Raw genomic sequence first — 55,609 nt, forward strand, 5'->3', positions numbered from 1 at the left:
TTGTGGTCGTGGTATTTATAGCGTTACCACTGTCTGTGGCATATTTTCTTCTTAGGTATGTGATTAAGAGTAAACCCATTCGTTACAGCATAGGCATTTGGTGGGCGGCCTATATTTTTATTCTAATCGGCACTTCAGTGACTGGGATGAATGCGGACCCTTCTGAATTTGTGAGAAGCCTACCAGGAGGATATTTTTTAACTATCCTGTTTAAAATACCACATAATATAGCTTTACCCGGATTTGCGCTCATTATGTTCATTTATACATTTCCGATTGGATTGCTCGCATTTCAGTATTACAACAATAGATAATAATCTCGTAAGAAAATTTGAAGAGAATAAAGGCTTGCTTTAATCTAGGCCAATAAATGAACCCAATGCAACCAACCGACCAAAACCCTGACCCCAACGCGCTGAATATTGAGCTGTCCGAAACGATGGCCGAGGGCGAATACGCCAACCTGGCCATGATTGCGCACAGCAACAGCGAGTTCGTGATTGACTTCATCCGCATGATGCCCGGCCTGCCCAAGGCCAAGGTCAAGGCGCGCATCGTCGTCACGCCCGAGCACGCCAAGCGCCTGCTCACAGCCTTGGCCGAGAACATCGAGCGGTTCGAGCAGTCGTTCGGCCGCATCAAGGAGCAGAGCGAGGCGCCGAGCTACCCAATGAACTTCGGCGGGGCGGTTGGGGAGGCGTAGGGGGGTAGGGAATTTCCAGCCGCCCCTTTATCTTTAGCTCCTATGAAAATTGTCTTCGACGTACCCGCTGAGCGGGTGGACTTCATGCTGGAGATGCTGCGCAGCATTAACTACGTGCGTAACCGCCGTGTCCGCAAGACCGTCGCAACCGAGGAAGAGATGGATACGACGGAGTATTTGCTCTCGTCCGAAGCTAACGCTGAGCATTTGCGGCGCTCATTCGAGCAGCTAGACCGTGGGGAGTTTGTGCGGGTAGAGATACCTGACGAGTGAAGAATATAGTTTTCTCACCGGATGCTTTTGAGCAATATCAGTGTTGGTAGGAACACGATAAGGTTGTTTTTGAGGAAGCTGAATCAGCTACTTCGGGAGTGTCAGAGTGACCTGTTCAAAGGCACTGGTAAGCCGGAAGTCTTGAAGGGTAACTTAGCGGGGTGTTGGTCACGGCGCATCACGCAGGAGCACCGGCTGGTGTACCGCGTCGATTCGGACAATGTATATGTGGGTTCCTGCCGCTTCCACTATGATGAAGCGTAGGCAGTTCCCGATGGGAGAGGGGGTAGGGAATTCATTTGTGTGGTCAAGCTGATTACTTTTCCTGATGAGATGCTTCACTGCGTTCAGCATGACGTTTTAGCTGATTCCCTACCCCCTTTTCTGATTTTAACTCCCTCGCTTGTTTGCTATTGTAAATCAGAAACAGTACCTTTGCAAGCCAAAATTTTGGGAGCAAACGGCTCCCGGTTAACCATTCGCTAAATGCCAACCATCAACCAATTAGTACGGAAAGGCCGCGAGGCGTTGACTACCAAGTCAAAGTCGCCCGCGCTGGACTCGTGCCCGCAGCGTCGGGGCGTGTGCACCCGTGTGTACACCACCACGCCTAAGAAGCCGAACTCGGCTATGCGCAAAGTGGCCCGTGTGCGCCTTACCAACGGTAAGGAAGTTAACGCATACATCCCCGGTGAAGGCCACAACCTCCAGGAGCACAGTATCGTGCTCATTCGCGGAGGCCGGGTAAAAGACCTGCCAGGCGTGCGCTACCACATCATCCGGGGTGCCCTCGACACGGCCGGCGTGAGTGGCCGCACGCAGCGCCGCTCGAAGTACGGCGCCAAGCGTCCGAAGCCGGGTCAGCCCGCTGCAGCCGCTGGCAAGGGCGGCAAAGGCGCTCCCGCTAAGAAGAAATAATTTATTAGTGCCTGGTGCTTGGTGCTTAGTGCTTGGTAGAGAACGTTAATTCTCTGCCGGCCTAAGCACCAAGCACCAAGCACCATGCACTAACCAATCCAATGAGAAAGTCTAAACCGAAAAAGCGCCTGTTGCTGCCGGACCCTAAGTACAAGGAGACGCTGGTAACCCGCTTCGTGAACTACATGATGTACGACGGTAAGAAGAACCTTGCCTACGGCATTTTCTACGACGCCTGCGACATCGTGGAGGCCCGCACCAAGGAGAGCGGCCTCGAAATGTGGCGCAAAGCCCTGAACAACGTGATGCCGACCGTGGAGGTGAAGAGCCGCCGCGTGGGTGGCGCTACGTTCCAAGTGCCGATTGAAGTGCGCGCTGACCGCCGTATCTCGGTGGGGGCTAAGTGGATGATTCAGTACGCGCGTCGTCGCGGCGAGAAAACCATGAAAGACAAGCTGGCTGGCGAAATCATCGCGGCCGCCAAAGGTGAAGGTGCTTCCGTGAAAAAGAAGGACGACACGCACCGCATGGCTGAAGCCAACAAGGCCTTCTCGCACTTCCGTTTCTAACAAGTGCGAATGAGTGAATGAGTGGATGGGTGAGTGGTTCTGAAAACGAACTATTCGGCTCATTCACTCATTCGCTCATTTACTAACTCACTCATTGAAATAATGGCTGTCAATAAAGAACTTCAGTACCTCCGCAACATCGGGATTATGGCGCACATTGACGCTGGTAAGACCACGACGTCGGAGCGTATTCTGTATTACACGGGCAAAACCCACAAAATCGGGGAAGTGCACGACGGTGCCGCCACGATGGACTGGATGGAGCAGGAGCAGGAGCGCGGCATCACGATTACCTCGGCTGCCACAACTACCTTCTGGAACTACCCGACCGATATTAAGGGCGAGCCGATTGCTGATACTCATCAGTATAAAATCAACCTGATTGATACCCCCGGCCACGTGGACTTCACCGTGGAAGTGGAACGCTCGCTGCGTGTGCTCGATGGCGCCGTGGCCTTGTTTTGCGCCGTGTCGGGCGTTGAGCCGCAGTCGGAGACGGTGTGGCGTCAGGCGGATAAGTACAAAGTGCCCCGCATCTGCTTCGTCAACAAGATGGACCGCGCTGGCGCTGACTTCTTCAAGGCTGTAACCGAAATCAGGGAGAAATTGGGTGCGAACCCGGTGCCGTTGCAGATTCCGATTGGCGCCGAGGACACGTTCCGTGGTGCCGTGGACTTGCTGACTGGCAAAGCCATTGTGTGGGACGACGCAACCGAAGGCAAGTCGTACAGCGAAATTCCGGTGCCCGAAGACCTCGTGGAAACTGTAGCCGAGTGGCGTCAGAAGCTCGTGGAAAGCGTAGCAGAGTATGATGATGCGCTGTTGGAGAAATTCTTCGACAATCCAGATTCCATCACCCGCGAGGAGATGATGGTCGTTATCCGCCAGGCGGTTATCGACATGAAGTTCTCGCCGGTGCTTTGCGGTTCGGCTTTCAAGAACAAAGGCGTGCAGACCATGCTCGATGCTGTGATGGCTTACCTGCCCTCGCCGCTCGACATGCCTGCCATCATCGGTACCAACCCCGAGAACGGCGAGGAACTGGAGCGTCACCCCGACAACGACGAGCCTTTCACCGCGCTGGCCTTCAAAATTGCTACTGACCCGTTTGTGGGCCGTTTGTGCTTCTTCCGCTGCTACAGCGGCGTGTTGGACTCTGGCTCCTACGTGCTCAACAACCGCACCGGCAAGAAGGAGCGCATCTCGCGCCTGATGCAGATGCACTCCAACAAGCAGAACCCGATTGACCGCATTCAGGCCGGCGACATCGCGGCGGGCGTGGGCTTCAAGGACATCAAGACCGGCGACACGCTGACGGACGAGAAGTCGCCTATCGTGTTGGAGTCAATGTCATTCCCGGAGCCGGTAATCGGCTACGCGATTGAGCCCAAGACGCAGGCCGACGTTGATAAAATGGGCATGGCCATTGCCAAGCTCATCGAGGAGGACCCGACCCTGAAAGTAAACACCGACCCCGAAACGGGTCAGACGGTGCTCCGTGGTATGGGTGAGTTGCACCTTGAAATCATTATCGACCGGATGCGCCGGGAGTTCAAAGTGGAAATCAACCAGGGTGCGCCGATGGTGGCCTACAAGGAGATTCTCACCAAGAAAGTCGACCACCGCGAAACTTACAAGAAGCAGACGGGTGGCCGCGGTAAGTTCGGCGACATCCTGTTTGAGCTGGGTCCGAAAGAAACCGAGCCCGAGAAGCCTGGCTTCGAGTTTGACAACGCCATCGTGGGCGGGGTTATCCCCCGCGAATTCATTCAGCCGATTCAGAAAGGCTTCGAAGAGGCGATGAAGCAAGGTCCGCTGGCGGGCTTCCCGATTGAGGGCATGAAAGTGCGCCTCTACCACGGCTCGTTCCACGACGTGGACTCGGATGCGTTGTCGTTTGAACTCGCTGCCCGTGGGGGTTTCCGCGAGGCTGCCCGCAAGGCCGGCCCGAAATTGCTGGAGCCCATCATGGCGGTGGAAGTAGTTTGCCCCGACGAGTACACCGGTCCCGTTACCGGTGACCTGAACCGTCGTCGTGGACTGATGAAGGGCATGGACACCAAGGGCGGTGCTCAGGTCATCAAGGCCGACGTGCCGCTGTCGGAGCTATTCGGCTACGTGACGGCGCTACGCACGATTTCGTCGGGCCGGGCTTCGGCTTCGCTCACCTTCTCGCACTACGAGCAGGTGCCGAGCAACCTTGCCGACGCCATCGTGGCCAAGACCAAGGGCGGTAAATAGTTTTTCTCAGCTTGTCATTAATGAGGCAATCGGCCTCACCAAACCATGAATCAAAAAATCAGAATCAAGCTGAAAAGCTACGACCACAACCTGGTCGATAAGTCGTCCGAGAAAATCGTGAAGGCCGTGAAAGCTACTGGTGCCATCGTGAGCGGCCCGATTCCGTTGCCCACGGAAAAGGAGAAGTTCACCGTGCTGCGCTCGCCCCACGTGAACAAGAAGAGCCGGGAGCAATTCCAGCTCTGTACCTACAAGCGCCTCGTGGACATCTTCTCCACGAGCAGCAAAACAGTCGATGCGCTCATGAAGCTGGAACTGCCCAGCGGCGTGGACGTGGAAATCAAAGTCTGAGGAATGAGCTTCGGCTCTCTTAGCAGAAATGCCCCACTGGCCTTGATGGTCGGTGGGGCGTTTTGGTTAGATATTGCGGCTGATAGTAAGATGTTAATTTGGTAATTTGTGAACCCGATATGAAACCGCGCATAATGTACATAGAGAATAAGGAAACCGGCGAAGCAAGAATCGGCCGGGTTACGTTCTCGCGGACCTTGCAAACGGGTTACTACCGAGACAAAATGCTGCAACGTTCTGGCGGTGCTGGGATAAAGGGCAACTTCTTTGACGCAGAGACAAGCGAGGAATATTGGGTGTCAGGCTGCAAAAAGCGAGGCGGTGATTCTCACTGGGCAAACAAGGTATCAGTGAATATTGACGAAGATGTGAGAGAGGAATATTGGACCATAATCCGTGGATTGTCGATTCCTGCTTGATATTCTAACGCGCAGAGTTCACATATAATCATGTCTTCTTTCTCAATCAAAGGTTCCAGTGGGTTTATCAAAATATCCATTGAGAAAGTACACGGCTTCCCAGAAGAAACAAGCTATTTTGGTGGTTACGACACTACAAGTAAGCTAAAGCTAAAGAGCACTAGCTTCTCAGTGAATAGCGTTCTATGGCTATCTACTGGAAATATTTACACCTTTTACAAAGAATTAGAATCTGCCCAATGTGCGCTTAGTGGGATTGCGAAGTTTAGCTCTTCCGAAGGTAATTTAGATTTTGCGGTTAGCTATAATGAATTAGGTCATGTGTCGATTACGGGCGAGTTTAGAGACAACTGTCAAGAAAGAAACATTTTACAGTTTGAGATACTGAGTGACCAGAGCTATTTAGAAAGGAGTCTAGTTAAGCTCAAGCGGATTGTGGAACAGTATGGTGACAACACCGGGAAACGCTTGATATAATAGAGCGTTGATGAATTCTAGTTTGCGCTCGTTACTGTTGCCTCGCCTGCCTCAAGTCGCCGCCGGCTGCTTCGCCCTGATGCTGGCCGGCCTGTTCGTCCTGAACACGCACCCGGCCGTTTTCCAGCTTGGCTTGGCCGGGTTTACGCTGGCAGGGGGGGTAGGGAATCCAATCAGCAAGCCCGCAAACTGGCAGATGACGCCGGTAGCGGTAGGCTTTGGCGCCTTATTCCTGCTGCATTTGGTAGCGGGCGTAGTTGTGGCGCCTGGCAATTGGCCGAGCTACTGGCGCAACTTGCAATTGCACCTGCCGCTGATTTTCCTACCCCTCGCTTTTTGGGCAATGCCGCCGTGGCCGGCGGCGTGGGTGCGGCGGCTGTGGCTGCTGTTCGTGGGACTGGTGGTGCTGTCCTCGCTCGGCAGCACGGGGTACTATCTGCTGCATCAGGATGCTATCAACCTGGCCTACACCCGCTCCCAAATCATGCCGACGCGGCCGGACTACGTGCGCTTCAGCCTGATGGTGAGCTTGGCAACGGCCTACTGCGCGGTGTCGGCGTGGCAGCTGCCGGCTGGGTCGCCGGGACGGCTGGGGCTGTTGGTAGCCGGCGGCTGGCTGCTGTTCTTTCAATACCTGTTAGCGGTGCGCAGCGGGCTTTTAGCCACAACGGTATTGGGGCTGCTGGCCGTGGCCTGGCTCATCTGGAAACCCAAAGCCTACCGCCCCGCCGCCGGCTTGCTGGCGGTGCTGCTGCTGTTGCCGCTGCTGAGCTACTGGCTCGTGCCCACGTTCCGCTACCGGTTTCATAACACAACCTATGACGTGAGCCGCACTGCCGATGTGCGATCGGCCAACAACTACTCGATGGTCGGCCGGGTGTATTCCTGGAAAGTGGCCCGCTCGGTCCTGGCTTCGCATCCGTGGGTGGGGGTAGGGCCCGCCAACCTGGACACGGAGCTGGCCGCCGCCTACCGCCAGGAGTATCCGGCCATCGAAGCAGCGGCCTACCTTAAGCCCCACAATCAACTGCTTTACTGGCTGGTGAGCTTCGGCCTGCTCGGCACGCTGGTGGCCGTCGCGGCATTTTACTACCCCCTGCTGCGGCAGGGACGCCGGCCGCCGCCGTTGCTGCTGGCGCAGTATGTAATTCTGAGCCTCTCGTTTCTGGTCGAGCCGACGCTGGAGACGCCGGTGGGGCTGCCGTTTGCGGTGCTGTTTGTGCTGCTGGCGGGGCAGCGGTTAGAGTAGAATACGTGTTAGGTTACTTTCTACAATTGAGAGCATACAATGAAAAAGAACTATGCGCTCATTTCTGTCGAAGATTATAAGATTCGTAGGCGTTGCTTTATCAATCGTCTCTTTAACACTTATTGTGCTTGCACTCGGATTTCTGTTTCTGCTGCATGAGCCTAAATGGAGGCATGACGTCAAGGTGTACGTGCGTAATAAGAGTATCGCGCCACTTACAATATCATTTGTCTTACCGAAGCAAGAACTGCTCTTGGATACGGTTTGGTGGGGTGGCGGTGGGAAATTTCAAGGTGCAAGCTTCGGAACCTATGTATCGAAAGGTGTCTTTCTTCAACAGAGACGTGAATATTATAATGAAGTTTTCGCTTCTTATCAACCCCTATTAGTTCAGGGTTCGATTGATACTGTTTTTCGCAACCGGATTGCAAAATGGACCTCAGACCCACATAATCAATGGGATGAAACTCCTGCCGGCTTTGACCCACAGTTTGAGCAACGGAAAAAAGTATATGAGCGTCGGATGAGTAATCGCAGCCGCAGCCAAAACTTTCCCTTTCGGGCACCGACGCCGAGAAATACTGTTCAGTTGGATTCTATTACGAGTGATTCAATTAGAGTTAGAGTGACATTGGCACCGGACAGCAGCTTGCTCGTAGGGCGGTATTATTATTCTAGCAGGAGTAAGGATAGAAATATAGAGGTGGTTTTGATAGCGGTTGGTAGCGGGGATGTTCTTAGTTCGGCGCAAGTGAAATGGCAAACTACACCTGAAGTCTTGCAGAGCCAGCCACTAAACGCCCGTTCTCGACTAGACAAAGCCTTAAAAAAATTGCCTAAGTACCAAGACAAGGAGTCTTATCACGCGGTAGAGTACATAGACTACAAGTAAGGGGCGTAGCCACTTCCCAAAATTATTTCCTGCGCAACTAGCATATTCTCAACCAAAAGCCGTAGCTTTGCACTCCCATTGTGAAAACGCCATTCGGGCGTTTTCTTTTGTGTACAGCTAAACCCCACACGAATGCCTGGCATCATCGGTAAAAAAATCGGTATGACAAGCCTCTTCACTCCGGACGGGAAGAACATTCCCTGCACGCTCATCGAAGCGGGCCCGTGCGTTGTGACGCAGGTTAAGTCGGTCGAGAACGACGGCTACGCCGCCGTACAACTCGGCTACGGCGAGAAAAAAGCCAAAAACACGACCAAAGCTTTGGCGGGCCACTTCGCCAAGGCCAACACCACTCCCAAGAAAAAGCTGGTGGAATTCCGCCTTGACGACACCTCGGCCTACACCGCCGGCGGCACCGTCGATGCTTCCTCATTTGAGGAAGGCGAGTTTGTGGATGTGGTCGGCACCTCGAAAGGCAAAGGCTTTCAGGGTGTTGTGAAGCGCTATAACTTTCAGGGGGTAGGCGGGCAGACCCACGGTCAGCACAACCGCTTGCGTCACCCTGGCTCGATTGGTGCCTGCTCGTGGCCTTCGCGCGTGTTCAAAGGAATGCGCATGGGTGGCCGCATGGGCAACGACCGCGTGAAGATTCAGAACCTGAAGGTGATGCGCGTGGTGGCCGACAAAAATCTCATTCTGGTCAGTGGCTCGGTGCCCGGCGCCAAGAATGGCTACGTGGTCCTGGAGAAATAACCCCCGCCTACGACAATGGAACTGACCGTATATAGCATCAAGGGCGAAGACACCGGCCGCAAGGTTACGCTGTCCGACGCCGTGTTTGGCCACGAGCCGAACGAGCACGTCATGTATCTGGACGTGAAGCAGTACCTGGCCAATCAGCGCCAGGGCACGCACAAGAGCAAGCAGCGCAACGAGGTGCACGGCACCACAAAGAAGCTGAAGAAGCAGAAAGGCACCGGTGGTGCCCGCGCCGGCTCGATGAAGTCGGGCGTGTTCGTGGGCGGTGGCCGCATGTTCGGCCCGCAGCCCCGTGACTACGGCTTCAAGCTCAACAAAAAGACCAAGCGCCTTGCCCGCCTCTCGGCCCTGTCGAGCCTGGCGAAGGACGGCAAAGTGTCGCTGGTAGAAAACATCAGCATGGACGCGCCCCGCACGAAGGACTTCCTAGCCATCCTCGAAGGCTTGAAGCTGAACAACGGTCGCAAGACCCTGCTCGTGACGGGTGCCGTGGACAAGAACGTGGTGCTGAGCGCCCGCAATATTCAGAAGGTGAAAGTGGCAACTCCCGTGGCCCTCAACACCCACGACCTGCTCAACACCGACACGCTGCTGCTCTCCGAGGCTGGCTTGGAATCTTTGGTTCAACTCTATAGCACCGCCGAATAATGAGCACGCTGAAACGACCCATCGTGACCGAGAAGGCAACCGGCATGAATGAGAAAGGCCGCTACACCTTCGAGGTGGAGCGCACCGCCAACAAAGTCCAGATTAAAAAGGACATCGAAGCGCTGTACGGCGTGACCGTGACCGACATCAACACGATGCGCACCATCGGCAAGATGAAGTCGAAAGCTACCCGTGGTGGCGCTCCTTCATCCGGCCGCCGCGCCCACGGCAAGAAAGCCGTGGTCACGGTGAAGGACGGCGACGTGATTGACTTCTACAGCAACATTTAATTCCCTACCCCCCTCTGCCATTCCAACCTTGTGAAGGAAGGTAGATAGCCGCAAAAGCACACACAGCTAGTAATGGCCCTAAAAAAACTCCGTCCCACTTCGCCCGGCCAACGCTTTCGCGTGGCCCCGGCTTTTGACGAGATTACCTCGTCGGAGCCAGAGAAGTCGTTGCTGGCCCCCATGAAGCGTCATGGTGGCCGTAACGCGACCGGCAAAATGTCGAACCGCTACATCGGCGGTGGTCACAAGCAGAAGTACCGCCTCGTGGACTTCAAGCGCGACAAAGCCGGCGTACCCGCCACGGTGAAAACCATCGAGTACGACCCCAACCGCACGGCCCGCATCGCCCTGCTCAACTACGCCGATGGCGAGAAGCGCTACATCATCGCACCCGCTGGCTTGAGCGTGGGTAGCTCGATTTTGTCAGGCACTGGCGTTGCGCCGGACCTAGGCAACACCTTGCCGCTGCGTGAAATTCCGCTCGGTACCATCCTGCACAACATCGAGTTGCAGCCCGGCGCTGGCGCGGTGCTGGCCCGCTCGGCTGGCACGTATGCGCAGCTCGTTGCTCGGGAGGAGAAGTACGCCACGCTGAAATTGCCTTCCGGCGAGATGCGCATGGTGCTCGTGACCTGCATGGCTACAGTCGGCACCGTCTCGAACGGTGACCACATGAACACTGTGATGGGCAAAGCTGGCCGCAACCGCTGGGCTGGTCGTCGTCCGCGCGTACGTGGTGTGGCGATGAACCCTGTGGATCACCCGATGGGTGGTGGTGAAGGCAAGTCGTCGGGTGGACACCCGCGCAGCCGCAACGGCATTCTGGCCAAAGGTCAGAAGACCCGCAACAAGAATAAGTACTCGGAGAACCTTATTGTCAGCCGCAAAGGCAAGAAGTAATATATGGCACGTTCACTAAAAAAAGGGCCGTACATTGACTTCCGGCTCGAAAAGAAGGTTACAGCGCTGGAAACGGCCGGCAAGAAGACCGTGGTGAAAACTTGGTCGCGCCGCTCGATGATTTCCCCGGATTTCGTCGGCCACACCTTCGCTGTTCACAACGGCAACAAGTTTATCCCGGTCTACGTGACCGAAAACATGGTCGGCCACAAGCTTGGTGAGTTTGCGCCCACGCGCAACTTCCGCGGGCACGTCGCCAAGAAAGATAAAGGCAAACGCTAACATGGAAGCAGTAGCTAAACTCCGCAACGTCCCCACGTCGCCGCGCAAAATGCGGCTGGTGGCCGACCTCGTGCGCGGCAAGAAAGTCGCCCAAGCCCTCGGTGAACTCCGTTTCGAAGCCAACCAAGGCGCCGAGCTTGTCGAGAAACTTTTGCTTTCGGCCTTGGCCAACTGGCAGCAGCACAATGAAGATGGTCGCATCGAAGATGCCAACCTCTACATCTCGGAAATCTTCGTTGATGAAGGCCGGCAGCTCAAGCGCCTGCGTCCCGCCCCGCAAGGTCGTGGTCACCGCATCCGCAAGCGCAGCAACCACATCACGCTGAAAATCGACACGAAAGTGGAGAAGCTCGGCAGCAAAGCCGCCCGTGCCCAGGCTGAAGGCCAGCAGGACGCCAAGCAAGGTGCTACCCCCCAAGACAAAGCTGACGCAAAATCCTAATCTGATATGGGACAGAAAGTAAATCCGGTTGGCTTCCGTCTGGGAGTAATCAAGGGCTGGGACTCGAACTGGTACGGCGGCAAAGACTTTGCCGACAAATTGGTAGAGGACGAGAAGATTCGTAAGTACATCAACGCTCGTATCCAGAAGGGTGGCATCAGCCGCATCGTGATTGAGCGCACCCTGAAGCGCATCACCATCACCATCAACACGGCTCGTCCGGGCGTGGTGATTGGCAAGGGTGGTCAGGAAGTTGATAAGATTAAGGACGAGTTGAAGCAGATTACCAGCAAGGACGTTCAAATCAACATCTTCGAGATTAAGCGCCCCGAGCTGGACGCCAAGCTGGTCGGCGAGAGCATCGCTCAGCAGTTGGCTGCCCGTATCTCGTTCCGTCGCGCGATGAAGATGAGCATCCAGGCCGCTATGCGGGTTGGTGCTGAAGGCATCAAGATTCAGTGCGGCGGCCGTCTCGGTGGCGCCGAAATTGCCCGCTCGGAGCAGTACAAAGAAGGTCGGACTCCGCTGCACACTCTGCGCGCGGACATCGACTATGCTCTGTCGGAAGCTCAGACGGTGTATGGCAAAATTGGCATCAAGGTGTGGGTGATGCGCGGTGAAGTGTTCGGCAAGCCCGACCTCTCGCCTAATCAGCAGCCCACGAGCCCCGCCGGTGGTGAAGGTGGTCGTCGGGATGACCGCGGCCCGCGTGGTGAGCGCGGCGACCGTGGTGGTGACCGTGGCCCGCGTCGCGATGGTGACCGGGGGGGTAGGGGCGGTGATAACCGCGGTGGCGGTGGCGCTCCCGGTGCCGGTGGCGGTAACCGCGGCGGCCAAGGCGGTGGTGGCAATCGTGGCGGCCAGGGCGGCGGTCCGCGTCGCTAGACGCAATCACCTGCCAGCATTGTTATGCTGAGTGAAGCGCAGTTAAAGCACCTTGGCTGAATGAGAGGGGGTAGGGAACTACCCATTCTATTTGGTTGATTAATCAAGGCCAAAATGCTTTAACTGCGCTTCGCTCAGCATAATGTTCTAATAAAATTCTGTTTTAATTCTCAATAAAATGTTACAACCGAAAAGGACCAAGTATCGCAAGATGCAAAAGGGTCGCATCACAGGCTTGGCCTACCGCGGCAGCTCCATAGACTTCGGTTCGTTCGCTATCAAGTCGCTGGAAACGGCGTGGATTACGGCGCGCCAGATTGAGGCCGCTCGTATCGCCATGACCCGCGCCATGAAACGCGAAGGGCAAGTATGGATTCGCATTTTCCCCGACAAGCCCATTACCAAGAAGCCCGCTGAGGTGCGCATGGGTAAGGGCAAGGGCTCGCCTGAGTATTGGGTAGCCGTCGTAAAGCCGGGGCAAATCATGTTTGAATCGGATGGTGTGACGCTGGACGTAGCGAAAGAGTCGCTGCGCCTCGCCGCTCAGAAGCTGCCGGTGAGGACTTCGTTTGTGGTGCGTCGTGACTTCATAGAAGCCGCTTAATTTCTAAACCGCATTACATATGAAATCCAACGAACTCCGCGACCTGAGCCTGGAGCAGATTCAGGAGCAGCTCAAGCAAGAGCGCGCTACCGGCCAGCAGTTGCGCTTCGCGCACGCCATCTCGCCGCTCGAAAACCCGGCCCGCCTCAAGGTCAATCGTAAAAATGTTGCCCGCTTGCTGACCGAGATGACCCGGCGTCAGAATGAGCAGGCCTTAACTCCCGCTCAGTAAACAATGGAAAGCAACGAGCAACTGCTGCTGCCCCCCGGTGAAGAAACGCGCAACATGCGCAAGGAAATCACCGGCCGCGTGAAAAGCAGCAAGATGGATAAGTCCATCACGGTAGAAGTGGTGCAAAAGCACAAGCACCCGATTTACGGGAAGTTTGTGACCAAGACCACGAAATTCATGGCCCACGACGAAAACAACGAGTGTGGCGAAGGCGACACGGTGCGCATCATGAGCACCCGGCCGCTGAGCAAAGGCAAGCGCTGGCGTCTGGTCGAAATTGTCGAACGCGCTAAATAACCTTAGAACATGATACAGCAAGAATCCCGCCTGACGGTGGCCGATAACAGCGGCGCCAAGGAAGTGCTCTGCATCCGCGTTCTGGGTGGCACGGGCAAGAAATACGCCTCGGTTGGCGACAAGATTGTAGTGGCTATCAAATCGGCCATTCCTTCCGGCAACGCCAAAAAAGGCACCGTGAGCAAGGCTGTAGTAGTCCGCACGAAGAAGGAAATCCGCCGTAAGGACGGCTCCTACATTCGCTTCGACGACAACGCCGCCGTTCTGCTCAACAACAACGACGAGCCGCGTGGCACGCGCATCTTCGGGCCAGTGGCCCGCGAGCTGCGCGAGAAGCAGTTTATGAAAATCGTATCGCTCGCACCTGAAGTTCTCTAAGACATGGCAACCAAAGTAAAAGCCCTGCCCGTGAAGCTGCACGTGAAAACCGGCGACACCGTGAAGGTGATTGCCGGCGATGAGCGCGGCAAGACGGGCGTTATCAAGTCGGTGAACCGTTCGACTCAGCGCGTAGTAGTCGACGGTCTGAACTTGGTGACCAAGCACAACAAGCCCAGCGCGAAATCGCCCCAGGGTGGCATTACCAAAATCGAGGCGCCCATCCACGTGAGCAACGTGCAGGCAATTGACCCGACAACTGGCGAGCGGGTGCGCAAAACCAGCTCCCCTAACGCGGCTTAACCCGTCCCCGCATCATGGCCCGACTCAAAGATATTTATAAGAAAGACGTCGTACCCGCGCTCCAGGAGAAATTCCAGTTCAAGAGCATCATGCAGGTACCGCGCATCACTAAAATCTGCATCAACCGCGGCATTGGCGCGGCTGTAGCTGACAAGAAGCTAGTGGATAACGGTGTGGAAGAGCTGACGACCATCACCGGTCAGAAAGCCGTCCCGACCATTGCTAAGCGTTCGGTGTCGAACTTCAAGCTACGCGAAGGAATGCCGATTGGCGCCAAAGTGACGCTGCGCGGCGAGCGCATGTACGAGTTCATGGACCGCCTGCTGACCATCGCCCTACCCCGCGTTCGTGACTTCAAAGGCATTAACGACAAGGGTTTCGATGGACGCGGCAATTATACGCTCGGCGTGAAGGAGCAAATCATTTTCCCCGAAATTTCGATTGACAAAATTAAAGGCATCTCGGGCATGGACATTACCTTCGTCACGACGGCCGAAAATGATGAGCAAAGCTATGAGCTGCTCAAAGCCTTCGGAATGCCGTTCGCCAACGCTAAAAAAGAAGCTTAATCATGGCTAAAGAATCTATCAAAGCCCGGGAGCGCAAGCGCATTGCAACCGTGGCCCGCTATGCCGAGAAGCGCAAGGCCCTGAAAGCCGCCGGCGACTACGAAGGCCTCGACAAGCTGCCCAAGAATGCCTCGCCCGTGCGCCTGCACAACCGCGACATGATTGACGGCCGTCCCCGCGGCTACATGCGCAAGTTTGGTATCAGCCGCGTTCGCTTCCGCGAAATGGCGCTGGCGGGTAAGATTCCAGGCGTGACAAAGTCGAGCTGGTAAGATTTATCACATGAAAAAGGCAGAATTAATACCTCTGCCTTTTTCATGTGATATGAAATCGAGAGTTGAGGCTAGCGTGAAGTATTAAGGCAGTTGCTGGCGCATTTCCGCAGTTACTCAGAGCTGTGATACAAAAACTAAGTCTTGATTTTAAGGTTCCGCGATAATACTATAGTGCATACGGGCAATCTTGTTATATTTGACAAGAAGTTGAAGCGTCAAACACAATAAACCGCTTAAGTTCGCATGAATGTCAGTTTCAAGCAAGTAGTAGTTGTTGCCAGTATAGCCTTGATTTCTGTCGTTGGCTCTTGTGGTCCCTCAACGTGTGATAACTCTAACGAGGGCTACAAAATGGGATATGAGGTTGGCAAGAACTCAATATGGGCTACTCCAGAAGACCATATTCGCAATTGTAATAATGGATATGGGATGGTTGGAGATGTGCCACCCTGTTGGAAGGAGGGATATGTTGAGGGTTATAAAACCACAAAGCATCCATTGTATTAAACTTTCTTATATATTATAAAATAAATCTATTTTCGGTCATGCTTCGACTGCAGCCAATACTTCCGCTCAGCATTACCGAAACAACTCCACAAACAGCCCAAATTAGAGTCTTCTCTAAGCAAAACAATAATGGCAAAAAGCATGGATGTGTCTCTTGAAGTTGGAGCTTGCTATATAATTAGAAAGCGCACTGGTGAAGAAGTCAAAGCTTGTTTTGTTGGAGGTAGTCCCCCGCAAGTAATAGTAGATGGCCATAAAATATATATTATGGATTCCGATTTTGATTTGACTACTGCAAGAAAAATTCCTTGTTAATAATTGTTTTTGATTAGCTAAATAGTAAAGGCTAGTTTTTTGCCTGCCCCCTTGCATAAGTGCACAGCTCTCCGCTACCTTTGCACTCCCAAAACCGAGGGCCTACCCCTCATCCATTTGGCAGGTTGCCGAAAGAAACCATTGGCTGCGCCGGCAACGGGCAAGCCAAGTAGTCTTAACCGAGATTTCGTCAGCCCCGTTTGGGAGGCTGGCGAAATTTTCTTATCTTTGCGCTCCGAAAAAAGCGGACGCACCTCATTCTCAATGAATACTGACCCCATTGCCGACTACCTAACCCGAGTGCGCAACGCCATCAAGGCGAACCATCGGGTAGTGGAGATTCCGGCCTCCAACATCAAGAAGGAAATCACGAAGGTGCTCTACCAGAAAGGGTACATTCAGAGCTACCGCTTCGATGATACGTCGGTGCAGGGCACGATTAAAATCGCCCTCAAGTACAACCCTACGACCAAAGCGCCGGCCATCACCAAGCTGGACCGCATCAGCACGCCGGGTCTGCGCAAGTACTCGCCGGTGGCTGATTTGCCCCGTGTGTTGAGCGGCTTGGGTATTGCCATCATCTCGACTTCGAAAGGCGTGATGACGGAAAAAGAAGCAAAGACGGAAAACGTGGGCGGCGAGGTGCTGTGCTACGTGTACTAAGACCTCTACAAGCACAACTCAACTATGTCACGTATTGGTAAACTGCCGATTAGCTTACCCGCCGGAGTGCAGGTGAGCGTTGGCGCCGACAACGAGGTGACGGTGAAAGGCCCCAAGGGCACGCTCACCATGCCGGTAGACCGCGACATCGCGGTTGATACTGCTGATAGCACCATCACCGTCACGCGCCCTACGGAGCAGAAGCGCCACAAGGCCATGCACGGCCTGTACCGCTCGCTCATCAACAACATGATTACGGGCGTCAGCACTGGTTTCGAGCACAAGCTGGAACTAGTAGGGGTAGGCTACAAGGCCGCAATGGCCGGTACCACGCTGGAGCTGTCGTTGGGCTACTCGCACAACGTATTCCTGGCCTTGCCAAAAGAAGTGACTGCCACGGCCGTTACTGAAAAAGGCAAAAACCCGATTGTTACCCTTAACAGCATCGACAAGCAGTTGATTGGACAGGTAGCCGCCAAAATTCGCTCCCTGCGTAAAGTCGAGCCTTACAAAGGCAAGGGTGTGCGCTTCGTGGGTGAGCAAGTACGTCGCAAAGCCGGTAAGACGGCCTCGAAATAAGCAAGCATCATGGCTTTCGATAAAGCAACTCGCAGAAAGCGCATTCAGCGCATCATTCGCACCAAGGTGGCCGGCACGTCCGAGCGGCCCCGTCTGTCGGTGTTCCGTAGCAATACGGGCATCTACGCGCAAATCATCGATGACACCATCGGCCAGACGCTGGCGGCGGCTTCGTCGAAGAAAGTAACCGCAGACGGCGGCAATGGCGTGGCCCTGGCTGCTGCCGTAGGCCGGCAGCTGGCGGCGGTAGCGCTGGAGAAGGGGGTCACGAAAGTGGTGTTCGACCGCTCGGGCTATCTCTACCACGGCCGCGTAAAATCATTGGCAGAAGGAGCCCGCGAAGGCGGCCTCAATTTCTAGAACAGCATCATGGCAGAAATGAACACCGGCAGCCAGGGCGGCGGCACCCAAGGAGGTAACGACCGCGGCGGCAACAACCGCGGGGGCGGCGACCGTGGCGGTAATAACCGCGGCGGTGGTCCCCGCAACGACCGCAACCGCGAAGAGCAGTCGCGTACCGGTGACCCGGATTTGAAAGAAAAGGTAGTGGCTATCAACCGCGTGGCGAAAGTCGTAAAGGGTGGTCGTCGGTTCAGCTTCTCAGCCATTGTAGTAGTGGGTGATGGCAAAGGCACAGTAGGCTTCGGCCTTGGCAAAGCCAATGAAGTAACCGACGCCATTGCTAAAGGCATTGACGACGCGAAGAAGAACCTACAGAGGGTGCCGATGTACAAGCACACCGTACCTCACGTGATGGAAGGCCGCTTCGGCGGTGGTCACGTGCTGGTGCTGCCGGCTGCGGCCGGTACGGGCGTGATTGCCGGCGGTGCTATGCGTGCCGTGTTCGAAAGTGCCGGTATCAAGGATGTGCTGGCGAAGTCGAAAGGCTCGTCGAACCCTCACAACGTGGTGAAAGCCACTTTTGAGGCTCTGAACAAGATGCGCGACCCGTTGCAGATTGCGCAGGCTCGCGGTATCAGCCTCTCCCGCGTATTCAACGGATAAAAAATCATGCCGCAGATTCAAGTTAAACTCGTCCGCAGTGCTATCGACCGGCCGGCCCGTCAGAAGCGCACTGTGCAGTCCCTGGGGCTGAACAAACTTAACAGCACTGCTACCCACGAAGCTACGCCGACCCTGTTAGGTCAGATTGCAGCCGTGCAGCACCTGCTGGAAGTAACCGAACTGTAAGAGCAAGTACCCCGAAGCTGTGCTTCGGTAGCAGGATGCTCGAACTACTTGCTTATGATTTCATCCAAGTCAAAGCAGAGCTTCGGAGTACAAGTTCAACCACCTTTTCTTATTATGAATCTCTCTAATCTAAAACCCGCTGCTGGCTCGACCAAGAGCGAAAAGCGCATTGGTCGGGGCGAAGGCTCGGGCCGGGGCGGTACTTCGACGCGCGGCCACAAGGGTGCCAAGTCGCGCTCGGGCTACAAGCGCAAGTCGGGCTTTGAAGGTGGCCAGATGCCGCTGCAACGCCGGGTGCCGAAGTTCGGCTTCAAGAACATCAACCGCGTGGAGTATAAGGGTATCAACCTGGACATAATTCAGGGACTGCTCGAAACCAACGCGACTTCGACCATTGACGCCGGCTATTTCGTGGCTGCCGGTCTGGTGTCGAAAAATGCCAAAATCAAAATCCTGGGCCGTGGTGAAGTTACTATGGCATTGGAGGTTCATGCGCACGCTTTTTCGAAGTCGGCTGTCGAGGCCATTGAGAAGGCAGGTGGCAAGGCGGTAACGCTCTAAGCATCAGCTGGCAATGAATAATTTTATCCAGACGATAAAGAACATCTTTGCGATTGAGGATTTGCGCACGCGAATCCTCAATACGCTTTTTTTCATTGCCATCTATCGCCTCGGTTCCTACGTGGTGTTGCCCGGCGTTGACCCTACCCGCTTGAAAACTGGCGCTGAGGGCTTGTTCGGCATTCTGGATACGCTGCTGGGCGGCGCTTTCAGCCACGCCAGCATCTTCGCGCTAGGCATCATGCCTTATATCTCGGCGTCCATCGTGTTGCAGCTGCTCACGATTGCCGTGCCCTATTTCCAGAAGCTGCAGAAGGAAGGGTCTTCGGGGCAGAAGAAAATCAACCAATACACGCGGGTGCTCACCATCCCGATTGTGATGGCGCAGTCAGTTGGCTTCATCGCTACGATTAATGCGGAAGCTATCATCAATCCGGGTACGTTTTTCACTATCTCAACCATGCTCATCATCACGGCGGGCACGTTGTTTTGCATGTGGTTGGGGGAGAAGATTACCGATAAAGGCATTGGCAACGGTATCAGTATGATTATCATGATTGGTATTGTCTCTCGTCTGCCCGGCGCTATCATCGGCGAAGCAGCAGCGAAAGGCGTGAATAAGTCGCTGATATTCCTGTTGGAACTGGTGGTGCTCTTCTTAGTCGTAATGGCGGTTATTGTTCTCACGCAGGCGGTGCGCCGCATCACGGTGCAGTATGCCAAGCAGGTAGGCAGCACCACGCAGCTTGATGCTCAGCGGCAGTTCATTCCGCTGAAAGTGAACGCCGCGGGTGTAATGCCCATCATCTTCGCGCAGTCGCTGATGTTCGTGCCGGCCATTGCTGCTTCGGTATGGCAGAATTCGAGTGATTTGGCCAATACCATTGGCGTGAAGTTCTCGGACTATACCTCATGGCAATACAACCTCGTGTTTGCGCTGCTCATTATTGTCTTCACCTATTTCTACACCGCTATCAGCGTTAATCCGAACCAGATTGCGGATGATCTGAAGCGGAGTGGAGGGTTTGTGCCGGGCGTGAAGCCGGGTGCTGACACGTCGGAGCACATTGATGAGATATTGACTCGCATCACCTTGCCAGGCGCTGTGGCGTTGGCACTGATTGCCATATTTCCAGCTATTGCGTTGATTCTGGGTGTGACCCGGCCGTTCTCAGCGTTCTATGGTGGTACTTCACTTATCATCATGGTTGGGGTAGTGCTGGACACGGTAAATCAGGTGCAGAGCTATTTGCTGATGCAGCGCTACGATGGCATGATGAAGACTGGCGCCTCGCGGGGCCGGACGCAAAATGTGGCGCTGGCCTCGTAAAAAGCAGATATGGCCAAAGGACCTATTCAGTTTAAGACCGAAGAGGAGCTTGAGTTGATGCGCAGTAGCGGTAAGCTGCTCGCACAGGCCCACGGCGAAGTCGCGAGTTTGGTGAAAGAAGGAGTAACGCCGCGTCAATTGGACCAGCGTGCTGAGGAGTTTATTCGAGATAACGGGGCGTTAGCTTCCTTCAAGGGGTATAAAGTTGGTAGCTCCGTTTTTCCTTATAGCCTTTGTCTCAGCCTGAATGATGTCGTTGTGCACGGTTTCGCTACTGATGTGCCACTGAAAAGTGGAGACATCATCTCAGTGGATTGCGGGGTGTACTACAATGGATTCCACACCGACAGCGCCTATACCCACGCGGTGGGAGAAGTGGCACCGGAAGTGGCTGAGTTGCTGCGGGAAACCAAAGCATCGTTATACCTCGGCATTGAGCAGGCGGTGAGCGGCAACCGGGTTGGGGATATCAGCTACGCCATTCAAAACCACGTGAGCCGCAAAGGCTACGGGGTGGTGCGGGAGCTGGTAGGTCATGGTGTGGGACGCAGCTTACACGAGAAACCAGATGTACCAAATTTCGGCAAGCGGGGTTCGGGCCCAATGTTGCAAACCGGGATGGTCCTGGCAATTGAGCCGATGATTAACCTGGGGAAGAAGGATGTGATGCAGGACAAGGATGGCTGGACCATTCGCACCCGCGACCGCAAGCCTTCGGCGCACTTTGAGCATACGGTTGTAGTTAGAAAAGATAAGGCGGAGATTCTCACGTCTTTTGAACACATAGAAAAAGCAGTTCAGTAGCCCTTTATGGCCAAACAAGCCTCGATTGAGCAGGACGGAACCATCCTGGAAGCCCTTTCCAATGCCATGTTTCGCGTGGAGCTGGAAAATGGGCACCAGCTGATTGCCCACATCTCGGGCAAGATGCGGATGCACTACATCAAGATTCTGCCCGGCGACAAGGTGAAGCTGGAAATGTCGCCCTACGACTTGTCGAAGGGACGGATTAAGTACCGTTATAAGTAGCTCAAATTATGCTGCTATTCTCATCTGTATCTGATATTTTATGGGATTTAGTATGCGTGTTTTGGGGAATACTATTAGACTTTTTAAGATTAGTCTGGCCTTTAATGGTCAGTGCCGCATTGCTGCTCTACCTAATAGTTTTTCGTAGTAAGAAAAAGAAGGTAGGAGATTATTAGATTTAGCAAAAACAGTTTTCTTCGCCATAGTGTCATGAAAGTTAAAACCTCCGTCAAGAAGCGCAGCGTGGATTGCAAGATTATCCGCCGCAACGGCAAGCTGTACGTCATCAACAAGAAGAACCCCCGCTTCAAGCAGCGTCAGGGTTAATTTCAACTTTTTTGGAACCCCGGAGCCTTGGGTACTGGTTAGCGCATTTCGCGCCGGCCGCCTTCCAAGCTGCTGCCGGGGTTTCGGTCCGCAAACACATAACTACTCACAATGGCTCGTATCGCAGGGGTTGATATCCCGGACAACAAGCGCGGCGAAATCGCCCTGACTTACATTTTTGGCATTGGCCGCTCCAACGCCTCCAAAATCCTCACCAAAGCCGGCGTTGACCTGAACAAGAAGGTGAAGGACTGGACCGAGGCCGAGTCCACGGAAGTGCGTAATATCATCGCCGCGGAGCACAAGACTGAGGGCGTGTTGCGCTCGGAAGTGCAGCTCAACATCAAGCGCCTGATGGACATTGGCTGCTACCGCGGCCTGCGTCACCGTAAAGGTCTGCCGGTTCGTGGTCAGCGCACCAAGAACAACTCGCGCACTCGCAAGGGCAAGCGCAAGACGGTAGCCGGCAAGAAAAAGGCAACGAAATAATCATTAGCGGGAATCGATTCCCTACCCCCTTTCAAGTTTCAAAGGGGGGTAGGAAATCAACACCTCTCGCGTTTTTTGCGATAACCAAATGGCACAAAAAAGAAAAGACAAAGCCAAGAAGCGCATTGTCGTCGTGGAGCAAGTGGGGCAGATTCATATCCGCGCCTCGTTCAACAACATCATCATCTCCGTAACGAACAACAACGGGCAGGTGATTTCGTGGGCTTCAGCCGGCAAGATGGGCTTCCGCGGCTCGAAGAAAAACACGCCTTATGCCGCGCAGATGGCAATGACCGACTGTGGCAAAGTCGCCCACGATTTGGGAATGCGCAAGGCGGAAGTATTCGTGAAAGGCCCCGGCGCCGGCCGTGAGTCGGCTATCCGGGCACTGGGTAACGTGGGGATTGAAGTGACGACTATCCGCGACGTAACGCCGCTGCCGCACAATGGCTGCCGCCCGCCTAAGCGTCGTCGCGTCTGATTATTCACTCCTGATTCTACAAGAAAATGGCACGTTATACCGGCCCCACATCCAAGATTGCCCGTCGTTTCGCCGAGCCGATTTTCGGCCCCGACAAGGCGCTTAATAAGAAAAACTATCCTCCGGGCCAGCACGGCCGCGGCCGTCGCAAAAAGCAGTCGGAATACTCCGTGCAGCTGATGGAGAAGCAGAAGGTAAAATACATGTACGGGATGCTCGAAAAGCAATTCGAGAACCTGTTCCACAAGGCGGCCACGCTGCCCGGCATTACGGGTGACAACCTGCTCGCCCTGTTGGAGTCGCGCCTCGACAACGTGGTGTACCGTCTGGGCATCGCTAGCACGCGCCGCGGGGCGCGTCAGTTGGTGTCGCATCAGCACGTGACGGTGAATGGCGAAGTGGTAAACATTCCTTCGTACCGTCTGCGTCCCGGCGACCAGGTTGGGGTGCGGGAGAAGTCGAAGTCGCTGGAAGCCATTACGACCAGCCTGACGGTGCGCAATGCGCGCGCGTTCTCGTGGCTGGAATGGGATGGCAAAGAGATGGTCGGCAAGTTTACGAATGCGCCGAGCCGCGACCTAATTCCCGAGAAGATTACCGAACAGCTCATCGTCGAATTGTATTCGAAGTAAGCTGGCACTGAGAGTAGCGGCCCGGCAGCTTGCCGGGCCGCACGTGTGCTTATCAGTTTGCTTCGGCAGCTGTTTTTATCGGGCCAGCGGTTGGCCAACCGCACTATCCGCGCTGACTCTGTTTGGCGCTTTGAATTGTAACTTTTTAATGCCCCACATATGTCAATCTTAGCTTTTCAAATGCCGGAGAAAGTGGTAATGGAGAAATCCGATAACTACACCGGTTCGTTTGAATTTAAGCCGCTGGAGAAGGGCTACGGCGCTACCATCGGCAATGCACTGCGGCGGATTCTGCTGTCATCGCTGGAAGGTTTCGCCATCACGTCGGTGCGCACCAACAGCGTGCTGCACGAGTTTTCGACGATTGAAGGCGTGATTGAGGACATGTCCGAAATCATCCTCAACCTGAAGATGGTGCGCTTCAAGAAAGTGAGCGACGCCATTGAGGACAAGATTACAGTGCGTGTGAAAGGTCAGGAGACGTTCTCGGGCGCTGATATTGCCAAGTTTGCCGGCGGCTTCGAGGTGTTGAACCCCGACCATGTGATTTGTCACGTTGACCCGAGCAAGGAGCTGGAGTTCGAGCTGACCATCGCTCGCGGCCGCGGCTACGTGCCCGCCGACGAGAACAAGCCCGCTGACCAGGTTTTCGGGCAGATTGCGATTGATGCCATTTTCACGCCCATCAAAAACGTGAAGTACAGCATTGAAAACACCCGTGTGGAGCAGAAGACCGATTACGAGCGGCTACTGCTGGAAATCCAGACTGACGGCTCGATTCATCCCGAAGAAGCCTTAAAGGGTGCGGCCAACATCCTGATTCAGCACTTTGTGCTGTTCTCAGATAATACGATGACCATTGAGGGCAGCCGCGCCGCCGCGGAGGAGCCCGTGGATGAGGAGACGCTGGCAATGCGCAAGACGTTGAAAACGTCGCTCGCCGACATGGACCTGAGCGTGCGCGCTTATAACTGCCTCAAAGCGGCCGACATCAAGACGCTAGGCGAGCTGGTACAGCTCGACATGACGGATATGATGAAATTCCGCAACTTCGGTAAGAAAAGCCTCACCGAGTTGGAGAACCTGGTGGAGGAAAAGGGCCTGACCTTCGGAATGGACCTGAGCCGGTACCGCCTGAACGAAGACTAGTAAGTAGATTACCGGATGTGCTGATGCGCGGCTTGGCCCGCGAGTCAGCACATCTTTTTTTGTCAGTACTATTCAACTTATTCACCAGTGCGCCCAAGGGGCGGCGGTTCTAATGAGGCTTCGGTCCGCCGTGGTCGCCGCCCGCAAGCGCACAATTTAACCTTTCTGTCCGATGAGACACGGTAAAAAAATCAACCATCTGGGGCGCACGACTGCGCACCGCCACGCGATGCTGTCGAACATGGCTACGTCGCTTATCATCAGCAAGCGCGTCACGACGACCGTGGCCAAGGCCAAGGCTCTGCGTCAGTACATCGAGCCGCTGCTGACCAAGGCCAAAGACGACACCACGCACTCGCGGCGGACGGTGTTTGCCTCGCTGCAAAACAAGGAATCCATCAAGGAGCTGTACGGCGAAGTGGCGGGCCGCATCGCGACCCGGCCAGGTGGCTACACCCGCATTATTAAGCTGAGCGCTTCGCGCTCCGGCGACAACGCTGACATGTGCGTGATTGAGTTAGTGGACTTTAACGAGACGCTGCTGGAAGCTAAGAACGCCGTTGATACCAAAACGATGGGCACGCGCCGTTCGCGCCGTCGCGGCGGCAAAGGGGGGGTAGGGAATGAGGCCAGTACGTCGGCTACGGTCGTGACGGGTGGTGAGGCTGTGGCTCCGAATGCGGTGGTGGAAACGCCGGTTCCGGACGCTACTACGACCACGACGGTGCACGAAGGCGAAACCCGCGACGAAATTGCCGGTCAAGACGATACGCACGGCGTGGCGCCGACGGGCGGCGAGCAGGTCTAGGATTTTGCTCTATTATTCAAAAGGGATGTGCCGCTAGGTGCGTCCCTTTTTTGCGTTTACGGGTTTAACGCAAAGCTTTGCGAAGAAGGATAAGGTTCGCGAAGTCAACGGGATGGGAGGGGGTAGGAAGAATAGGATTTCTGATTTGCGCTCAGGATAATGAGCGGATTCCCGTAGGTTTGCGGCTGATTCTTTCCATCTCCAACCAGACGCCTGCCATGAGCATCATCACCAGTATCCGTGCCCGCCAGATTTATGATTCCCGCGGCAATCCGACCGTGGAAGTAGACGTGACGACCGATAGCGGCGTGATTGGCCGGGCTGCCGTGCCAAGCGGCGCGAGCACCGGCAAGCACGAGGCCGTGGAACTGCGCGACGACGACGCGAGCAAGTACATGGGCAAAGGCGTACTCAAGGCGGTGGAGAATGTGAATGGCCGCATTGCCGAGGAGCTGGTGGGCTTTTCCATCTATGAGCAAAGCCTGCTCGACAAGGTGATGATTGAGCTGGACGGCACACCGAATAAGGCCAATCTGGGCGCCAACGCCATTTTAGGGGTGAGCTTGGCCGTGGCGCGGGCCGCAGCGCAGGAGGCGGGGATGCCGCTTTACCGCTACGTGGGGGGGGTAGGGGCCAGCACCATGCCGGTGCCGATGATGAACATTCTGAACGGCGGCTCGCACGCCGACAATTCGATTGACTTCCAGGAGTTCATGATTATGCCAGTCGGCGCGCCATCATTCTCAGAGGCGCTACGCTGGGGCACCGAGATTTTTCACAACCTGAAATCAGTGCTCAAGAAGCAGGGCTTCAGCACCAACGTGGGCGATGAGGGCGGCTTCGCGCCGAACATCAAGTCCAACGAGGATGCGATTAAGATTGTATTACAGGCCATTGAGGTGGCGGGCTACCGGCCGGGCGAGGACGTGATGATTGCGATGGACGCGGCCGTGTCGGAGTTTTATGAAGATGGCGTGTACCACTTCAAAAAGAGCACCGGCGACAAGCTCACTTCGCAGCAGATGGCCGATTACTGGGCCGATTGGGTAAACAAATACCCCATCATCAGCTTGGAGGATGGCATGGCGGAAGACGATTGGGCCGGCTGGAAGCTGCACACGGAAAGCGTAGGGAGCCGGGTGCAGCTCGTCGGCGACGACCTGTTCGTGACCAACGTGGACCGTTTGCAGCGCGGCATTGATGAGCACATCGCCAACGCTATTCTAATCAAAGTGAACCAGATTGGCACGCTCACCGAGACTATCGCGGCCGTAAACCTGGGCCGCCGCAACGGCTACAAGAGCATCATGAGTCACCGCTCCGGCGAGACCGAGGACAGCACGATTGCCGACTTGGCGGTGGCCCTGAACACCGGACAGATTAAGACCGGCTCAGCTTCGCGCTCTGACCGGATGGCCAAGTATAATCAGCTCTTGCGCATTGAGGAGGAGTTGGGCGAAGTAGCTTATTTCCCAGGCAGAAAAATGTAGTATTTTTCGCTGTTTGAGCTTATAAATGGCCGGGTTCGCAAGGGCGAAGCCGGCCATTTATATTACTTTTACTCCAATGCAGCTATCTTCTTTTATTAGTTCGGTCTTGCGGGTAGTCCGCAGCTTCTACTTTCTCACGGGCTTGGGTTTTCTGGTCTGGATGCTGGTGTTTGATGCCAATGATTTAGGCAAGCAATTTGACATCTACCGCAAGTGGCAGGACCTGCGCAGTGAAAAGCAATACTACCTCGACAACATTGAGGTAGTGAAGCGCGAGCGGGCTGAGCTAATGAGTTCGCCGGATTTGCTGGAGAAGTTTGCGCGCGAGAAGTACCTGATGAAGCGTCCCGGTGAGGACGTATTCGTGCTGGTACCCGCAAGCGAGCAATAGCGGCGGGCCAATTAGTTAAGAATTCAATAGAGACGGGTCGCTTCGGGCACCACCTCTGGTAGGCGCGGGGCAGGCTACGTTATTAAAGATTCAGTAATATAATTTTAACTTTTATCAATTCTTTTTTCACTTTTTAATGAAACACAATTACCCTGCGGCCTGGCCGCTTGCCAAGTCCTTGGGCCTTTTAGCGCTGCTAAGCTCCGCCGGGCTTTCAAGTGCCTCGGCGCAAAATTTTCAACTGCCGGCTAACGGCACTACAAGCATCACAACCTGCTCGGGCACGCTCTACGACGATGGCGGGCCAAGCGGCAGCTACTCGCCCAGCGCTAATGGCACCATCACAATTATGCCGGCGACGACCGGCAACAAGGTGCGGCTCGAATTTTCTTCCTTCAGCCTGGAGCCGGGCTATGACGTCGTCTATATCTATGATGGAACGAGTGTGAATGCGCCGCTCATTGGCACGTATGACTCCAGCATCTCACCCGGCACGGTATACGGCAGTTCGGCTTCGGGGGCCCTGACCGTGCGTCTGAGTTCGGACTACACGGTCAACTACAGCGGCTTTGCGGCGACTATTGGGTGCGTGACCGACATTCCACCGCAGGCCCAGGCCGACCTGGCCTTGCAGAGTGCGTCGCTCTCGCCCCTGAGCGTGGTGGCCGGCGGCTCGCTCACGGCGAACTGCTCTATCTATAACCTGTCGGGGGCCACGGCTCCTTCCAGCGCAGTAGGCTACTACCTGTCCAGCAATGCCGTGCTTGATGCTGCCGACCAATTGTTGGGCAACTCGACGGGCTCTGCACTGCAGGTGGGGCAGTCCTCAGCGCGCTACGCCAGCTTCACGGTGCCAGCCGGTACCGCGCCGGGCAACTACTACGTGCTGTTTACAGCTGACTACCAGAACCAGGTCAACGAGTCCAACGAGGGCAACAACGTGGCGGCGGTCAGCATTACCGTGACGCCGCCTGCCATTGACCTCACCATTCAGCAGGCCGTGGTAAATCCGCTAAACACGGCCGCCGGCAACTCCATCAGCTTGAGCTGCGCCATCCTCAACCAGGGCAACGCCCCGGCCAGTAGCAGCAGCGTCGGCTTTTATTTATCAACCAATACGACCCTGGACGCCAACGACCAGCTGCTCACCTCGCAGTTCGGCACGGCTCTCTCGCCACCTTATTCCTCAGACCGCTACGGCACGGCCGCCGTGCCGCCGGGCACCGCGCCCGGCACGTACTACATCCTGTTCGTGGCCGACTATCAGAATCAGGTTGGTGAAACCAACGAGGCCAACAACGTGGCGGCCGTCAGCATCACGGTCTCGCCGGCCGGGGTTGACCTGCTTATCACTCAGGAGCAGCTGTATCAGAGCACGGTCGTGGCCGGCAACAGCGTGCAGATGAACTGCGCGATTTCCAATCAGGGCAACACGCAGGCGAGCAGCAGCGTCGCGGGCTTCTACTTATCCAGCAATCAAACCTTCGACGCCGCCGACCTGCTGCTGAGCACCGCGCAGGGCGGTTCGCTGTCCGCCAATCAGAGCAGCACCCGCTACGCCATTCCGGCCATTCCGGCCGGCACGGCGCCCGGCAGCTATTACGTGCTGTTCGTGGCCGACCCGCAGAACGCGGTGATGGAAATCAACGAAGCCAACAACGTGCGCAGCCAGTCACTGACGGTGCTGGCCCCGAGCATCGACTTGCTGCTGCAAAGTGTCTACTTGAGCCCGACGACGGTGGCGCCCGGTGGCAGCACGGCCGCTTCGTGCTACCTCTACAACCAAGGCAACGCCGCTGCCAACCCGGCGACGGTGGGCTACTTTCTCTCGGCCAACCAGGCCCTGGACGCCAGCGACGTGCTGCTGGGCACTACCAACGGCAGCGTGTTCGGCGGCAACTCGTCGTCGCGCTACCTGGGCCTGACGGTACCGGCGGGCACGGCGGCCGGCAGCTATTACGTACTGTTCGTGGCCGACCATCTTAGCCAAGTCGGTGAAACCAACGAGAACAACAACGTCGCCAGCGCCCCGCTGCAAGTCGTGCCGCCGGGCGTCGACCTGCTCATCCAGCAGCCCTACCTCTCGACCAACAGCGTGACGCCCGGCTTCTCGCTGAGTGCCGACTGCGTTATCCGCAACGCCGGCAATACAACGGCCAACAACAGCCCGGTGGGCTACTACCTGTCGGCCAACCAGGCCCTGGACGCCAGCGACGTGCTGCTTAGCACGACGAGTGGCTTCGCCCTAGGCGCCGAGCAGAGCAGCACCCGCTACGCCAGCCTGGTTATCCCGGCGGGCACGGCGGCCGGCAGCTATTACGTACTGTTCGTGGCCGACCATCTTAGCCAGGTCGGTGAAACCAACGAGAACAACAACGTGGCCAGCGTAAACCTGAACGTGACCGAGCCCTTCAGTGGCACCGTCGTGCCCCTCAGCGGCACGGCAACCATCACTACCTGCTCGACTACCATCTACGACCACGGTGGCTTCAGCAACTACAACGACTACGCCAACGGCTCGCTGACCATTCTGCCGGCCACGGCCGGCGCGATGGTGCGACTGGTGTTCACCACGCTCTCAACTGAAACCGGCCTTGATGTGGTGCGCGTCTACGATGGCACCAGCACCAATGCGCCGCTGCTGGGCAGCTATTCGGGCTACTCGAACAGCCAGCTGCCGCCCGTCCTGCAAGCAACCAACGCCGCGGGGGCCCTGACGGTGCAATTCACCACGGACGGCAGCATTACCTCGACCGGCTTTACAGCCACGGCCAGCTGCGCCACTAACTCCGGGCAGGCCGACCTGCTCTTCACCCAGATTAGTGCCGCGCCGACGGCCGTAGCGACCGGCTCCAGCCTGAGCCTGAGCGCCACTATGCTTAACCAGGGCGCGGCGCCGGCCAGCAGCTCGAACGTGAGCTATTATCTCTCCTCCAATTCCACTTTGGAGGCCAGCGACCTGCTGCTGGGCACCAGCCCCGGCGCGGCGCTGAGCGCCGGCTTCAGCAACTTCCGGCAGGCGCTCGTGACGCTACCGGGCGGCGTGGCGCCGGGTGGGTACTACCTGCTCTTCGTGGCCGACCCGGCGAACGTGGTGGCGGAAGCCAACGAGGGCAACAACGTCTCCTTCCAGTTCCTGACCGTGTTCGAGTCAAACATCGACCTGCTGATTCAGCAGCCGGCGCTATCGGCCGGCACCATCGGCGCAGGGCAGACCCTCAGCAGCAACTGCTTCATGCAGAACTCCGGCACCGCCGCCGCCGCCAGCAGCCCGGTGGGCTACTACCTGTCGGCCAATCAGGTGCTCGATGCCAGCGACCTGCTGCTAGACGTCGTGGCGGGCGGCAGCCTGCCGGCCGGTCAGAGCGCGGCGCGCTCGGCCAACCTGAACATTCCGGCCACAACGGCCGCCGGCAACTACTACGTGCTGTTCGTGGCCGACCCGCAAGGGGTGGTAGGGGAAGCCAATGAGAACAACAATTTCCTGCCCCTACCCCTCACCGTGCGGCAGGCACTGGCCAGCCGCCAGCAAACGGCCGGCTACACCGTGGCCGTTGCGCCTAACCCCGTTGCCAGCGGCAATCAGCTGCGGGTGCAGCTTCAGGGAGCGGGCGTGTCCGGCACGGCGTCGCTGGAGCTGTTCAATGCCCTGGGGCAGCGCGTCCACGTGCAGCCGCTGCAACTGGGTGCCGGGCGCACCAATCAGGCAGAAATTGCCACTCAGCACCTGGTTACCGGCGTGTATTCGCTGCGTCTGAGCGGCCTGCCGGGCCTGCGCGTCACGCGCCGGGTAGTCATCGAATAGGTATTGCTATTACTTCCTGACTTAGTACCGAAGCAGGGGTAGGAAACGCGGGGGCGGCGGCCTAGCATTGTGCCGGGCCAGCCGCCCCCGCTTATTTTTGGCGATGCACCAGCTTTTTCTGCCCAGTGGCTTTCGTCGGTTTGCTCGTTGGCTCGCAAAGCCAAAGCGGCTCGCGGGGCGCGGCCTGCGCCAGCCGAGCTGGCCGGGCGGCGCTACCCTGGCCGCCTCGCTAGTGTTAGGGTTAGGAAGCTTGCTGTCTCTGGCCGGCGTGAAGCCGCCGACTTTTGCCGCGGCTAGGCCCGCGCCCCGCCGGCCCAGCCAGGCACAGGTTGCCGGCTTTTTTTTGCGCGCTATTTTGCGCGCCGACTACACCGCGGCTTATCGGCGGCTGGCCCCGGAAGCGCGGCGGTCAATGAGCCAGAGGCAGTTTCGGGGGCTAGCCCGGCCGTTGGCGGCGCGGGGCCAGCAGCGCGGCGCCGGCATCGAGCTGTACAAGCTTGGCCTGCGGCTGGATGAGCGCGGGGCGGGCACTCAGCTGTTCGTGGCTTTCGCCTGGGTTGCAGACTCCGCTTCGGCGCGGCGCACGCCGCCAGAGTGGCTGGAGACGACGTTCCGCGACACGGCGGCGCGGCAGGTGCTGGAGTTCCGGCTGCGTCACCGCTGAGAGCGGAGCGGCATCTGTTTTGAACGGACTAGAACTAAAATACCAGTACAAAATCGCTTTTGTACTGGTATGTGCTGGTGTAGAGGGTTGCCGGGTGGGTGGGGGGTAGGGATACCTGGTTTTACAAGATTTTCCTGCCCGCCATTGCCTGCTTGATGGAGATGTCCATGACCCGCTCAGCGTAGGGGCGCGTCAGCTCATCCAGCGCGTCCATCTCTTTAAGAATGGGGTCGCGCTCCGGGCTTTGCAGCGCCTGCCGCAGCTTCTGAACCTGCCCGGCGGTGGCGTCTTGCTCTTCCTGAGTGAGATGTTCGGCGTTTTTGCGATGGAAGCTCTCTACCTGATAAAGCAGCTGCTCGGCGGCGGTGCGGGCCTCGATGAGCAAGCGGGCGGCCATGTCCTGCTTGGCATTGGTGAGCGAGTCCAGCAGCATCTGCTCGACCTGCTGGTCGGTAAGGCCGTACTGAGGCTTGATTTCGACCTGCTGGCGGGTATCAGAGCGCAGCTCGACAGCTTCAACTTGCAGGATGCCATCGGCGTTGAGCAGGAAGTTGACATCGACTTTGGGCAGGCCCGCGGGCATGGCCGGGATGCCGCTGAGGACGAACTCGCCGAGCTTGCGGTTTTCGCTCACCAAATCCCGCTCACCCTGGTAAACCCCGATTTTCAGGTTCACCTGGCCGTCCACGCTAGTCGTGTACTGGCGGCCGGCCTTGGTCGGGATTTTCGAGTTGCGCGGGATGATGGGGTCGAGCAGGCCGCCGAGCGTTTCAATGCCGAGCGTGAGCGGCGTCACGTCGAGCAGCAGCACGTCGCGGCGGTTGCCGGCCAGGATGTCGGCCTGAATAGCGGCGCCTAGTGCTACTACTTCGTCGGGATTAAGCGAATTGTTAGCGGGCTGGCCGAAGAATTTCGACACCTCTTCCACCACCAGTGGCACCCGCGTCGAGCCGCCGACGAGCAGCACGGCGTTCAGAGCGGAAGGGGGGGGTAGGGAATTGGAAGACGAGAAACCAGGAGTCAGGTTGGCGTCAGTCAGGGCCTGGCGGCAGGCGGCGATGGTGCGCGCCACGAGCGGATGGATGAGGTCGTTAAATTCCGCTTTGGTGAGCGAAACCGGGTACACCTGGCCGGCATCGTCGGTGAGCTGGGTGGTGAAATCATCGTGCTGGCTCAGGTATTTCTTGGCCATCTCGGCGGCCAGGCGCACCTGTTGTTGCAGTTCGGGGGTTGCGGCAAAGGGGGGGGGTAGGGAACTGGTTTTCTGCCAGTGCTCCACCACCACGCGGTCCATATCGTCGCCGCCGAGCCAGGTGTCGCCGTGGGTGCTGAGCACCTCGAAGATGCCCTGCTGAATGCGCAGGATGCTGATGTCGAAGGTGCCGCCGCCCAGGTCGTACACGGCCACGGTTTTGGTCTCGGCGGGGTCAAGACCAATGCCGTAGGCCAGGGCGGCGGCGGTGGGCTCATTGACGATGCGCAGCACTTCGAGGCCGGCGAGGCGGCCGGCGTCGCGGGTGGCTTGGCGCTGCGAGTCGTTGAAATACGCCGGCACGGTGATGACGGCACGGTTGACGGGCGTCTTGAGGGCGTGCTCGGCGCGGGCTTTCAGCTCTTTCAGAATCAGGGCCGACAGCTCGATGGGCGAGTAGAACCGCTCGCCCACCCGAATTTTGACCAGCCCTTCGGAGTTGTCGTCAATCACCTTGTAGCCGAGCTGGCCGGCGTGCTCGCCGAGGTCGCGGTAGCTCTTGCTCAGCAGGCGCTTCACGGAGTAAATCGTATGGGCGGGGTCAGTGAGCAAAAATTCGCGGGCCGCTTCGCCGACGAGCAAATCGCCGTCCTGGGCCGGGAAGTGAATGACCGAGGGGACGATGGTGCCGCGGCCCAGGTCGTTGATGGCGGCGGGCAGGCGGGTGTCGGGGTGCACGTAGGCCACCAGCGAGTTGGTGGTGCCCAGGTCGATGCCCACAATCAGCTCTTCCTGCTGCAGGCTGCCGGTGGCAAGGTTGATGGCAACTTTAGCCATAGTCAAAAGATAGAAAGCGAGGAGGATAAAGCCGCTCCACGAGAGGCCTGGGAGCAATAAACCGCACCTGAACGTTGCCCCGGATGCGGTTGGCAAAAGTACGCGGTACCGGGCGGGCCCCGGCCGCTGGCCGCGCGGCCGGGGGGTAGGGAACTACCGGCCGAAACCACGCCGCGTAAAAAAATAATTCTATTTTTAAAAAATATAACTTCTTATTGGGTCCATAGCCGTAAATGCGCTTTATATTGCGGTCGCAAAGTCTGACGCCAATGGCTGTTTGGATTCAAACAAGTTGTAACGTTCGCCAATGCGTTTTTATTTCCCAATTTTTTACCAATATAATACCATTTTTCGCATGAGAAAGCTGCTTACCAAACCCTTGTTTCACACGGCCCTGGCCGCCGCTGCCGTGGGTGGCGCACTGGCCTGGACCGGTCAGGTCAACCGTCTGGAGGCGTCAAGCCACCGCGAGGCGCCCCTGATTGCCGACGACCCGTTGGCTGACAACACCGACGTGTACGCCTTCCGCGACCCGACGGACCCGGAGATGATCAACATCATCGCCAACTTTATCCCGTTTCAGCTGCCGCAGGGCGGGCCGAACTACTACCACTTCGGCGAGAACATCCGCTACGAGATTCACATCAAAAACGACGCTACAACCACGGGCGACGACATCACCTATCGCTTCACTTTCACCCGGACCAATGAGGACCCGACGACCCACTTCAACATCCGGCTGGGCAAGGAGAACCTGAAGACGACCTACAAGCTGGAGATGAGCACCCGCGGCGGCGCCTTCACCACCGTAATGGATAACGCCGTGGTGCCGCCCTACAATGTTGGTCCGCGGGCCATCAGCGGTGCGGCCGGCCTGGGCGCGGCCAGCTACGACGCCCTGATGACCAGCGCCATCACGACGGCCGGCGGCGGCAAGGTATTCTGCGGCCCCGTGGACGACCCGTTCTTCGTGGACATTGGCGGCATCGAGGACCTGGGCGGCGTGCGCCCGCTGAATGCCCGCGACGGGTTGTATCATAAGAACGTCAACACTATTGCCTTGCAGCTGCCGATTTCGGTGCTGCAAAAGACCGGCAAACCCGGCTCGGAGGCGGCTAATATTCTCGACCCGAACTATGTAATCGGCGTGTGGGCCTCGGCCAGCCGCCCGGCTATCAAAACGCTGGTCGCGCCTACCGCCACCACGCCTGGCTCACAAACTGTGTCGGGCGAGTACGTGCAAGTCTCGCGCCTGGGAATGCCCCTCACCAACGAGGTGGTGAACCCCATCGGCAACAAGGACGAGTTTAACGCCCGCACGCCCTACACCGAGAACGCAGCCTTCCAGGCCAACTTCGTGAACCCGGAGCTAGGCCTCTACATGGCCGATAACACGCCCCGCAACGGCGCCGCGGCCAAGCCCGCCGGCCAGACCTATTATGGTGAGGCCGTGCCGGGCTTCGCCCCGCTGCGCATTCAGTCCAAATCCCTGGCCGGCCGCGCGGGCCTGCCCACCAATGGTTTTGACTTCCGCAACGGTGCCGACGGCCTCGCGGTGCTTTCGGCCGAGCAGCGCGCCGGCACCGTCTTCGCCGATGCCACCTTCGGCCCTATCCTGTTGCAAACGGGTAAGCCCCGCTCGGCGGACCTGCTGCCCATCTTTATGACCGGCGTGCCCAACCTGCGGCCCTATCAGCTGGCCACCGGCAAAGCCGGCAACCCGCTGGCCGCTGGCAAGCCGTTCATCAACAACTTCCTGCCCGTGGTGGGCGACATGCTGCGCCTGAACATGGCCGTGCCGCCTACCCCCCGCAACTCGACTGATTTCAGCTCCGAGGGCCTGATTGCCGCCGCCCGCCTGGGCCTGACCGACCCGCGCTACAACGCCAACGCTGACCTGGTGAACATCCCCAACATGGACGGCTTCCCCAACGGCCGCCGCCTCGAGGATGACGTAGTCCGCATCGAGCTGCAAGCCGTGAGCGGCGCCGTGCTGGCCGCCATTGGCTTGTGGTATGATGACTTCGGCCCCGACGCCACTAGCGGTGTGACGGCGCAGCTGGGCAGCGTGCTGAGCTTCACCACCGGCATTGAGCGCAACGACACCACGCTCAAGGCGGGCTTCCCCTACGTGCAGGCTCCCTGGGCCGGCACCAAGGCCCAGCCCACGGCTACCTCGCAGCGCGGCACCCGCGGCCTGGGCCTGCAGCCGGTGCTGAGCGCAGTGCAGAACTATCCCAATCCGTTCACCGACCTGACCACGTTCAAGCTGGAGATTGGTGTGAAGTCGAACCTGACTTTGATTGTGAGCGACATCACCGGCAAGCGCGTGGCGACGCTGGCGACTGGCAAGAGCTTCAGCAAAGGCAGCCACGAGCTGACGTGGCGTCCGGGCCGCGAGGTAGCGCCCGGTCAGTACATCGCCACAGTGTACAACGGCAGCACCATGCTGCAATCTCTCCACATCCAGCGCAACTAAGCTGAACGTGCAGCTGACCAGGTAGCCAGTCTTCCTACTGCTACCGAATGGAATAGAGCCGCCGCCGACCTGCCCAGGTCAGCGGCGGCTCTTTTTTATGGCTGTTTGCGTGACGGATTCCGCCTGAATACTGGCCTGAGGTGGCGCATCCGCAGAGGACACAATTTTTTATAAAAACTTTCACAAATTATAAATCCAGGCTCAAGGGTGTCCTCGTACCTTCGTAGGCAAGCATTGAAATAATTACATTAATTCCTCGAATCCTCTGAAAGGATGCTGTGCTGACTTTCTATTCGCGGCCACTCAACCATGCTTTCGCAGCTCTATTTTCTCACCCCAAACCCCTTTTTCATTTTATGAAAAACCTGCTTACCCGTCCGCTCTTCCACGTTGCGCTGGTCGCAACCTCGGTGGGAGGGCTGCTGGCCTGGACCGGCCAGCACAGCGCCCTAGAAGCATCCAGTCACCGCGAAGCGCCGACCATCGCCGACGACCCGCTGGCCGATAACACCGACGTGTACGCGTTCCGCAGCCCCGACAACGTGGCCAACGACGCCAATGCCACGGTGACCATCATCGCCAACTACATCCCGTTTGAGATACCGCAGGGCGGTCCCAACTTCTACACCTTCGGCGAGAATATCCAGTATGATATTCACGTCAAGAACAACGCCGCCACTACCGGCGACGACATCATCTACCGCTTTACGTTCAAGCGCTTCAACGAGGACCCTTCGACGTTTTTCCGGGTGCGGCTGGGCAAAGAGAACCTGCGCACTTACTACGCGCTGGACGTAATCCGCAATGGCACCACCACGCAGCTCACGGGCTTTGCGCCGGTGCCGGCGCCCAACATCGGGCCGCGCTCCATCGAAACCCCGGTGGGCCTGAACCAGGCGGATGGCTACACCGCCTACATGGCCCGCCACGTGCAAACCTTCGGCAACGGCTTGAAGGTGTTCTGCGGCCAAATTGACGACCCGTTCTTCACTGACCTGGGCGCCATCTTTGATTTGGGCGCCGTGCGGCCCGCTGGTGCCGCCCGCGACGGCCTGGCCCGCAAGAACGTGCACACCATCGCCATGAAGATTCCAGTGCGTTTGCTCACCAAGCAGGGGGTAGGAAATCTGACCGCGCAAACCAACATTCTTGATTCCAACTACATCATCGGGGTGTGGGCTTCGGCTAGCCGCCGTACCATGCGCGTCCTCAACCTCGACGGTACCTCGACTGAGCGTGGCAACTTCGTACAGATTTCACGCCTGGGGATGCCCCTCACCAACGAGGTAATTATTCCCATCGGCTTGAAAGACGAGTGGAACTCGCAGCGCCCTTACGGCGTGCCACTGCCCGCCGCCGGCTCGCGGCAGTTTCGCTTCGACCGGAACCTGCTCAACCCGGAGCTGGGCTTGTACGTGGCCGACAACATGCCGATGAATGGCGCCGCGCCCAAGCCCGCTGGTCAGACTTACTTCGGCGAGGCCGTCCCCGGCCTGATGCCGCTACGTATTCAAACCAAGTCGCTGGCTGGTTTGCTGCCCGCCTTCCCCAATGGCTTTGACTTCCGCAACGGAGCCAATGGCCTCTCGCCGCTGGCTGGCTCGGCCGCCGTGGCCGGCACGGCTCTGGCGCCTATCGCCCAGGGTGGCTTCGGCGAGTTCCTGCTCCGCCCCGGCCAGCCGCGCTCAGTTGACCTGCTGCCTATCTTCCACACTGGTGTGCCGAACCTGCGGCCCTATCAGCTGGCAACCGGCAAGAACGGCAACCCGCTGGCCGCCGGCAAGCCCTTCATCAACAACTTCCTGCCTACGTTCGGCGACATGCTGCGCCTGAACATGGCCGTGCCGCCTACCCCCCGCAACTCACCTGACTTCAGCTCCGAGGGCCTGATTGCTGCTGCCGCACTCGGTCTGACCGACCCGCGCTTCAACGCTACGACCGACGTCCAGAACATTCCGAACATGGACGGCTTCCCGAACGGTCGTCGCCTCGAAGATGACGTAACCCGTATCGAGTTGCAAGCTGTGGGTGGCGCCGTGCTGGCTGCCATCGGCCTGTTCTACGACGACTACATGGTGGGCAGCAGCCCCAGCCCGGTAACGCCGCAGCTGCTTAACGTGTTGAGCTTCACCACCAACATTGAGCGCAACGACACGACCTTCAAGTCGGTGTTCCCCTTTGCTCAAACGCCCTGGAGCGGCCTCAACGCCCAGCCCACGCCGACCTCGCAGCGTGGCTCGGTAAGCCAGGCAGCCGGCCTTAATATGAAGCCGGCCGTGACGAACGTGCAGGTATACCCAAACCCGGTGGTTGACCAAACCACGTTCCGGGTGAACACGGGCTTGGCCTCGAACCTGACCATTGTGGTGAGCGACAGCCGCGGTCGCCGTGTCGCCACGATTGCCGACAACAAGCGCTTTGAGGCGGGCAGCCACGAAATCAGCTGGCGTCCCGGCCGCAATCTGCCGGCCGGCCGCTACATCGCCACGGTCTACAACGGCCGCACGGTGGTGCAGTCGGTGCAGATTCAGCACGACTAATGCAGTAAGGCTGCGGCCCGACGCAGCCTGTTAGCCCGAAAGAGCCGCCGGTTGACCTGTTCAGGTTGGCGGCGGCTCTTTTTTTGCGGCTGGTTGAGCTGGATTACCTTTAGCTTTACGTGCTGCCAAGGGCATCCCATTTCTGATTTGTTTCCTCTTCTTCTCTTTTTGTGAGAAAATATCTCTACCCCCTACTGCTGCTGGGCTTTGGCATGGCAGTAGCCGCCATTTTCATCTTTAAAAAGCCGGGTACGGCCGCCATTCCTACCCTCAAGGAGCGGCCCAGCCACCTGGCCTTGGGCGGCGAGTGGACGAACACCAAAAAAGCCATTCAGGGGCTACTGGGCAAGCTGCGCCAGAACCCCGACGACCACCAGAGCCAGCTGCTGCTGGCCCAAGCCTACATGCAGGAGGCCCGCGTCACCGGCGACCACCCTTACTATGACGGCGCGGCCATGCAGCTGCTGGAAAAAGTGCTGGTCGCCGAGCCCGGCAACTTCGAGGCTTTGTGCTCGAAGGCCTCACTGTGCTTAACCCAGCACCACTTCTCCCAGGGCCTGGCCGTGGCCGAGCAGGCCGTGAAAATAAACCCCTACAACTCGTTTGTGTATGGCCTGCTCTGCGATGCCAACGTCGAGCTGGGCCGCTATGATGAGGCCGTGAAGATGGCCGACAAGATGAACCAGGTGCGCCCCGACCTGCGCTCCTACGCCCGCGTGAGCTACCTGCGCGAGATATACGGCGACGTGCCCGGCGCCATCGAGGCAATGGACATGGCTACCAAGGCCGGCTATATTGGTCTGGAGCAAACCGAGTGGAGCCGCGTGCAGCTCGGCCACCTGTATGAAAACTCCGGCGACCTGACCCGCGCCGAAAACGAGTACCAGAAATCCCTGGCCGTGCGGCCCTACTACGCCTACGCCCTGGCTGGGCTGGGCCGGGTGGCGGCGGCCCGCCGCGACTACCCCACCGCCATCAAGCACCTGGAGCAGGCCCGCGCCCTGGTCAAGGACTATGCCTTTGCCGACGAGCTGGCTGACCTCTATCGCTTGAACAAGCAGCCCGAGCAGTCTGAAAAGATGGCCGCCGATGCCATCCGGCAGCTCAGCGAGGCAGCCGACGAAGCCGACGAAAACGAGGAGATGGGCCACTACGCCGACCGCGAGCTGGCCTACGCCTATCTGAAAACCAATGAGCCCGAACTAGCCCTCAAGCACGCCAAAATCGAGTATGAGCGCCGCCCCGACAACATCGACGTGAACGAAACGCTGGCCTGGGTATACTACCGGCGCGGTGAGTTTGCTGAGGCCCAGAAATACATGCAGGTGGCGCTGCGCACCAACTCCCAGAACCCGGTGCTGCTGTGCCGCGCCGGCCTCATCGCCACCAAAGCCGGGCAGCCAGCTCAGGGCCAGGCCTTGATTACCAAGGCACTGGCTATCAATCCCTACCTCAGCCCCGACCTGGCCGCCGAAGGCAAGCAGCTGCTGGCCGTGCGCTAATACCTAGCAGTTTTGAACGAATCTGCGACCTCTGCGAAAACACGGCGTCCTCTGCGGGAGGCTTCGCTGCGCGCGGGGGGGGTAGGCTTGGTGTTGCTGCTCGCCCACTCCGCCACTGCCCACGTCCTCGACCAGGACCTGAGCAAGCTCTCCCGGACCGAGCTTTTTTGGACCTACCTGCAAGTAGGCTTTCAGCATATCGTGCCGCTGGGCCTCGACCACATCCTGTTCGTGCTCAGCATCTTCTTTCTGGAGCCGCGCCTCAAGCCAGTGCTGGTGCAAGCCACGGCCTTCACGTTGGCGCACTCCATCACGCTGGGACTGGGCATGTACGGCCTCATCCGTCCGCCGACCGAGATTATCGAGCCGGTCATTGCCCTTTCCATTCTCTTCGTCGCGATAGAGAACATTTTTAGCGACAAGCTCAACCCCTGGCGGGTGCTCCTCGTGTTCGGCTTCGGCCTGATTCACGGTTTGGGCTTCGCCAGCGCCCTCACCTCGCTGGGCTTGCCCAAAAAGTCGTTTTTCGAGTCGCTGGTGGCCTTTAACGTGGGCGTCGAGTTGGGGCAGGTGTCGGTTATTCTGCTGGCCTGGGCGCTGGTCGGGCACTGGTTTGCCGGTAGGCCCTGGTACCGGCGCCGGGTCGTGATTCCCGCCTCGGTCGCCATTGGCCTCGTCGCGGCCTATTGGACCGTGGAGCGGGTATTTTTTACGTAAAATTATTTAATTGAAGCTTATATAATGCAGCATACAAGTCGCTGCTATTCTCGTACTTGCTGACAGTTAATTCCCTACCCCCTTGCCCCGTCCCTATCTCGTTCTGCTCTTGCTGCTTAACTACCTGCTGGTAGTCGGCGCGGGCATGGCCGAGCGGCCGGCGCGGGTCGTGGACCGGCCGTTTCCCTACGTGCACAGCCACGACTGCCAGTTTCAGTTGCAGCACACGCTGCGCCTGGCCTGCTTCGACGATTGCAACGGTGTGCAGTACACCCTGAAAAAGCACGGCGAGCGGCCTCCCTTGCAGCAACTGCTCTCCTCCCTCAAGGGGCTGGATTTGCACTGCCTGCCCGAAGCCGGGGGGGTAGGGATGGTTGCCGCGCCGGCCTTCTACCGGGCCCGGTTGCGCCCCGCCGCCCGCGAGGCGGCCGTGCCGGCCGGCTACCGCGGCCAGCTAGATTTGCCGCCCCGTCGGGGATAAGCCGACTGCGGCCCTCATGCGTGGGGGCCGCCCGGTACCGGGCGCATTGCGTGCCCGGCCGTTTCGTCTTATCACTTATCGGATGCCCGCCCGCTGCGCCGCCGCGCCGGGGCGCGTCCACTTCCCGAGTTTCCATGAATTTCCTGGTTTTACCCCTCCAACCCGCAGCGGGCGCTGCGGCTAGCTCCTTCTGCGTGCAATTGTCGGCCACCGGCCGCGCGGCCCTGGCGCACCCGGCCCTCGGCAGCGCCCGGCGCTTACCCCCCCCTTCCGCCACAGACGCGGCGGGCCAGCCGCGCGGCGGCCTGCTTCAGCAGCGCACCCAGCACCGCACGCAGTGCCGGGCCAACTGCATGAGTAAGGCTAATTTTTGATTTCAGCGTCATGAAATCATCTCGTGCACTCCCAGCCAACGGAACGCGACCTGCCGGGGAGGCAGGCACTGCGGCGGCCCACGCGCCCGCCGACGCGGCGCGCCGGCTCTTTTATCTCGTGCTTGCTGGCCTGAGCCTAGTGGGCGGCCTGCTGCTGACTACTGTTTCGGCGCGCGCTCAGGGCCCAGCTACGTTGCGCGGCTCCGTGACCGACTCACTCTCGGGCCAGCCACTGGCGGGCGTGAGCGTGGGGCTGGCGGGGCAGCCCGGCGGCACGGCTACCGATGCGCGCGGGCAGTTTCGGCTGGCGGGCCTCGCGGCGGGCACCTATACCCTGCGGGTGGGCGCGCTGGGCTACCGCCCCGTCTCCCTACCCCTCACCCTGGCGGCGGGCGAGAGCCGCACGCTGCCCTTCGTGCTGGCTAGCTCGGCACTAAACCTCGCCGAAGTAGTCGTGAGCCAGCCGCGCGACCCCAACCAGAGCCTGGTCGCTATCAGTCAGATTGACAAGGTTTTGCGGCCGGTCAAGTCGGCGCAGGACTTGCTGCGGCTCGTGCCAGGCCTCTTCATCGCCCAGCACGCGGGCGGCGGCAAGGCCGAGCAGATTTTTTTGCGCGGCTTTGATGTCGACCACGGCACCGACTTCGCCGTCAGCGTCGACGGGCTGCCGGTGAATATGGTCAGTCACGCCCACGGGCAGGGCTACGCCGATTTTCACTTCGTGATTCCCGAAACCGTTGAGCAGCTCAAGGTTTATAAAGGGCCCTACACGGCGCGCTTCGGTGACTTTGCTACGGCCGGCGCGGGCGAATTTCTAACCAAAACCCGCCTTGACGCCAGCCAGGTGAAGCTGGAGCTGGGCCGCTTCGACACGCGCCGGGCGCTGGTAATGCTGGACTTGCTCGGCAATGGCGAAAGCCAGCGCCACCTGTTTTCGCAAAAGCCGGAAAGCGCCTACCTGGCCGCCGAGTACAACTTCACCAACGCCTACTTCGACCAGCCCCAGCGCTTCAAGCGCTTCAACGGCCTGCTCAAGTACACGGGTCAGCTTTCTGCTAAAACGGCGCTGACCGTGCTCGGCTCGCACTTCAACTCCAGCTGGGACGCCAGCGGGCAGGTGCCCGAGCGCGCCGTGGAGGCCGGCCTCATCTCGCGCTACGGCAGCATCGACCCCAGCGAGGGTGGCCGCACCGACCGCACCAACGCCTCGCTCATCCTCACCACGGCCCTGCCCCACGAGGCCGTGCTGCGCCAGCAGGCCTACTACTCGAACTACAACTTTCAACTGTTCTCCAACTTTACCTTTTTCAAGGAAAATCCCGCTCTCGGCGACGAAATAAAGCAGACTGACGACCGCCATATTTTCGGCTACCTCGGCACCTACGACCGCGACGACCAGCTCGGCGCCCGTCAGCTGCACACCACCTTCGGCCTCGGCACCCGCCTCGACCGCACCGGCGTGGGCCTGCTCAATGCCACGCAGCGCGCAGTCATCGACACCATCATCACTGGCCGCGTGCGCGAGCAAAACCTCAACGCCTACCTCGATGAAACCCTGACGCTGACCGAGCGGCTGACCCTGAATGCTGCCCTGCGCGCCGACGTGTTCGTGTTCCGCTTTCGCGAAGACCGCGCCGCGGCGCTCTCGGGCCGGGCCACGGCCGGCCGCGTCTCGCCCAAGCTGAATTTGTATTATCAGCTGACGCCCGGCGTGCAGCTGTTTGCGCGTTCCGGCTTTGGCTTTCACTCCAATGATGCGCGCGGCGTGGTGCGCGACCCCAACGCCAACGTGCTGCCGCGCGCGCTGGGCTACGAGGTCGGGAGCACCTTCAAGCCCGTGCCCAACCTGGTGGTGAACGCCGCGCTCTGGGCCCTGCATCTGCAAGAGGAGCTGGTGTACGTCGGCGACGAGGGCATCACCGAAAACGCCGGCCGCACCCGCCGCTACGGCGCCGACCTGGCTTTGCGCTACCAGCTCACGCCCACCTTGTTTGCCGATGTGGACCTTAACTACAACCACGGCCGGCTGGTGGGCGTGGCCGAGGGCGCGAACTTCATCCCGCTGGCCCCGCGCTTCACCAGCATCGGTGGCCTCACCCTCAAGCAGCCCAGCGGCCTGAGCGCCAGCCTGCGCTACCGCCACCTCGACCGCCGCCCGGCCAACGAAGATGCCAGCATCGAGGCCCAGGGCTACTTCCTGCTCGATGGCGTGGTGAGCTACACCCGCCCGCGCTTTCAAATTGGGGCCACGGCCGAAAACCTGCTCAACGTGGACTGGAACGAAGCCCAGTTCGCCACCGACAGCCAGCTGCGCGGCGAAGCCAGCTCCGTCGACGAGCTGCACTTCACGCCCGGCACGCCGTTTTACGTTAAGGTGAACGCGAGCGTGTTTTTTTAGTCAGGGTAGCTTTGCGAGCGTAAATTTCCGCTTATGGGGAGGTTGATTCATCTTTTGCGGCCTTCGGCGTCCGAGAGGGGGGTAGGGGCTGGGCGCGGGCTGGCCGGGGCCGTCGGGCTGCTGGTAGCCCTGCTGCTGGCCCTGCTGGCCGGCTGCCAGGCGCGGGCCGACGAAACGCGGCTGGCCGCCGGCCAGTCCCTACCCCCCGCTGCCGTGGCCGATACGGTCAGGTCTGCCCGCCCCGCGCCACTGCCCGACTCGCTGGCCCTGACGCCCGTACTGCCGCTGCCTGGCCTCACGCCGGCCTTACGCCAGGCCATCGGCCAACTCCACGACGCCCTCGGCCCCGAAGCCGCCGACCTGCGCCCCGAAGTGCTGACCCAGGCCTGCGTGGGCTACCTCGCGCTGCGGCAGCAGGACCGCGCCCAGAGTTGGGGCGCCGTGCTGGCCGTGGCCGACCTCGACCTGCCCAACACCACGCCCCGCCTCTGGGTCATTGATTTGAAGGCCCGCAAAGTGCTGCACCGCAGCCTGGTGGCGCACGGCCGCGGCTCGGGCCACCTGCGGGCCCGGCGGTTTTCGGGCCAGCTCAAGTCGGCCTGCTCGGCGCTGGGCTTCTACCGCACGCTGGCTACGTATGAGGGTAAAAACGGCCTCTCGCGCCGTCTGCGCGGCCTCGACCCCGGCCAGAACACCACCGCCGAGGACCGCTACGTGGTGCTGCACGGTGCCGACTATGCCGGCCCGGAGTACGTGGCGAAATATGGCCACCTGGGCTACAGCCGCGGCTGCCCGGCCCTGCCGCCGCGCCAGTACGCGGCCATCATCCGGGCCTTGCCGGCGGGGCGGGTGCTGCTGCTGAGCGGGCCGGGGCTGGCCTCGCGCTGGCTCGATGGGGCGGCGGCCGGGCGGCGGTTTGCGGCCCGCGGCTGGGAGTGAGCGGTTGGGGCGGGAGAGGGGGGGTAGGGAATGAAAACCGGCGCCTGGGCGTTTGCTGCCTGCCGCCGGCGCCGGAATTGTCCACTTCTGGTTGGTTTGCGTAAGAGAGGTAGTTCGCTTTATTCCCCAGATAATTCTATCGTTATGGAAAAGCCCAGTGTCGTTCAACGCCGCCGCCACCTCAAGCGCCACGCCCGGCGGGCGGCCCGGCGGGTCTTGCCGTTTCTCGCCTCCTTGTTTCTGGCTACGCCCCTGGCGGGCCCGGTGAGCAAGTCAATGGCCAGCGCCCAGCCCAATCAGCGCCTACACATACCGGCCCAGCCAGCGACGCAACTTACCGCTGCCCAAAGCTTCGAGCAGCGTCTGCAAAGCATTTATAGCAGCCTCGGCGCCGAGGCGCAGGGCCTGCGCTATCCGGTGTTCGCTAAGGCGATGACGGGTTATCTGAACCTGCAAAAAGACGGCAAGCTCAACGCGGCCAAGCCGCTGCTTACGGTGGTCGATTTTGACCTGCCCAGCACTGAGAAACGTTTGTGGGTGCTCGATTTGGCGCAGAAGCAAGTGCTGTTTCATACGCTCGTGGCCCACGGTCATAATTCGGGTGAAAATCAGGCCACCAACTTCTCGAACACCAACGAGAGCAACATGAGCAGCCTCGGCTTCTACGTGACCGCGGGCGAGTACCAGGGCAAGCACGGCCGCTCGCTTAAGCTGCAAGGGCTGGATGAAGGTTTCAACACGAACGCCGCGATGCGCTCGGTGGTGATGCACGGCGCCGACTACGTGAGCGAGAATTTTATCAAGCAGAATGGCCGGCTGGGTCGCAGTTTGGGCTGCCCGGCGCTGCCGATGGACTTGAAAGATGCTATTATCGAGGCCGTGGGCGGCGGCAGCTGCTTGTTCCTGAACGCGAGCACGGCCGAGTATTCGTCTAAGTTTCTCAATCAGGACGTGGCCCAGCAAGTGTTGGCCGGCACGGTGCAGACTTCGTAGCCTATTGCGGTTTGTTTTTGAAGGAAGCCCTTTCGCGTTGTGCGGGAGGGCTTTTTTGTGGAGTAGGGGGTAGGGATTTGTTGGCGTTGAGTTGTTCAATGTTAACTAACGACGCCTCCCGCAGAAGACGTAGAAGTTTTAGCTACGCTGTCCTTCGGTTCGCAGGTGACGCAGAGCGCGGACGGCGCGGGTCATTTTTAATCAAATCATTCTTTATGCCGGCCCCGCCTCATCGCCAGCTACCACTGCTCTACGCTATCATTCTCGTGGATGTGATTGTGGGGGCGGCGGTGGGGCCAGTGCTGCCGGAGTTCGTGCGCGGGCTGCCGCAGCCGCAGCTGTGGCTGTCGCTGGGCACGGGGTTGTTTCTGGGAGTGCAGCTGTTTTCGGCGCCGCTGCTCGGGCGGCTTAGTGATGGCTACGGGCGGCGGCCCATCTTCATCTTTTCGGCCCTGGGTACCGTGCTGGCTAATTTGCTGTTGCTGCCCGTGCGCGCGGGCCTCTATTTCGCCAACCGCCTCTCCGACGGCCTCACTAACGGGCTTTACGCCACGGTGCGCTCGGCCATTACCGATATTTCGCCGCCGGAGCGCCTGTTTCGCAACCTTGGGATTGAGGGCGCCATCATCTCGCTGGGCTTCGTGCTGGGGCCGATGACGACCGGCTTCATGCTCACGGCGCTGAGCGTGCCGCCCGGCTTGCAGGCCGCTTACGTGGTGCGGCTGGCCGTCGGGCTGGCCTTGCTGAACGTGCTGCTGAGCCTCTGGCTGCCCGAAACCCACCGGCAGCGCAACGGCGTGCGTGGCGCCGAACTGCGCGCCGAGCTGGCCCGCAGCGTCAACCCGCTCACGCTCTGGACGCGGCTGCAAGCCAAGGACGCCGCCAATCCCGGCCTCCGGCGCATTGTGCTCACGCAGGTGGCGCTTACGCTCAGCACGGGTTATTATTTCTACTTTGTGCCCTTCGCCAGCCTGAGCGCGCTGCGCATGGATGCGCGCGCCATCTCCTACTTTTTTATGTTTTTCGGCGGGCTGAGCATCGTGTTCAACTACGTCTTCTATACCTTTCTCGCCGACCGGATTAATCAGCGCTGCGCCATCGTCTGGCTGGCGGCGCTGGGCGTGCCCGTGCTGGCCGGCTACGGCCTGGTGGGCAGTTCGCGGCCGGCGCTCTACACGCTGGTTTTCATCGATTGCCTCACGCTTTCCCTCATTCAGGGCTTGCTCGAAGGCCTGCTGGCCGGCCGTACCACCGAGGCCGACCGGGGCGAGATTTTCGGGCTGAACCAGGCGTTTCAGGGCCTGGCTAGCTTCGGCACCACGCTGGTTTTTGGTGGGCTCTCGGTGCTGGATTTGCGGCTGCCCTGGGCCTGGTTTGCGCTGTGTCTGGCCGCCGTGGCCTGGCTGGCAGCGCGGCGGGAGCCCCATCCCCTAGCCCCTTCCCCGATGGGGAAGGGGAACTAGTCGTTAGCGCTAGTACTAGCTTCAGTTCTAGCTCTAAATCTGCTTCCGGTTCTATTCTAGAGCTAGCGACTGGTCCCCTTCCCCATCGGGGAAGGGGCTAGGGGATGGGGTTGCCGGGGAGGGCGAGCTGTAAAGCCAGAGCAACCACTACAACTTTACCCCGAACCGCTTTCCTACCCCCTCCAAATCCTGCACCACGGCCTCCAGCAGCGGAATGCCGCCCAGCAGGCGCTGGGCGGCGGTTTCGCGCTCCGGGTCGCCGGGGATAAGCACCTGCTTGCCCTCCACGGCCGGCGCGGCGCGAAAGGTGCTTATCCAGTTGTCCATGTGCGCCTTAAACTCGTCGGCCGGCCGGAACGCATCGACGCGCATCGCGCCAAAAAAATGGCCCAGGCCCTGCCCAACCGGATTCGCGGCCGGCTGCAAAAACGCCACGAACGGCGGCACCCAGGGCCCATAATTGGCGCCCGATAGCACGGCTGAAAGAATGTCGACGATGCTGCCCAGCGCGTAGCCTTTGTGCGAGCCGGTGGCGCCGCCCAACGGCAAGAGCGCGCCGCCGTTTTTCACGGCGTGGGCGTCGGTGCTGGGCTGGCCGGCGGCGTCCTGGGCCCAGCCTGCGGGGATGGGTAGGGATTTGCGCTGCGCGATTTCGAGCTTGCCGTTAGCGGCGGTGGTGGTGGCCATGTCCGCCACGAAATCGGGCTGCTCGCCGGCGGGCACGGCCACGGCAATGGGGTTGGTGCCGAGCAGCCGCTCGCGCGAAAACGTGGGCGCCACCAGCGGCGAGGCATTGGTCATGGCGATGCCAATCATGTCGTGGGCCAGGGCCAGCATGGCGTGGTAGCCGGCGATGCCGAAATGGTTGGAGTTACGGACCGAGACCCAGCCCGTACCCACCAGCTGGGCTTTCTCGATGGCCACGCGCATGGCTTTGGGGCCCACCACCAGCCCCAGGCCGCCGTCGCCGTCTACTACGGCCGTGCTCGGCGTCTCATACGTTACGCCCACCCGCGGCGCGGCGTTGATGCGGCCCGCCTCCCAAAGGCGCACGTAGCCCCCGAGCCGGGCCACACCGTGCGAGTCGATGCCGCGCAAATCGGCGGCCAGCAGCGTTTCGGTAGCCAGCGTGGCGTCGGCGTCGGGGCAGCCGATGGCCTGGAAAATCTGCTCGGTAAAGGTGAAAAGCTGGGCGTAGGGAAGGGTCATGGGGAGCGGTGGCGCGGCAGGCAGGCCGCGCATCTGGCGGGAGTTTCGGGGGTAAAGTAACGCGCGGACTTGCTGCGCGCGGGCCTTGTTTATTTTCAACGTAATTTATAGTTGATAACTAAAATTTACGTTGTACCATCGCATCCTACTCCGTTATTCCTGCCCCTATGCCCCCGCCCAACCCCGAACTTACCCGCGCCGAGGAGCAGGTGATGCAAATCATCTGGCAGCGCGGCCCCAGCCACGTCAAGGACGTGCGGGCGGCCTTGCCTGCGCCCGCGCCGGCCCTCACCACGGTCTCCACCATCGTGCGCATTCTGGAGCAAAAAGGCTTCGTGAGCTACGAGCCCGTCGGGCGCGGCTACCGCTACCACGCCTTGGTGGCGCAGGACGACTACCGCCGCTTTTCGCTGCGCAAGCTGCTGCGCGGGCACTTCGGCGGTTCGTTCGGACAGCTGCTGTCCTTTTTCGCCCAGGAAGAAAACCTCGACGCCGCTCAGCTCGATGCGCTGCTGCGCCAGGCCTATACCAACCGGCTGGCCGATGACGACACCCCCGATGCTGCTGTCTCGCCTACCTCCTCACCTTCAAACGACCCGCTGCCATGACTTCCGCCCTACCCCCTTTCGCGGCTTGGCTGGCCGCTACGGTGCTGCCGCTGGGCGCCGCGTGGCTGCTATTCCAGTTGGTGCTGCGTTCTGAGCGCTGCTTTGGCTACAACCGCGCCGTGCTGCTGCTCGCGCCGCTGGTCGCGGCTTTGTTGCCGCTGTTGCCGCGGCCCGAGCTGCCGGCCTGGCCCGCCGGACCCGGAGTAGCGGTGGCCGGCCCGGTCAGCTCGGCGGGCGTGAGCGTGCTGCTGCCGGCCCTGGAGGCCACTGGGGGGGTAGGCGCCGCTGGCTGGGGCGGCTGGTCCTGGCTGGCCGCCCTCTACGGGGCCGGCGTGGCGCTGGGACTGGCGCGGCTGGGCGGGCAGCTCTGGCACTTGCGCCGCGCCGCCCGCGAACTGCCCCGCGAGGAGCGCGCCGGCTACGCGCTGGTATATACCGGCGGGCAGTTGCCGACCAGCTCATTTGGCCGCACCATTTTCTGGGATGAAACCGCCCACCTGACTGCCGCCGAAGCCGAATCGGTGCTGGCCCACGAGCTGGCCCACGTGCGCCAGGGCCACACCTACGACGTGCTCTGGCTCGAAGTCTGGCGGGCCGTGCTCTGGCCTAATCCGTTCGCCTACCTGCTGCTGCCGGCCCTGCGCCTCACCCACGAGCTGCTGGCCGACCGCGCCGCCGCTGCCGTCGCCGCGCCGCCTACCCCCCTCACTTCCGCCGAAGTGCCTTACTCGGCGCTGCTGGCCCGGCTCACGGCCCAGCGATTAGCCGGCCCGGCTTATTCCACTTTGCTTCAACCGTTTACCTTTTCCTCCACCCTAACCCGAATTGCCATGTTGCAGAATCAAACCCCCGTGCGCCGCTGGAAGCAGTGGCTGGCTCTGCCCATGCTGGCGGGGCTGCTGGTAGTTGCCGGCTCGCCAGTTAGCGCGCAAACTGTCCTCGGCAAGAATGCGTCCGCGGCCGAGCGGCAGACGTGGAAAGAGCAAGTGATGAGGAATGTGAAAAAAGCCCTTCACGATGATTCGCTGGCTACCGGCGGTAAAAGAAATCCTGATAGAGCGTGGCACCTCGACATTAAACGAGATGCGACCGTGGAATTTCGTTACCAGGACAGCCCACCGCCGCCGCCAAAACTGATGTTGAGCCCTGATGTTTTCGTTGGCTTTATCGAGGGCGACGGGTCAGGTGCGCTCATACCGCGTCGTATTGCAGAAGTTGCGGAGCGGATGGCCCAAGAGCACAGCGAACCGGATAAGCCTACCGGCCCAAATGGGCCCAAGGTGTACACCTTCGTCGAGCAGATGCCCGAATTGCCTAGCGGTGGTGGCAATGTGGCCATTATTCAAGCAATTCAGGATAAGCTAATTTATCCGAAGGCTGATGCCGGTAGCGCGGCGCCTGAAGGAAGAGTATTCGTGAGCTTTACTGTGAATGCCGATGGAGCTGTGCGCGACATTAAAATCGTCAAGGGTCTGGCTTCCGTCTATGACGCGGCCGTGGTGGCGGCCGTGCAGCAGCTGCCGCGCTTCAATCCCGGCCGGCAGTCCGGTAAGGCGGTGGCAGTGAGCTTTACCGTGCCGGTGCAGTTTAAGGTAAAGTAGTGAAACAGAGGGGGTAGGGAAGCGCGGCACGGCCCCATTTTCCTACCCCAGCATTTCGGCCAAAAGCCCTTCTTTCAGCGCATACGCCGACGCCGTAAGCTGCGTGATGCCGCTGAGCATCAGCACGTAATCCAGCAGCACACTGGCCACGACCAGCATATCAGCGCGCATGGGGAACATGCCGGGCAGGGCCAGGCGGCCGGCGTGGTTGAGGCTCAAAAGCTGCTGATGGCTGCGCCGAAAGCTTTCCAGGGCCAGCGGCGTGGCCGGCGGCACTTCGGCTTCGGGGCGCACGCGGCCGGCTTGCAAGTCGCCCAAGGAGTCGAACGAGCCGGAGGCGCCCACCAGCGCGACGGGCCGCAGCTCGGCCACGGCGGCGGCGAGCGGCGCCAGCACCTGGGCCAGGTACGCCTGCTCGGCCTGCACGGCGTCGGCGGGCATGGTGCCGCTGGGGTCAGGGAAGAACTGGTCGAGCAGGCGCTGGGCGCCGATTTCAAAGCTCTGCTTCCAGAAAATGGTGTCGGCGTTGGCAATAATAAATTCCACGGAGCCGCCGCCAATGTCCATGAGCAAGTGCGGCACCGCACCCAGCGGCACGGCCTGCCGGATGCCCGCGGCAATCAGCTCGGCCTCGCGCGCCCCGCCGATGACCTCGACCTGAATGCCGGTTTGCTCTAAAATGTCAGCAACTAATTCGGGGCCGTTGCGGGCTACGCGCATGGCGCTCGTGGCTGTGGCTTTCACCTGCGTGGCCTGGTGCAGCTCGATTTCTTCCCGGAAGCCGGCCAGCGTGTGCAGGGCGCGGGCATAGGCGGCGGGCGCGATTTCGCCCTGGCTGATGCCGCCCTCGCCCAGCCGCACGCCGGCTTTGGTACGCAGCAGCTCGCGCGGCTTGTTACCGGGCGCGGCGGGCAGCTCCACGATGAGCAGGTGGAAGGTGTTGGTGCCGAGGTCGATGAGGGCGAGGCGGGTAGGAAGGTGGGTCATGCTTTTGTCATCTGTCATGCTGAGCTTGCGAAGCATCTTATCACGTGAGAACGAGCACTAACTTCTAATTACTGCCTCGTTCGGCGGCGAGAAGATGCTTCGCAAGCTCAGCATGACAGTCGCTTATTTACGTGGCAAACCGGCAGAACGTGCCCAGCGGCAGCTTGCGCTGGCCGGCATCGAGCAGGTAAATTTCGCCCAGCTTGCGCGTGGCGGGGGGGGTAGGGAAAATGCCCGTCACCAGATTATCCAGAATCAGGGCCGAGAAGCCCAGCGAATACAGGTTGACCACGAAAAAATGGTCGTCGGGGTCCAGCAGCTGCTGGCTGAGCTTGAGCATTTCGTTTAGCTCGTCTTCCAACTGCCACTTCTCGCCGTTGGGGCCGCGGCCGTAGGCGGGCGGGTCCAGAATCAGGCCCTGATATTTCGAGCCGCGCTTGACTTCGCGGCGCACGTATTTCATGGCGTCTTCCACGAGCCAGCGCACGCCGTCGAGCTGGCTGGCCTCCATGTTGTCGCGGGCCCAGAAGTTGACTTGCTTGACCGAATCGAGGTGGGTGACGTCGGCGCCGGCGGCGCGGGCGGCCAGCGTGGCGGCGCCGGTGTAAGCAAACAGATTGAGCACCCGCGGCTGCGCCGTGCGCCGCGCTTTGGTCTGGTTATAAATGAATTGCCAGTTCGGGTCCTGCTCCGGGAACAGCCCCACGTGCTTGAACGAAGACAGGCCCAGCCGGAATTTCAAGTTCAGCCCGCCGGGCCGCTGATAATCAATCAGCCACTGCTCGGCCATCTTGGGCTTGAGTTGCCACTGGCCTTTGTCGCCGCTGCTGGCGCTGCCGGCGGCGCGGGTGAAGGTGGCGTCGGCGCGCTGCCACTCGCTGGCCGGCAGGTGCGGGTCCCAGATGGCCTGCGGCTCGGGCCGCGCCAGCACGTAGGGCCCGAAGCGCTCCAGCTTCTGGAAGTGGCCGCAGTCGAGCAGCGCGTAGTCGGGCCAGGGGCTGGTGGTGAGGAAATCGTACATTCGCCGCAAAGGTAGGGCCGGGCCCCGTGGGCCGGGAAACGGCAGTTCCCTACCCCCCGTTCTCCGCCCCGCCATGCCCGAACTCCCCCGCCTGCTCGACCAGCTCCGGCGCGCCTTCGATGGCGACGCTTGGTCGGGGCCATCTTTGCTGGCTACGCTCGATGGCTTGAGCGCGGCCCAGGCCGCCGCCCGGCCGCTGCCCGGCGCCCACAGCATCGGCGAGCTGGTGCGCCACCTGGCGAGCTGGGCCGAAACCGTGGCGCAGCGCGTCGCCCGGCAGCAGCTCGTGCCCGCCGTAGCGGCCGACTGGCCCCCATTTCCCGCCGAGGCGACCGATGACGCCTGGCAGGCGGCCTTGCAGGAGCTGCGCGCGGCCCACGCGCACCTGCTGGCTGCGGCCGTCGCCCTGCCCGAAGCCGCCCTCGATACATTGCTTCAGGCCCCACCAAACCAGCCCGCCGGGGCGCCAACGTCTGGCTACGTGCTGCTCCACGGCACGGCCCAGCACTACCTCTACCACGCCGGGCAGGTGGCGCTGCTGCGCAAAGGGCTGGAGCGGCCGGCGGGCCCCTGACCCAAATATTCTATTCGATACGGTGAGGTAAGCTCTTCGCTAGCAGACCGTTTTAGTCGTGTCCCGCGCTAAGTCGTACACGCAGGCATGTTAATCGAAATGCAAAGTGCGCGGCGACGGCCGGCGCTGCTGGCCGTCGCCGTCGCGGGTTTGCTGGCCGCCGGGCTGTGGTGGGCCAATGCAATGCCGCCACCAGAGCCCGAACTGCGGCAAGCAACGGAGCTGCCGGCTCCCGCCGACTCGCTGCGCTGCCCGGAGTGCGTGCGCCGCCGCGAGGTGCAGGAGCCGGGCCCGCGCGGCCGCGTCTTCGACCGCCGCGACACGGTGCTGGTGGCTTCCGACTGGCACTATACGCTGGCCCTACCCCCCCGGCCGCCCCTAGGGCATATCCTGGACTCGGCGCGCCTGAACCGCGTGCTGGACTGGCGGGCCGGCACTCTGCAACAGCGCGCCCGCGCCGACCAGCCCGAAGCTGTCCTGCTGGGCCGCCCCGTGCGCCTGCCCCTGAGTGCCGCCGAAGCGGAGCGGCTGCGCCGCCAGCTGGCCGGGCACCCCGGCAACTGGCCGGGCCTGGCACTGCAACAGCAGCGCCGCCGCACTTATCGCCAGCCCATTGCCGCGCAGGCGCTGGGCTACTGGCCCGCCGATGCGGCGGCCTTCGTGCGCGACGCCCAGCGCTACCGGCGCGGCCGCTTCTACCGCCTGCGCAGCGGCGGCGTCGAGAGCTACTACCACGGTATACTGGCCGGCCAACGGGGCATTAGCCACCCGCTGCTCGACTCGGCTGGCGTCGTGCAGGGCAGTTGGGCTGCTGATACGGCTTACCAGGCCCCGCGGGACTTACATCTGGGCCTCGACGCCGGGCTGCAAGCCTACGCCGAGCGCCTGCTGGGCCGCCGCCGCGGCTACATCGTGGCCCTGGAGCCGGCCACCGGCGAGATTCTCTGCTTCGTCTCGGGCCCCACCTATAATCCCGCCGTGCTCACTGACCCCGACCGCCGCACCCCGGCCCGCGACCTGCTGGCGCACGAGCGGATGCCGCTGCTCAACCGGCCGGCCCTGATGGCCGGGCCGCCCGGCTCGGTGTTTAAGCTCGTGAACGCGGCCGTGGCCTTGCAGCTGGGCGCCATCCGGCCCACCACCGGGTTTCTCTGCAATCAGCGGCTGGTGAACTGCGTGCACCACCACCCCCGCCCCCAAAACCTGACGACGGCGCTCAAGTACAGCTGCAACCCCTACTTCTACCAGGTGCTGCGGGCGGTGGTGGAGCGGCCGGCCGGCCTTGACACCTGCGCCGGGCGCCGGGCCAGCTTCCGTGCCTGGCGGCGCTGCGCCCGCTCGTTCGGGCTCGATTCGGTGCTGGGCACCGACCTGATCCGCGAGAGCCCCGGCCTGCTGCCCACCCTGGCCCGCTACGACGGCCGCGCCGGCGCCGACTCCTGCCGCTGGGGCTTCCGCCGCATCTTCTCGCTGAGTTTAGGCCAGGGCGAAATCAACCTCACCGGCCTGCAGATAGCTAATGTGATGGCCGCCATTGCCAACCGCGGCTGGTACATCGCGCCCCATTTCGTGCGCGGCATCGGCGACTCGGGCCTACCCCTGCCGCGCTTTCAGGTCCGGCACCGGGTGCTGGTCGATAGCGCCAACCTGGCCGCGCTGGTGCCTGGCATGGTGGCCGCCCTGGAGCGCGGCGGTACCGCCGAGAGCGCCAGCCTGGCCGACGTGGGCATCACGGTGGCCGGCAAAACCGGCACCGTGGAAAACGACGAGGGCGACGACCACGCCGTGTTTGCCGGCTTCGCGCCCGCCGCCGCTCCCCAAATCGCAGTGGCCGTGTACCTCGAAGGCGCGGGCTTCGGCGGCCACGCCGCCGCCCCCTACGCGGCCCTGATTATCGAAAAATATTTGCGCGGCAATATCTCGCCCCGCCGCCGGGTGATGGAGCGTTGGGTTCAGACCGGCAACCTGCACCGGCGGATGCGGTAAGTTTGCAGCCGGGAGCACTGCACCACGAAACAGAGTTTCACGGTGCAGTGCGGTACCTGTCCACATCCCTTAACTCCCCAGCACTCCGTGACCTTCTACAAATACCAGGGCACCGGCAACGACTTTATCCTCCTCGACGACCGCAGCGAGGACTTTCCGGCTGCGGAGCACCAGCACATTGCCCGGCTCTGCCACCGCCGCTTCGGCATCGGCGCCGATGGCCTGATTCTGCTGCGCAACTGCCCTGACTACGACTTCCAGATGCTGTACTATAACGCCGACGGCCACCCCGGCAGCCTCTGCGGCAATGGCGGGCGCTGCACCGTGGCCTTCGCCCGGCA

63 protein-coding genes (1 of these 63 running past the window's edge) are annotated in these 55,609 nt (G+C 59.9%); 59 read left to right on the forward strand and 4 right to left on the reverse strand.

From position 1 onward, the window contains the following. Window positions 1-370 precede the first annotated feature (370 nt). The 44 genes from ACFE70_RS00265 (at window position 371) to ACFE70_RS00480 (ending at window position 31,367) form a co-directional block, all read left to right on the forward strand. Window positions 371-703: a DUF3467 domain-containing protein gene (locus ACFE70_RS00265; protein ID WP_375415696.1), complete on the forward strand. Its 333-nt coding sequence runs from the start codon at window positions 371-373 to the stop codon at window positions 701-703. Between the two features lie 42 nt (window positions 704-745). After that, on the forward strand, window positions 746-976 hold the full coding sequence (locus ACFE70_RS00270; protein ID WP_375415697.1) for a hypothetical protein: 231 nt from the start codon (window positions 746-748) through the stop codon (window positions 974-976). A 21-nt stretch (window positions 977-997) separates the two neighbouring features. Then, on the forward strand, window positions 998-1,240 hold the full coding sequence (locus ACFE70_RS00275) for a Txe/YoeB family addiction module toxin (RefSeq protein ID WP_375415698.1): 243 nt from the start codon (window positions 998-1,000) through the stop codon (window positions 1,238-1,240). Window positions 1,241-1,462: 222 nt separating this feature from the next. Then, window positions 1,463-1,894: a 30S ribosomal protein S12 gene (rpsL, locus tag ACFE70_RS00280; RefSeq protein WP_068191715.1), complete on the forward strand. Its 432-nt coding sequence runs from the start codon at window positions 1,463-1,465 to the stop codon at window positions 1,892-1,894. A 101-nt stretch (window positions 1,895-1,995) separates the two neighbouring features. Continuing rightward, on the forward strand, window positions 1,996-2,463 hold the full coding sequence (gene rpsG / locus ACFE70_RS00285) for a 30S ribosomal protein S7 (protein ID WP_375415699.1): 468 nt from the start codon (window positions 1,996-1,998) through the stop codon (window positions 2,461-2,463). Between the two features lie 102 nt (window positions 2,464-2,565). Next, window positions 2,566-4,704: an elongation factor G gene (gene fusA, locus ACFE70_RS00290; protein WP_375415700.1), complete on the forward strand. Its 2,139-nt coding sequence runs from the start codon at window positions 2,566-2,568 to the stop codon at window positions 4,702-4,704. 45 nt (window positions 4,705-4,749) lie between these two features. Then, window positions 4,750-5,055, forward strand: coding sequence for a 30S ribosomal protein S10 (gene rpsJ / locus ACFE70_RS00295; protein ID WP_078013199.1), 306 nt, complete (start codon window positions 4,750-4,752; stop codon window positions 5,053-5,055). Window positions 5,056-5,174: 119 nt separating this feature from the next. Beyond that, window positions 5,175-5,474 (forward strand): hypothetical protein, encoded by a 300-nt coding sequence (locus ACFE70_RS00300; RefSeq protein WP_375415701.1) that lies wholly within the window; start codon window positions 5,175-5,177, stop codon window positions 5,472-5,474. A 30-nt stretch (window positions 5,475-5,504) separates the two neighbouring features. Further along, window positions 5,505-5,951 carry a hypothetical protein gene (locus ACFE70_RS00305; protein WP_375415702.1) on the forward strand — a complete coding sequence of 149 codons (447 nt, stop codon included), beginning with the start codon at window positions 5,505-5,507 and terminating at the stop codon, window positions 5,949-5,951. A 37-nt stretch (window positions 5,952-5,988) separates the two neighbouring features. After that, complete coding sequence (locus ACFE70_RS00310) at window positions 5,989-7,200, forward strand: O-antigen ligase family protein (RefSeq protein WP_375415703.1); 1,212 nt, start codon at window positions 5,989-5,991, stop codon at window positions 7,198-7,200. Window positions 7,201-7,252: 52 nt separating this feature from the next. Beyond that, window positions 7,253-8,092: a hypothetical protein gene (locus ACFE70_RS00315; protein WP_375415704.1), complete on the forward strand. Its 840-nt coding sequence runs from the start codon at window positions 7,253-7,255 to the stop codon at window positions 8,090-8,092. Between the two features lie 132 nt (window positions 8,093-8,224). Further along, window positions 8,225-8,845 carry a 50S ribosomal protein L3 gene (gene rplC, locus ACFE70_RS00320; RefSeq protein WP_375415705.1) on the forward strand — a complete coding sequence of 207 codons (621 nt, stop codon included), beginning with the start codon at window positions 8,225-8,227 and terminating at the stop codon, window positions 8,843-8,845. Between the two features lie 15 nt (window positions 8,846-8,860). After that, a complete protein-coding gene (gene rplD / locus ACFE70_RS00325) occupies window positions 8,861-9,499 on the forward strand; it encodes a 50S ribosomal protein L4 (RefSeq protein ID WP_375415706.1) in 639 nt (212 codons plus the stop codon). Further along, a complete protein-coding gene (gene rplW, locus ACFE70_RS00330) occupies window positions 9,499-9,789 on the forward strand; it encodes a 50S ribosomal protein L23 (protein ID WP_375415707.1) in 291 nt (96 codons plus the stop codon). The genes rplD and rplW overlap by 1 nt, the downstream gene beginning before the upstream one ends. 72 nt (window positions 9,790-9,861) lie before the next feature. Continuing rightward, window positions 9,862-10,689 carry a 50S ribosomal protein L2 gene (gene rplB / locus ACFE70_RS00335; protein ID WP_375415708.1) on the forward strand — a complete coding sequence of 276 codons (828 nt, stop codon included), beginning with the start codon at window positions 9,862-9,864 and terminating at the stop codon, window positions 10,687-10,689. 3 nt (window positions 10,690-10,692) lie between these two features. Continuing rightward, a complete protein-coding gene (gene rpsS, locus ACFE70_RS00340) occupies window positions 10,693-10,971 on the forward strand; it encodes a 30S ribosomal protein S19 (protein ID WP_375415709.1) in 279 nt (92 codons plus the stop codon). Window position 10,972: 1 nt separating this feature from the next. Further along, window positions 10,973-11,413, forward strand: coding sequence for a 50S ribosomal protein L22 (rplV, locus tag ACFE70_RS00345; protein WP_375415710.1), 441 nt, complete (start codon window positions 10,973-10,975; stop codon window positions 11,411-11,413). 6 nt (window positions 11,414-11,419) lie between these two features. Further along, window positions 11,420-12,298 (forward strand): 30S ribosomal protein S3, encoded by an 879-nt coding sequence (rpsC, locus tag ACFE70_RS00350; RefSeq protein WP_375415711.1) that lies wholly within the window; start codon window positions 11,420-11,422, stop codon window positions 12,296-12,298. A gap of 178 nt (window positions 12,299-12,476) precedes the next feature. After that, window positions 12,477-12,902 (forward strand): 50S ribosomal protein L16, encoded by a 426-nt coding sequence (rplP, locus tag ACFE70_RS00355; RefSeq protein WP_375415712.1) that lies wholly within the window; start codon window positions 12,477-12,479, stop codon window positions 12,900-12,902. 19 nt (window positions 12,903-12,921) lie between these two features. After that, window positions 12,922-13,134, forward strand: a complete 213-nt coding sequence (gene rpmC, locus ACFE70_RS00360; protein ID WP_375415713.1) for a 50S ribosomal protein L29 — start codon at window positions 12,922-12,924, stop codon at window positions 13,132-13,134. Window positions 13,135-13,137: 3 nt separating this feature from the next. Continuing rightward, a complete protein-coding gene (gene rpsQ, locus ACFE70_RS00365; protein ID WP_375415714.1) occupies window positions 13,138-13,431 on the forward strand; it encodes a 30S ribosomal protein S17 in 294 nt (97 codons plus the stop codon). 9 nt (window positions 13,432-13,440) lie between these two features. Then, window positions 13,441-13,809 carry a 50S ribosomal protein L14 gene (gene rplN / locus ACFE70_RS00370; protein ID WP_022822134.1) on the forward strand — a complete coding sequence of 123 codons (369 nt, stop codon included), beginning with the start codon at window positions 13,441-13,443 and terminating at the stop codon, window positions 13,807-13,809. Between the two features lie 3 nt (window positions 13,810-13,812). Then, on the forward strand, window positions 13,813-14,112 hold the full coding sequence (gene rplX / locus ACFE70_RS00375; protein WP_375415715.1) for a 50S ribosomal protein L24: 300 nt from the start codon (window positions 13,813-13,815) through the stop codon (window positions 14,110-14,112). A gap of 14 nt (window positions 14,113-14,126) precedes the next feature. Next, window positions 14,127-14,681, forward strand: coding sequence for a 50S ribosomal protein L5 (gene rplE / locus ACFE70_RS00380; RefSeq protein ID WP_375415716.1), 555 nt, complete (start codon window positions 14,127-14,129; stop codon window positions 14,679-14,681). A 2-nt stretch (window positions 14,682-14,683) separates the two neighbouring features. Beyond that, the gene (gene rpsN, locus ACFE70_RS00385) at window positions 14,684-14,953 is read left to right on the forward strand and encodes a 30S ribosomal protein S14 (protein ID WP_035567891.1); all 270 of its coding nucleotides are present in this window, start codon (window positions 14,684-14,686) and stop codon (window positions 14,951-14,953) included. 1,089 nt (window positions 14,954-16,042) lie between these two features. Continuing rightward, the gene (gene rpsH / locus ACFE70_RS00390; RefSeq protein WP_375415717.1) at window positions 16,043-16,441 is read left to right on the forward strand and encodes a 30S ribosomal protein S8; all 399 of its coding nucleotides are present in this window, start codon (window positions 16,043-16,045) and stop codon (window positions 16,439-16,441) included. A gap of 24 nt (window positions 16,442-16,465) precedes the next feature. Next, window positions 16,466-17,020 carry a 50S ribosomal protein L6 gene (gene rplF, locus ACFE70_RS00395; protein WP_375415718.1) on the forward strand — a complete coding sequence of 185 codons (555 nt, stop codon included), beginning with the start codon at window positions 16,466-16,468 and terminating at the stop codon, window positions 17,018-17,020. Window positions 17,021-17,029: 9 nt separating this feature from the next. After that, entirely contained in the window at window positions 17,030-17,380 is a 351-nt protein-coding gene (gene rplR / locus ACFE70_RS00400) for a 50S ribosomal protein L18 (protein WP_375415719.1), read from the forward strand. A 9-nt stretch (window positions 17,381-17,389) separates the two neighbouring features. Next, on the forward strand, window positions 17,390-18,025 hold the full coding sequence (gene rpsE / locus ACFE70_RS00405; RefSeq protein ID WP_375415720.1) for a 30S ribosomal protein S5: 636 nt from the start codon (window positions 17,390-17,392) through the stop codon (window positions 18,023-18,025). 6 nt (window positions 18,026-18,031) lie between these two features. Beyond that, window positions 18,032-18,211 (forward strand): 50S ribosomal protein L30, encoded by a 180-nt coding sequence (gene rpmD / locus ACFE70_RS00410; RefSeq protein WP_375415721.1) that lies wholly within the window; start codon window positions 18,032-18,034, stop codon window positions 18,209-18,211. Between the two features lie 114 nt (window positions 18,212-18,325). Continuing rightward, the gene (rplO, locus tag ACFE70_RS00415) at window positions 18,326-18,772 is read left to right on the forward strand and encodes a 50S ribosomal protein L15 (protein ID WP_375415722.1); all 447 of its coding nucleotides are present in this window, start codon (window positions 18,326-18,328) and stop codon (window positions 18,770-18,772) included. Window positions 18,773-18,785: 13 nt separating this feature from the next. Further along, on the forward strand, window positions 18,786-20,102 hold the full coding sequence (gene secY, locus ACFE70_RS00420) for a preprotein translocase subunit SecY (protein ID WP_375415723.1): 1,317 nt from the start codon (window positions 18,786-18,788) through the stop codon (window positions 20,100-20,102). A gap of 9 nt (window positions 20,103-20,111) precedes the next feature. Then, complete coding sequence (map, locus tag ACFE70_RS00425; RefSeq protein ID WP_375415724.1) at window positions 20,112-20,906, forward strand: type I methionyl aminopeptidase; 795 nt, start codon at window positions 20,112-20,114, stop codon at window positions 20,904-20,906. 6 nt (window positions 20,907-20,912) lie between these two features. Next, a complete protein-coding gene (gene infA / locus ACFE70_RS00430) occupies window positions 20,913-21,131 on the forward strand; it encodes a translation initiation factor IF-1 (protein ID WP_035567874.1) in 219 nt (72 codons plus the stop codon). Window positions 21,132-21,341: 210 nt separating this feature from the next. Further along, window positions 21,342-21,458, forward strand: a complete 117-nt coding sequence (gene rpmJ, locus ACFE70_RS00435) for a 50S ribosomal protein L36 (RefSeq protein ID WP_068340511.1) — start codon at window positions 21,342-21,344, stop codon at window positions 21,456-21,458. Between the two features lie 111 nt (window positions 21,459-21,569). Continuing rightward, entirely contained in the window at window positions 21,570-21,947 is a 378-nt protein-coding gene (gene rpsM, locus ACFE70_RS00440) for a 30S ribosomal protein S13 (RefSeq protein ID WP_375415725.1), read from the forward strand. Window positions 21,948-22,035: 88 nt separating this feature from the next. Further along, window positions 22,036-22,428 (forward strand): 30S ribosomal protein S11, encoded by a 393-nt coding sequence (gene rpsK, locus ACFE70_RS00445; protein WP_375415726.1) that lies wholly within the window; start codon window positions 22,036-22,038, stop codon window positions 22,426-22,428. Between the two features lie 26 nt (window positions 22,429-22,454). Next, window positions 22,455-23,060 (forward strand): 30S ribosomal protein S4, encoded by a 606-nt coding sequence (rpsD, locus tag ACFE70_RS00450; protein WP_375415727.1) that lies wholly within the window; start codon window positions 22,455-22,457, stop codon window positions 23,058-23,060. 159 nt (window positions 23,061-23,219) lie between these two features. After that, window positions 23,220-24,209, forward strand: coding sequence for a DNA-directed RNA polymerase subunit alpha (locus ACFE70_RS00455; protein WP_375415728.1), 990 nt, complete (start codon window positions 23,220-23,222; stop codon window positions 24,207-24,209). 172 nt (window positions 24,210-24,381) lie between these two features. Beyond that, window positions 24,382-25,017, forward strand: a complete 636-nt coding sequence (rplQ, locus tag ACFE70_RS00460) for a 50S ribosomal protein L17 (RefSeq protein WP_375415729.1) — start codon at window positions 24,382-24,384, stop codon at window positions 25,015-25,017. Between the two features lie 218 nt (window positions 25,018-25,235). Next, window positions 25,236-26,507 (forward strand): phosphopyruvate hydratase, encoded by a 1,272-nt coding sequence (gene eno, locus ACFE70_RS00465; protein WP_375415938.1) that lies wholly within the window; start codon window positions 25,236-25,238, stop codon window positions 26,505-26,507. A 76-nt stretch (window positions 26,508-26,583) separates the two neighbouring features. After that, window positions 26,584-26,898 carry a septum formation initiator family protein gene (locus ACFE70_RS00470; protein ID WP_375415730.1) on the forward strand — a complete coding sequence of 105 codons (315 nt, stop codon included), beginning with the start codon at window positions 26,584-26,586 and terminating at the stop codon, window positions 26,896-26,898. A 136-nt stretch (window positions 26,899-27,034) separates the two neighbouring features. After that, a complete protein-coding gene (locus ACFE70_RS00475) occupies window positions 27,035-30,703 on the forward strand; it encodes a CARDB domain-containing protein (protein WP_375415731.1) in 3,669 nt (1,222 codons plus the stop codon). Between the two features lie 343 nt (window positions 30,704-31,046). Then, window positions 31,047-31,367, forward strand: a complete 321-nt coding sequence (locus ACFE70_RS00480; protein ID WP_375415732.1) for a hypothetical protein — start codon at window positions 31,047-31,049, stop codon at window positions 31,365-31,367. A gap of 121 nt (window positions 31,368-31,488) precedes the next feature. Here ACFE70_RS00480 and hscA read toward each other — a convergent pair whose 3' ends face one another. Next, a complete protein-coding gene (gene hscA / locus ACFE70_RS00485; RefSeq protein WP_375415733.1) occupies window positions 31,489-33,396 on the reverse strand; it encodes a Fe-S protein assembly chaperone HscA in 1,908 nt (635 codons plus the stop codon). Between the two features lie 355 nt (window positions 33,397-33,751). Between hscA and ACFE70_RS00490 the strand changes: the two genes are divergently transcribed. From ACFE70_RS00490 to ACFE70_RS00535, 10 genes are all read left to right on the forward strand, one after another. Next, a complete protein-coding gene (locus ACFE70_RS00490; RefSeq protein ID WP_375415734.1) occupies window positions 33,752-35,875 on the forward strand; it encodes a DUF4331 family protein in 2,124 nt (707 codons plus the stop codon). Between the two features lie 356 nt (window positions 35,876-36,231). Continuing rightward, on the forward strand, window positions 36,232-38,415 hold the full coding sequence (locus ACFE70_RS00495) for a DUF4331 family protein (RefSeq protein ID WP_375415735.1): 2,184 nt from the start codon (window positions 36,232-36,234) through the stop codon (window positions 38,413-38,415). A 170-nt stretch (window positions 38,416-38,585) separates the two neighbouring features. Beyond that, entirely contained in the window at window positions 38,586-39,917 is a 1,332-nt protein-coding gene (locus ACFE70_RS00500) for a tetratricopeptide repeat protein (protein ID WP_375415736.1), read from the forward strand. Between the two features lie 12 nt (window positions 39,918-39,929). Further along, window positions 39,930-40,634 carry a HupE/UreJ family protein gene (locus ACFE70_RS00505; RefSeq protein WP_375415737.1) on the forward strand — a complete coding sequence of 235 codons (705 nt, stop codon included), beginning with the start codon at window positions 39,930-39,932 and terminating at the stop codon, window positions 40,632-40,634. 82 nt (window positions 40,635-40,716) lie between these two features. Then, complete coding sequence (locus ACFE70_RS00510) at window positions 40,717-41,115, forward strand: hypothetical protein (RefSeq protein ID WP_375415738.1); 399 nt, start codon at window positions 40,717-40,719, stop codon at window positions 41,113-41,115. Window positions 41,116-41,249: 134 nt separating this feature from the next. Beyond that, window positions 41,250-41,489, forward strand: coding sequence for a hypothetical protein (locus ACFE70_RS00515; RefSeq protein WP_375415739.1), 240 nt, complete (start codon window positions 41,250-41,252; stop codon window positions 41,487-41,489). A gap of 10 nt (window positions 41,490-41,499) precedes the next feature. Next, window positions 41,500-43,887 (forward strand): TonB-dependent receptor, encoded by a 2,388-nt coding sequence (locus ACFE70_RS00520; RefSeq protein ID WP_375415740.1) that lies wholly within the window; start codon window positions 41,500-41,502, stop codon window positions 43,885-43,887. A 42-nt stretch (window positions 43,888-43,929) separates the two neighbouring features. After that, on the forward strand, window positions 43,930-44,826 hold the full coding sequence (locus ACFE70_RS00525) for a murein L,D-transpeptidase catalytic domain family protein (protein WP_375415741.1): 897 nt from the start codon (window positions 43,930-43,932) through the stop codon (window positions 44,824-44,826). 144 nt (window positions 44,827-44,970) lie between these two features. Next, window positions 44,971-45,819, forward strand: coding sequence for a murein L,D-transpeptidase catalytic domain family protein (locus ACFE70_RS00530; protein ID WP_375415742.1), 849 nt, complete (start codon window positions 44,971-44,973; stop codon window positions 45,817-45,819). A 215-nt stretch (window positions 45,820-46,034) separates the two neighbouring features. Continuing rightward, complete coding sequence (locus ACFE70_RS00535; protein ID WP_375415743.1) at window positions 46,035-47,282, forward strand: MFS transporter; 1,248 nt, start codon at window positions 46,035-46,037, stop codon at window positions 47,280-47,282. Window positions 47,283-47,429: 147 nt separating this feature from the next. Here ACFE70_RS00535 and ACFE70_RS00540 read toward each other — a convergent pair whose 3' ends face one another. Next, a complete protein-coding gene (locus ACFE70_RS00540; protein ID WP_375415744.1) occupies window positions 47,430-48,491 on the reverse strand; it encodes an Ldh family oxidoreductase in 1,062 nt (353 codons plus the stop codon). A 167-nt stretch (window positions 48,492-48,658) separates the two neighbouring features. Here ACFE70_RS00540 and ACFE70_RS00545 point away from each other — a divergent pair, with 167 nt between their 5' ends. Further along, complete coding sequence (locus ACFE70_RS00545; RefSeq protein WP_375415745.1) at window positions 48,659-49,099, forward strand: BlaI/MecI/CopY family transcriptional regulator; 441 nt, start codon at window positions 48,659-48,661, stop codon at window positions 49,097-49,099. Next, on the forward strand, window positions 49,096-50,700 hold the full coding sequence (locus ACFE70_RS00550; RefSeq protein WP_375415746.1) for a TonB family protein: 1,605 nt from the start codon (window positions 49,096-49,098) through the stop codon (window positions 50,698-50,700). Before ACFE70_RS00545 ends, ACFE70_RS00550 begins: the two co-directional genes overlap by 4 nt. Before the next feature lie 42 nt (window positions 50,701-50,742). Here the strand turns inward: ACFE70_RS00550 and ACFE70_RS00555 are convergent, their stop codons facing one another. Both ACFE70_RS00555 and ACFE70_RS00560 read right to left on the reverse strand, forming a co-directional pair. Next, window positions 50,743-51,723: a phosphatase gene (locus tag ACFE70_RS00555; RefSeq protein WP_375415747.1), complete on the reverse strand. Its 981-nt coding sequence runs from the start codon at window positions 51,721-51,723 to the stop codon at window positions 50,743-50,745. Between the two features lie 91 nt (window positions 51,724-51,814). Beyond that, entirely contained in the window at window positions 51,815-52,708 is an 894-nt protein-coding gene (locus tag ACFE70_RS00560; RefSeq protein WP_375415748.1) for a class I SAM-dependent methyltransferase, read from the reverse strand. Window positions 52,709-52,781: 73 nt separating this feature from the next. Between ACFE70_RS00560 and ACFE70_RS00565 the strand changes: the two genes are divergently transcribed. The 3 genes from ACFE70_RS00565 to dapF all read left to right on the forward strand — a co-directional run. Continuing rightward, window positions 52,782-53,282: a DinB family protein gene (locus ACFE70_RS00565; RefSeq protein ID WP_375415749.1), complete on the forward strand. Its 501-nt coding sequence runs from the start codon at window positions 52,782-52,784 to the stop codon at window positions 53,280-53,282. 87 nt (window positions 53,283-53,369) lie between these two features. Further along, a complete protein-coding gene (locus ACFE70_RS00570; RefSeq protein WP_375415750.1) occupies window positions 53,370-55,268 on the forward strand; it encodes a penicillin-binding transpeptidase domain-containing protein in 1,899 nt (632 codons plus the stop codon). 87 nt (window positions 55,269-55,355) lie between these two features. Beyond that, a protein-coding gene (gene dapF, locus ACFE70_RS00575; protein ID WP_375415751.1) for a diaminopimelate epimerase crosses the window boundary here: on the forward strand, window positions 55,356-55,609 show its 5' portion. Its footprint extends 535 nt past the window's final position; the window shows 254 of its 789 coding nt (coding positions 1-254); its start codon is at window positions 55,356-55,358; its stop codon lies off the right edge, out of view.

It is taken from the genome of uncultured Hymenobacter sp., from assembly GCF_964243305.1.
Lineage (GTDB): Bacteria > Bacteroidota > Bacteroidia > Cytophagales > Hymenobacteraceae > Hymenobacter.

Bases quoted from the DNA above. Each gene is read 5' to 3' on its own strand.
- ACFE70_RS00475 (WP_375415731.1), top strand. From the start codon at position 27,035: ATGAAACACAATTACCCTGCGGCCTGGCCGCTTGCCAAGTCCTTGGGC.
- rpsK (WP_375415726.1), top strand. From the start codon at position 22,036: ATGGCACAAAAAAGAAAAGACAAAGCCAAGAAGCGCATTGTCGTCGTG.
- ACFE70_RS00490 (WP_375415734.1), top strand. From the start codon at position 33,752: ATGAGAAAGCTGCTTACCAAACCCTTGTTTCACACGGCCCTGGCCGCC.
- ACFE70_RS00520 (WP_375415740.1), top strand. From the start codon at position 41,500: ATGAAATCATCTCGTGCACTCCCAGCCAACGGAACGCGACCTGCCGGG.
- rpsM (WP_375415725.1), top strand. From the start codon at position 21,570: ATGGCTCGTATCGCAGGGGTTGATATCCCGGACAACAAGCGCGGCGAA.
- ACFE70_RS00455 (WP_375415728.1), top strand. From the start codon at position 23,220: ATGTCAATCTTAGCTTTTCAAATGCCGGAGAAAGTGGTAATGGAGAAA.
- ACFE70_RS00565 (WP_375415749.1), top strand. From the start codon at position 52,782: ATGCCCGAACTCCCCCGCCTGCTCGACCAGCTCCGGCGCGCCTTCGAT.
- rpsL (WP_068191715.1), top strand. From the start codon at position 1,463: ATGCCAACCATCAACCAATTAGTACGGAAAGGCCGCGAGGCGTTGACT.
- rpsQ (WP_375415714.1), top strand. From the start codon at position 13,138: ATGGAAAGCAACGAGCAACTGCTGCTGCCCCCCGGTGAAGAAACGCGC.
- ACFE70_RS00555 (WP_375415747.1), bottom strand. From the start codon at position 51,723: ATGCTTCGCAAGCTCAGCATGACAGATGACAAAAGCATGACCCACCTT.
- ACFE70_RS00300 (WP_375415701.1), top strand. From the start codon at position 5,175: ATGAAACCGCGCATAATGTACATAGAGAATAAGGAAACCGGCGAAGCA.
- rpsJ (WP_078013199.1), top strand. From the start codon at position 4,750: ATGAATCAAAAAATCAGAATCAAGCTGAAAAGCTACGACCACAACCTG.
- ACFE70_RS00270 (WP_375415697.1), top strand. From the start codon at position 746: ATGAAAATTGTCTTCGACGTACCCGCTGAGCGGGTGGACTTCATGCTG.
- ACFE70_RS00305 (WP_375415702.1), top strand. From the start codon at position 5,505: ATGTCTTCTTTCTCAATCAAAGGTTCCAGTGGGTTTATCAAAATATCC.
- ACFE70_RS00560 (WP_375415748.1), bottom strand. From the start codon at position 52,708: ATGTACGATTTCCTCACCACCAGCCCCTGGCCCGACTACGCGCTGCTC.
- rplQ (WP_375415729.1), top strand. From the start codon at position 24,382: ATGAGACACGGTAAAAAAATCAACCATCTGGGGCGCACGACTGCGCAC.
- rplE (WP_375415716.1), top strand. From the start codon at position 14,127: ATGGCCCGACTCAAAGATATTTATAAGAAAGACGTCGTACCCGCGCTC.
- ACFE70_RS00275 (WP_375415698.1), top strand. From the start codon at position 998: ATGCTTTTGAGCAATATCAGTGTTGGTAGGAACACGATAAGGTTGTTT.
- ACFE70_RS00530 (WP_375415742.1), top strand. From the start codon at position 44,971: ATGGAAAAGCCCAGTGTCGTTCAACGCCGCCGCCACCTCAAGCGCCAC.
- rplV (WP_375415710.1), top strand. From the start codon at position 10,973: ATGGAAGCAGTAGCTAAACTCCGCAACGTCCCCACGTCGCCGCGCAAA.
- rplD (WP_375415706.1), top strand. From the start codon at position 8,861: ATGGAACTGACCGTATATAGCATCAAGGGCGAAGACACCGGCCGCAAG.
- ACFE70_RS00550 (WP_375415746.1), top strand. From the start codon at position 49,096: ATGACTTCCGCCCTACCCCCTTTCGCGGCTTGGCTGGCCGCTACGGTG.
- eno (WP_375415938.1), top strand. From the start codon at position 25,236: ATGAGCATCATCACCAGTATCCGTGCCCGCCAGATTTATGATTCCCGC.
- ACFE70_RS00545 (WP_375415745.1), top strand. From the start codon at position 48,659: ATGCCCCCGCCCAACCCCGAACTTACCCGCGCCGAGGAGCAGGTGATG.
- hscA (WP_375415733.1), bottom strand. From the start codon at position 33,396: ATGGCTAAAGTTGCCATCAACCTTGCCACCGGCAGCCTGCAGCAGGAA.
- ACFE70_RS00540 (WP_375415744.1), bottom strand. From the start codon at position 48,491: ATGACCCTTCCCTACGCCCAGCTTTTCACCTTTACCGAGCAGATTTTC.
- ACFE70_RS00570 (WP_375415750.1), top strand. From the start codon at position 53,370: ATGTTAATCGAAATGCAAAGTGCGCGGCGACGGCCGGCGCTGCTGGCC.
- map (WP_375415724.1), top strand. From the start codon at position 20,112: ATGGCCAAAGGACCTATTCAGTTTAAGACCGAAGAGGAGCTTGAGTTG.
- rpsH (WP_375415717.1), top strand. From the start codon at position 16,043: ATGAATACTGACCCCATTGCCGACTACCTAACCCGAGTGCGCAACGCC.
- rplX (WP_375415715.1), top strand. From the start codon at position 13,813: ATGGCAACCAAAGTAAAAGCCCTGCCCGTGAAGCTGCACGTGAAAACC.
- rplC (WP_375415705.1), top strand. From the start codon at position 8,225: ATGCCTGGCATCATCGGTAAAAAAATCGGTATGACAAGCCTCTTCACT.
- ACFE70_RS00535 (WP_375415743.1), top strand. From the start codon at position 46,035: ATGCCGGCCCCGCCTCATCGCCAGCTACCACTGCTCTACGCTATCATT.
- ACFE70_RS00470 (WP_375415730.1), top strand. From the start codon at position 26,584: ATGCAGCTATCTTCTTTTATTAGTTCGGTCTTGCGGGTAGTCCGCAGC.
- rplP (WP_375415712.1), top strand. From the start codon at position 12,477: ATGTTACAACCGAAAAGGACCAAGTATCGCAAGATGCAAAAGGGTCGC.
- rplN (WP_022822134.1), top strand. From the start codon at position 13,441: ATGATACAGCAAGAATCCCGCCTGACGGTGGCCGATAACAGCGGCGCC.
- rpsG (WP_375415699.1), top strand. From the start codon at position 1,996: ATGAGAAAGTCTAAACCGAAAAAGCGCCTGTTGCTGCCGGACCCTAAG.
- rplR (WP_375415719.1), top strand. From the start codon at position 17,030: ATGGCTTTCGATAAAGCAACTCGCAGAAAGCGCATTCAGCGCATCATT.
- secY (WP_375415723.1), top strand. From the start codon at position 18,786: ATGAATAATTTTATCCAGACGATAAAGAACATCTTTGCGATTGAGGAT.
- rpmC (WP_375415713.1), top strand. From the start codon at position 12,922: ATGAAATCCAACGAACTCCGCGACCTGAGCCTGGAGCAGATTCAGGAG.
- rplB (WP_375415708.1), top strand. From the start codon at position 9,862: ATGGCCCTAAAAAAACTCCGTCCCACTTCGCCCGGCCAACGCTTTCGC.
- rpsC (WP_375415711.1), top strand. From the start codon at position 11,420: ATGGGACAGAAAGTAAATCCGGTTGGCTTCCGTCTGGGAGTAATCAAG.
- rpmD (WP_375415721.1), top strand. From the start codon at position 18,032: ATGCCGCAGATTCAAGTTAAACTCGTCCGCAGTGCTATCGACCGGCCG.
- rpsD (WP_375415727.1), top strand. From the start codon at position 22,455: ATGGCACGTTATACCGGCCCCACATCCAAGATTGCCCGTCGTTTCGCC.
- ACFE70_RS00315 (WP_375415704.1), top strand. From the start codon at position 7,253: ATGCGCTCATTTCTGTCGAAGATTATAAGATTCGTAGGCGTTGCTTTA.
- rpsE (WP_375415720.1), top strand. From the start codon at position 17,390: ATGGCAGAAATGAACACCGGCAGCCAGGGCGGCGGCACCCAAGGAGGT.
- ACFE70_RS00515 (WP_375415739.1), top strand. From the start codon at position 41,250: ATGAATTTCCTGGTTTTACCCCTCCAACCCGCAGCGGGCGCTGCGGCT.
- fusA (WP_375415700.1), top strand. From the start codon at position 2,566: ATGGCTGTCAATAAAGAACTTCAGTACCTCCGCAACATCGGGATTATG.
- ACFE70_RS00265 (WP_375415696.1), top strand. From the start codon at position 371: ATGAACCCAATGCAACCAACCGACCAAAACCCTGACCCCAACGCGCTG.
- ACFE70_RS00495 (WP_375415735.1), top strand. From the start codon at position 36,232: ATGAAAAACCTGCTTACCCGTCCGCTCTTCCACGTTGCGCTGGTCGCA.
- rplF (WP_375415718.1), top strand. From the start codon at position 16,466: ATGTCACGTATTGGTAAACTGCCGATTAGCTTACCCGCCGGAGTGCAG.
- rplO (WP_375415722.1), top strand. From the start codon at position 18,326: ATGAATCTCTCTAATCTAAAACCCGCTGCTGGCTCGACCAAGAGCGAA.
- rpmJ (WP_068340511.1), top strand. From the start codon at position 21,342: ATGAAAGTTAAAACCTCCGTCAAGAAGCGCAGCGTGGATTGCAAGATT.
- infA (WP_035567874.1), top strand. From the start codon at position 20,913: ATGGCCAAACAAGCCTCGATTGAGCAGGACGGAACCATCCTGGAAGCC.
- rpsN (WP_035567891.1), top strand. From the start codon at position 14,684: ATGGCTAAAGAATCTATCAAAGCCCGGGAGCGCAAGCGCATTGCAACC.
- rplW (WP_375415707.1), top strand. From the start codon at position 9,499: ATGAGCACGCTGAAACGACCCATCGTGACCGAGAAGGCAACCGGCATG.
- rpsS (WP_375415709.1), top strand. From the start codon at position 10,693: ATGGCACGTTCACTAAAAAAAGGGCCGTACATTGACTTCCGGCTCGAA.